General features: G+C 56.5%; 37 protein-coding genes and 1 pseudogene. 13 read left to right on the top strand and 25 right to left on the bottom strand.

Annotated elements, in window-relative coordinates:
- Positions 1-25: 25 nt before the first annotated feature.
- The 6 genes from ACFPDR_RS18860 to ACFPDR_RS18835 all read right to left on the bottom strand — a co-directional run bounded on the left by ACFPDR_RS18860 (position 26) and on the right by ACFPDR_RS18835 (position 7,350).
- Entirely contained in the window at positions 26-1,144 is a 1,119-nt protein-coding gene (locus tag ACFPDR_RS18860) for a retention module-containing protein (protein WP_376911760.1), read from the bottom strand.
- 175 nt (positions 1,145-1,319) lie between these two features.
- On the bottom strand, positions 1,320-1,934 hold the full coding sequence (locus ACFPDR_RS18855) for a response regulator transcription factor (RefSeq protein ID WP_035269588.1): 615 nt from the start codon (positions 1,932-1,934) through the stop codon (positions 1,320-1,322).
- Positions 1,935-2,042: 108 nt separating this feature from the next.
- Positions 2,043-3,329 (bottom strand): HlyD family type I secretion periplasmic adaptor subunit, encoded by a 1,287-nt coding sequence (locus tag ACFPDR_RS18850; protein WP_230940577.1) that lies wholly within the window; start codon positions 3,327-3,329, stop codon positions 2,043-2,045.
- A gap of 71 nt (positions 3,330-3,400) precedes the next feature.
- Positions 3,401-5,590, bottom strand: a complete 2,190-nt coding sequence (locus tag ACFPDR_RS18845; protein ID WP_026484846.1) for a type I secretion system permease/ATPase — start codon at positions 5,588-5,590, stop codon at positions 3,401-3,403.
- Entirely contained in the window at positions 5,568-5,789 is a 222-nt protein-coding gene (locus tag ACFPDR_RS18840) for a hypothetical protein (protein ID WP_022983326.1), read from the bottom strand. The genes ACFPDR_RS18845 and ACFPDR_RS18840 overlap by 23 nt, the downstream gene beginning before the upstream one ends.
- 43 nt (positions 5,790-5,832) lie before the next feature.
- Complete coding sequence (locus tag ACFPDR_RS18835) at positions 5,833-7,350, bottom strand: TolC family outer membrane protein (protein ID WP_080747981.1); 1,518 nt, start codon at positions 7,348-7,350, stop codon at positions 5,833-5,835.
- Between the two features lie 849 nt (positions 7,351-8,199).
- Between ACFPDR_RS18835 and ACFPDR_RS18830 the strand changes: the two genes are divergently transcribed.
- From ACFPDR_RS18830 to cysG, 12 genes are all read left to right on the top strand, one after another.
- A complete protein-coding gene (locus ACFPDR_RS18830) occupies positions 8,200-9,627 on the top strand; it encodes an NAD-dependent succinate-semialdehyde dehydrogenase (RefSeq protein ID WP_083055327.1) in 1,428 nt (475 codons plus the stop codon).
- Between the two features lie 106 nt (positions 9,628-9,733).
- The gene (locus ACFPDR_RS18825) at positions 9,734-10,387 is read left to right on the top strand and encodes a TetR/AcrR family transcriptional regulator (protein ID WP_083055325.1); all 654 of its coding nucleotides are present in this window, start codon (positions 9,734-9,736) and stop codon (positions 10,385-10,387) included.
- Between the two features lie 212 nt (positions 10,388-10,599).
- Complete coding sequence (locus ACFPDR_RS18820; RefSeq protein WP_026484842.1) at positions 10,600-12,945, top strand: acyl-CoA dehydrogenase; 2,346 nt, start codon at positions 10,600-10,602, stop codon at positions 12,943-12,945.
- Positions 12,942-14,237 carry an acetyl-CoA C-acetyltransferase gene (locus ACFPDR_RS18815; protein WP_022983329.1) on the top strand — a complete coding sequence of 432 codons (1,296 nt, stop codon included), beginning with the start codon at positions 12,942-12,944 and terminating at the stop codon, positions 14,235-14,237. The genes ACFPDR_RS18820 and ACFPDR_RS18815 overlap by 4 nt, the downstream gene beginning before the upstream one ends.
- On the top strand, positions 14,234-16,177 hold the full coding sequence (locus tag ACFPDR_RS18810; RefSeq protein ID WP_302357840.1) for a 3-hydroxyacyl-CoA dehydrogenase NAD-binding domain-containing protein: 1,944 nt from the start codon (positions 14,234-14,236) through the stop codon (positions 16,175-16,177). Before ACFPDR_RS18815 ends, ACFPDR_RS18810 begins: the two co-directional genes overlap by 4 nt.
- Before the next feature lie 125 nt (positions 16,178-16,302).
- Positions 16,303-17,628: an OmpP1/FadL family transporter gene (locus ACFPDR_RS18805; protein WP_137431141.1), complete on the top strand. Its 1,326-nt coding sequence runs from the start codon at positions 16,303-16,305 to the stop codon at positions 17,626-17,628.
- A gap of 9 nt (positions 17,629-17,637) precedes the next feature.
- Positions 17,638-18,156, top strand: a complete 519-nt coding sequence (locus tag ACFPDR_RS18800; protein ID WP_026484839.1) for a DUF4442 domain-containing protein — start codon at positions 17,638-17,640, stop codon at positions 18,154-18,156.
- 19 nt (positions 18,157-18,175) lie between these two features.
- Positions 18,176-18,748, top strand: coding sequence for a chalcone isomerase family protein (locus ACFPDR_RS18795; protein ID WP_026484838.1), 573 nt, complete (start codon positions 18,176-18,178; stop codon positions 18,746-18,748).
- A 23-nt stretch (positions 18,749-18,771) separates the two neighbouring features.
- Complete coding sequence (locus ACFPDR_RS18790; RefSeq protein ID WP_035269577.1) at positions 18,772-20,436, top strand: AMP-binding protein; 1,665 nt, start codon at positions 18,772-18,774, stop codon at positions 20,434-20,436.
- 154 nt (positions 20,437-20,590) lie between these two features.
- On the top strand, positions 20,591-22,423 hold the full coding sequence (locus ACFPDR_RS18785) for an assimilatory sulfite reductase (NADPH) flavoprotein subunit (protein ID WP_302357838.1): 1,833 nt from the start codon (positions 20,591-20,593) through the stop codon (positions 22,421-22,423).
- Between the two features lie 11 nt (positions 22,424-22,434).
- Positions 22,435-24,144, top strand: coding sequence for an assimilatory sulfite reductase (NADPH) hemoprotein subunit (cysI, locus tag ACFPDR_RS18780; RefSeq protein ID WP_302357837.1), 1,710 nt, complete (start codon positions 22,435-22,437; stop codon positions 24,142-24,144).
- A 1-nt stretch (position 24,145) separates the two neighbouring features.
- Complete coding sequence (gene cysG, locus ACFPDR_RS18775) at positions 24,146-25,600, top strand: siroheme synthase CysG (RefSeq protein ID WP_226349462.1); 1,455 nt, start codon at positions 24,146-24,148, stop codon at positions 25,598-25,600.
- Positions 25,601-25,898: 298 nt separating this feature from the next.
- Here the strand turns inward: cysG and ACFPDR_RS18770 are convergent, their stop codons facing one another.
- The 5 genes from ACFPDR_RS18770 to ACFPDR_RS18750 form a co-directional block, all read right to left on the bottom strand.
- Entirely contained in the window at positions 25,899-26,648 is a 750-nt protein-coding gene (locus ACFPDR_RS18770) for an ABC transporter permease (RefSeq protein ID WP_035269569.1), read from the bottom strand.
- A 77-nt stretch (positions 26,649-26,725) separates the two neighbouring features.
- Positions 26,726-27,922, bottom strand: coding sequence for an ABC transporter substrate-binding protein (locus ACFPDR_RS18765; protein WP_376911566.1), 1,197 nt, complete (start codon positions 27,920-27,922; stop codon positions 26,726-26,728).
- Positions 27,923-27,932: 10 nt separating this feature from the next.
- A complete protein-coding gene (locus tag ACFPDR_RS18760) occupies positions 27,933-28,742 on the bottom strand; it encodes an ABC transporter ATP-binding protein (protein ID WP_268378138.1) in 810 nt (269 codons plus the stop codon).
- On the bottom strand, positions 28,739-29,830 hold the full coding sequence (locus ACFPDR_RS18755) for an acyl-CoA dehydrogenase (protein ID WP_376911568.1): 1,092 nt from the start codon (positions 29,828-29,830) through the stop codon (positions 28,739-28,741). Before ACFPDR_RS18755 ends, ACFPDR_RS18760 begins: the two co-directional genes overlap by 4 nt.
- Positions 29,815-30,375, bottom strand: a complete 561-nt coding sequence (locus ACFPDR_RS18750) for a carboxymuconolactone decarboxylase family protein (RefSeq protein WP_009462432.1) — start codon at positions 30,373-30,375, stop codon at positions 29,815-29,817. The genes ACFPDR_RS18755 and ACFPDR_RS18750 overlap by 16 nt, the downstream gene beginning before the upstream one ends.
- Positions 30,376-30,504: 129 nt before the next feature.
- Here ACFPDR_RS18750 and ACFPDR_RS18745 point away from each other — a divergent pair, with 129 nt between their 5' ends.
- The gene (locus ACFPDR_RS18745; protein WP_268378142.1) at positions 30,505-31,473 is read left to right on the top strand and encodes an AraC family transcriptional regulator; all 969 of its coding nucleotides are present in this window, start codon (positions 30,505-30,507) and stop codon (positions 31,471-31,473) included.
- A gap of 361 nt (positions 31,474-31,834) precedes the next feature.
- Here ACFPDR_RS18745 and rpsQ read toward each other — a convergent pair whose 3' ends face one another.
- The 14 genes and pseudogenes from rpsQ to ACFPDR_RS18675 all read right to left on the bottom strand — a co-directional run.
- Complete coding sequence (gene rpsQ, locus ACFPDR_RS18740; RefSeq protein ID WP_009462428.1) at positions 31,835-32,110, bottom strand: 30S ribosomal protein S17; 276 nt, start codon at positions 32,108-32,110, stop codon at positions 31,835-31,837.
- 1 nt (position 32,111) lies between these two features.
- The gene (gene rpmC / locus ACFPDR_RS18735) at positions 32,112-32,303 is read right to left on the bottom strand and encodes a 50S ribosomal protein L29 (RefSeq protein WP_003803032.1); all 192 of its coding nucleotides are present in this window, start codon (positions 32,301-32,303) and stop codon (positions 32,112-32,114) included.
- 9 nt (positions 32,304-32,312) lie between these two features.
- The gene (rplP, locus tag ACFPDR_RS18730; protein WP_003803033.1) at positions 32,313-32,729 is read right to left on the bottom strand and encodes a 50S ribosomal protein L16; all 417 of its coding nucleotides are present in this window, start codon (positions 32,727-32,729) and stop codon (positions 32,313-32,315) included.
- Positions 32,730-32,732: 3 nt separating this feature from the next.
- Positions 32,733-33,506, bottom strand: a complete 774-nt coding sequence (rpsC, locus tag ACFPDR_RS18725; RefSeq protein WP_003803035.1) for a 30S ribosomal protein S3 — start codon at positions 33,504-33,506, stop codon at positions 32,733-32,735.
- Between the two features lie 9 nt (positions 33,507-33,515).
- Positions 33,516-33,845 carry a 50S ribosomal protein L22 gene (gene rplV, locus ACFPDR_RS18720; RefSeq protein WP_009462426.1) on the bottom strand — a complete coding sequence of 110 codons (330 nt, stop codon included), beginning with the start codon at positions 33,843-33,845 and terminating at the stop codon, positions 33,516-33,518.
- A 3-nt stretch (positions 33,846-33,848) separates the two neighbouring features.
- Positions 33,849-34,124, bottom strand: a complete 276-nt coding sequence (rpsS, locus tag ACFPDR_RS18715; RefSeq protein ID WP_003803039.1) for a 30S ribosomal protein S19 — start codon at positions 34,122-34,124, stop codon at positions 33,849-33,851.
- A 12-nt stretch (positions 34,125-34,136) separates the two neighbouring features.
- On the bottom strand, positions 34,137-34,964 hold the full coding sequence (gene rplB / locus ACFPDR_RS18710) for a 50S ribosomal protein L2 (RefSeq protein WP_003803041.1): 828 nt from the start codon (positions 34,962-34,964) through the stop codon (positions 34,137-34,139).
- A gap of 1 nt (position 34,965) precedes the next feature.
- A complete protein-coding gene (gene rplW, locus ACFPDR_RS18705) occupies positions 34,966-35,262 on the bottom strand; it encodes a 50S ribosomal protein L23 (protein WP_003803043.1) in 297 nt (98 codons plus the stop codon).
- Positions 35,259-35,879 carry a 50S ribosomal protein L4 gene (gene rplD / locus ACFPDR_RS18700; protein WP_009462425.1) on the bottom strand — a complete coding sequence of 207 codons (621 nt, stop codon included), beginning with the start codon at positions 35,877-35,879 and terminating at the stop codon, positions 35,259-35,261. Before rplD ends, rplW begins: the two co-directional genes overlap by 4 nt.
- A 3-nt stretch (positions 35,880-35,882) precedes the next feature.
- Positions 35,883-36,557, bottom strand: coding sequence for a 50S ribosomal protein L3 (gene rplC / locus ACFPDR_RS18695; RefSeq protein WP_003803046.1), 675 nt, complete (start codon positions 36,555-36,557; stop codon positions 35,883-35,885).
- Positions 36,558-36,797: 240 nt separating this feature from the next.
- Positions 36,798-37,640, bottom strand: a complete 843-nt coding sequence (locus ACFPDR_RS18690; RefSeq protein WP_266109093.1) for a quaternary amine ABC transporter ATP-binding protein — start codon at positions 37,638-37,640, stop codon at positions 36,798-36,800.
- Positions 37,637-39,571 carry a glycine betaine ABC transporter substrate-binding protein gene (locus tag ACFPDR_RS18685; protein WP_254002463.1) on the bottom strand — a complete coding sequence of 645 codons (1,935 nt, stop codon included), beginning with the start codon at positions 39,569-39,571 and terminating at the stop codon, positions 37,637-37,639. The genes ACFPDR_RS18690 and ACFPDR_RS18685 overlap by 4 nt, the downstream gene beginning before the upstream one ends.
- 272 nt (positions 39,572-39,843) lie before the next feature.
- On the bottom strand, positions 39,844-40,155 hold the full coding sequence (rpsJ, locus tag ACFPDR_RS18680; RefSeq protein WP_003803053.1) for a 30S ribosomal protein S10: 312 nt from the start codon (positions 40,153-40,155) through the stop codon (positions 39,844-39,846).
- 146 nt (positions 40,156-40,301) lie between these two features.
- Positions 40,302-40,418, bottom strand: a pseudogene (locus tag ACFPDR_RS18675) (elongation factor Tu); the annotation flags it as partial.

Here is a 40,418-nt window from a genome sequence, read left to right as displayed (position 1 = left end):
TCAGACTCGGACTCAGCCTTATTGATCACGTCATCGCCCGCAATGGTGTCGATCGTGATCGAAGCTTCAGGCAGGTCGGTATCGACACCGTAGCCGCGGTCAGCTTCAGCCGAAGCGGGGTTGNGTCGTTGTTGACCAGTTCGGAACCAGGAACGTCCACGCTCCAGGTCTTGCCGTCCGGGTTGACGGTGGTTTCGTATTCTTTACCTCCGACGGTCACAGTGACCTTGTCGCCAGGTTTGACGTCTTTACCAACCGTACCAGTAATAGTTACATCACCTTCGGACTCTTCCTTATTGATGACGCCGTCTTCAGTAATGGAATCGATGGTGATTTCAGCTTCTGGGGGCAGCGTGTCGACCGTGGTCGTGTCTTCGCCGCCGTTACCTGGGGTGCCAACTTCGTTGGTGTAGCTACCGTCAGGCACTTTGACGGTGATTTCACCTTCGTAGTTCGGTGGGGGAACCAGCGTTCCGGTCCAGGTCTTGGGATCTTTGTTGTCTGGTGTCAGACCTTCGATGCGACCGCCGCCGGTGACCACGATATCTTCGATATCAAAGCCAAATGGCACTTCAGTAAATGTGAAGGTAACGGTGCCGTCGTCATTGATCTTGACAGTAACGGAGGGAGGAACCAGAGGACCGGCCTCTTCTTCGCCAGTACCGCTGTAGCCACCCAGGCGCACGTTTTCAACGGTGGGCACGCCAGGACGTGGGTATTCCAGGGCCAGAGGGCGTGTGGTTTCCACAATGCTGACCAGGCGGGTGAAGCTGCTGCCACCGCCTTCGCCACCACCGGTCAATACGGCAGCGGTTGGGTCAAGTTGGGAGAATGGGTCATCGCCAGCTTCCAGAGCGGCCAACACAGCCGTAATGGCTGGGTCGTTCGGGTTGGCCAGAGCAGCGGCTACTGGGTCCACATCGGTTTCTGCGATATCGCCGCTGACCAGGAAGGAGCGGTTATCGGAAATGGTCATCGATGGGCTGCCAGGGATCTCAAGCTCGACGCTGGCGCCGGTCTCGGTGATGATCTCGGCATTAACAGGGACGCGCATCCCTTCTTTGACAGCTACTTTGGAGCCATCGGCGGTACGGATCCATGCCGTACCTTCAACTCGTGTCACTAAAACAGTATCCAGTGCCATGACTGTCTGATTCCTAAAAAAAGACTGCCGCCAAGCAGCAGTCAGAAATGGACTTTCTTTGATCAGAGAATAGCGAGTTGGTCCGCTAGTCGATATTGGCGTCGCCGCCAGTTCGCTGTTTTATTTATTGTTATTGACCTTACTTAACAATACGAACGGGACGGCGAGCAGGGGTTTAGGCTATGCCGTGTACTTTTAGCGCCAACATCAAACGATCTGTTACATCCAGCTTTTCAAAAACCGCCTGCAGATGGGCGCGAACCGTTCTCTCGGTGATGCCCAGGTCCTTTGCGATCAGCTGATTGGAGTGGCCCAGCGAGGCGCGTTGCGCAACCTCGACTTCACGACTGGTCAGGGTACTTTCCCAGCCCGCCTTGGGTTCCAGACGACGGGTAACGTCGCTAAGCAAACGGCTCAGCAAGGACTCCCCAACCCAAACCTGCCCACTAGCCACGTGGTCCAGCGCCTGCACCAGCAAAGGCGACGAGCTGTAGGCGTGAATGTAACCACGAGCCCCCAGGGCCAGTACGGCCTGACCTTCGCTATCCAAAGGACGTGGGCTGGCGACAATAATCTTCATGCCCTGCACAGCCTTGGACCATTGGGGATGATTCCACAAAGCCAGGGCACTATCGACCACCACCAGATCACGCTGCTGTTGTTTCCAACGCAATAAATCGTCCATGCCCTGCCCTCTGGCGGGCAGCCAGGTGACCGAATCCAGATGACGCCAATGCTGCCACAACGCCTCATCGGCAGTCAGAAATAAAACCGAATTTACTTGTCGCATACCGCTTTTCCCTTACTGGTAACACGAGCTATATGCCATCAGCTCTTGGTCTGACTCGGGTGTTACACCTCTATCGTCAGCGCTACTCCCCCAACGGACCAATCAGCCTTAACGCTCTCTGAATGCGTTGGATCTGGCCCTGAGAATAGGTTTGAGTAAGTACTGCATAACAGTCCGCTTGCCAGTCATGATGTGCACTTCGGCCACCATACCGGGCAAGATTGGACGGTTATCGTCACCGACATACACCGTGTCCGTACGTACTTTAGCTATATAGAATGAATTGCCTTTTTCATCGGTAATGGTGTCGGCACTGGTCTGTTCCAGCACACCGGGCAAGCCGCCATAAACAGCAAAGTCATAGGCGGTGAATTTGACCTCGGCAGTCTGGCCTGAGTGCAGAAACCCGATATCGCGCGGATTAATACGCACTTCCAACAGCAGGGTGTCGTCAGTAGGCACGATTTCCAGAATGTCTTTACCGGGCTGCACCACGCCGCCGACCGTATTGGCAGACAGGGTCTTGATGGTGCCGCGCACGGGCGAGCGCACTTCAGCCAGGCGCACACGGTCGGCCAGGGCACGTTGGCCTTGCTCCAGGGAAGCCAGCTTGGCACGTGTTTCAGCCAGTTCGGTACGGGCCTGATTGCGGAAGGTAATTTCCACCTCGCCAATCCGGTTCTGGGCTTCCTGAATCGAGGCCTGAATACGGCTGATCTGTGCCGTGGCCGCTTTTTGCTCACCGCAGTAACGAGCCACATCACGCTGCAGGCGCAGCAAATCCACTTCGGACACCGCCCCACTTTTGAGCAAAGGACGTGTCATTTGCAATTCTTGCGAGGTCAGCCCGCAACTGGACGCGGCCTGATCACGATTGGCCTGCGTCTCACGCAATTCTTGTTGACGCTGGTTCAGCTGTTCCTGAGCCACCGAAATATTGGAGCGCAGCTCTTCGGTACGAGCCTGCCAGACGCGGCGTTCCATTTCTGCCAGATCAGGGGCTTTTTCCAGCACTTCACTGGGCATATCAAAGGGCTGATCGGCAGCAATCGCTTCCAGTCGAGCTGCCTTGGCCATCAAGGACAAGGACTCGGCTTCGTTCTCGCCCAAGGAGGACGAGGCACGGGTAGGATCGATACGCAACAGCACTTCGCCCGCTTCCACGGACTGGCCAGGACGCACCAGAATTTCTTCCACCACACCGCCGTCCAGACTTTGCACAATCTGGACCTGGCGAGATGGCACAACCTTGCCCTCGCCACGCACCACTTCATCAATGCTGGCAAAACTGGCCCAGACAATCAGCAGGCTGATGGCCAGCAAGGTCAACCAGATCAGCAGCGTGGAACCCCGTACATCTTGGTAACGAGCCGTCCACGATGCGTTTTTGAGCATATTGCTACCAGGAGGTGGGGAATTGGTGTCCTGGAGTTGCGCACGCACCCAATTGGTCAGGTTCTTTATTTTCATGCTGCACTCCGGGCCTTACCAATCTGCCCACTACGCAAGGCGGCAATGACCTGATCCTTAGGACCATCCGCCACAATACGCCCCATATCCATCACGATCAGGCGATCCACCAGCTCCAGCAAGGCGGTGCGGTGGGTCACCAGCACAACTGTCTTGCCCTCACATTCTTTATGCAGGCTGCGACGCAGGGCTGATTCGCTCTGGTTATCCATATTGCTGCTGGGTTCATCCAGCAACAGAATGGACGGGTTACCGATCAAGGCACGAGCCACAGCGATAGCCTGACGCTGACCACCCGAGAGGGATTCGCCGCGTTCGCCAATCATCATGTCGTAGCCATCAGGATGGCGTCGTGCGAAATCATCCACCCCGGCCTGACGAGCCGCTGCCAACATTTGATCGTCAGTTGCGTAAGGCGTGCCCATCAGCAAATTGTGTTTCAAAGTGCCATAGAACAGCGTGGGGTCCTGCGAGACATAGCCCATGGAGCGACGCACGTCTGCCGGGTCAATCTGCTGGCTATCAATTCCGTCCAGCACAACGGTGCCGCCCGTCGGTTTGTACAGACCCAGGATCAGCTTGGACAAGGTGGTTTTGCCGGAGCCAATACGGCCGATAATCCCTATCTTCTCGCCAGCCTTCAAGGAAAAACTGACCTTATCCAGCACGTTCTGATTAGTGCCGGGATAGCTGAAACTAACGTTGCGGAACTCGATAGAGCCTTCCAGATAAGGGCGTGGCACAAAGTGACGCTCTTCAGGATGCTCTACCGGCATATTCATGTACGAATCCACCGAACCCAGGGAGGTACGGGCATTCTGATACTGCATCATCAAGCCAGCCACCTGCCCCAAAGGAGCCAGGCAACGGCCTGCAATCATGGAGGAAGCAATAATGCCCCCCATGGACAATTTGGTTTCCTGAACCAGATACACCCCGATAATCACCACGCTGATGGTGACCATCTGCTGCAGCATCTGCACCGTGTTTACGGTCAGGGTGGAAGTCATCTTGATGCGCGCACCCTGACGAGCCAGGTACTCGGTGGACTGCTCCCAATCGCGCTGCGCATTGCTTTGCGCATTCAGGACCTTCAAGGTTTCCATACCAGCCAGGGATTCGACCAGGCCGGCGTTACGCTGGGCAGCAGCCTGGAAGGTCTGTTTGGTCAGACGTTCCATACGTGCCTGAGCAAACCAGGAAATACCCAGGATGATCACAATGGCCACAACGGGCGGGATCAGCATCCAGGGCGAGATCCAGGCCAGCACAGCCAAAAACAGCAGCACAAATGGCAAATCGACCAGTGTCGTCAAACTGGCCGAAGCGATAAAGTCGCGCACCGATTCAAAAGAGCGCAGATTGGCAGCAAAAGAGCCCACCGACGGCGGTCGGTTCTCCATGCGCAAGTCCAGCACCCGCTCCATAATCCGCGCAGACAACTGAATATCCACCCGTTTGCTGGCAGCATCAACTACATAGGCTCGCACACTGGAGAGCACCATGTTCATGACCAGCACCAGCCCAATCCCAATCGACAGCACCCACAGGGTTTCAATCGCTTTGTTGGGAACCACCCGGTCGTACACGTTCATGGTGTAGAGCGGAATGGCCAGCGCAAACAGGTTGATCAGCAAGGCAGCGCCAATGGCGTCGCGATACAGACGCCAGTTTTGCACTACGGCTGTCCAGAACCAGTGCTTGCCCTTCATGGGGGCCACACCATCTTTGGCACGCGCTTCGACGCGGAAATCCGGCTGCACCACAGCCAACAGCCCGGAGTACTGCGCTTGCAGATCTTCCAGGCTGATTTCGCTGGGGCTACCACTTTCCGGGAAATGCACCCGGGCACGTTCTTCTTCCAGCCCCAGCAACACACATGCCCGGTTATTGTTCAGCAACAAAATAACCGGGAACAGATTGGTGTCGAGTTCGGTAAAGGCGCGACGCCATACTCGGGCCGTGCAATGACCACGCGCGGCCGCTCGACTGAGCAAGGCAGGCGTCAAACGCCCACGCTGCAAAGGCAAGCCTGCAGACAAGTGCTGCGGCGTGCAAGGATTACCGTGGATACGGGTAATCTCTGCCAGGCAGGTCAGAAGAGGATCATCATGCGTCAGATGAGGCGGGATACTGTATTGCCCGCTTGCTTGTGTCGTGCTGTCAGATGAGTGGTTCATCGTCATTAATCAAATCCAGCGAATCCCGCAGGCGTTGACGGGTACGTTTGCGCTCGTTCAATTTGGCCAAGGCCTGGGGAGGCAGATCAGTCATACGAAGCACACCGTTAGCAACCAGTGCGTCAATCAAATCCTCCAGCACTCGGATAAAACTGGCATCCGAGACTGAAAGCTCTTGTTTGTAGTCATCTTCGTTCTGACTCATACGTGCCTCCCTTCACTATCCAATAACGCCAAGAAGCAGCTACTTACAGCCCGGCTGGTTTCTCGCGCAGGACTGGCGGAGCCATACCGTCGCGGTAATCAACAGAAACCGGGGTCAGGTTGCTGGTATCTGGAACAGGCGTCATACATGCCTTGAATGCCTCTTCGGGGAAGTCCAGCTTGGCGGCTTCTTCAGGCTGCTCCGAGTAAGGCTGGGACAGGCCAACTGCCGACACCAGACGGTGCGACAAGGTCAACCAACGGTATTCGGCTTGTTGCAGGTCGTAAGTGGCATTGGCCAGAGCGCGACGCGCATCAAACAGTTCGTTTTCCGTATCCAGCAAGTCCAGCAAGGAGCGCTGACCGATCTGGAACTGCTGCATGTAAGCAACGCGAACCTTGGACGTAGCCAGTTCGTGTTGTTTCAGGAATGGCAACTGAGCACGCAGGCGCTCGATGTTGTTCCAGGCCACGGCCAGATCCTGCTGTACGTTGCGGCAGGTGTAATCGCGCACGTCGCGGGCAGCGTACTGCTGAGCTGTGGTTTGACGGATGCGAGCAGCATCGGCACCACCACGGAACAGGTTGTACGACAGCATCAACTGCACGTTGCTGCTTTGCGAGTTGCGGTATGCGGAACCGGGAGGATCATTCTTGTCCTTGCCTGTCGCAGCACGGAATTCCAAAGTAGGCGACATGCGGCCTTGAGCCACGTGTTTGCCCGACTCAGCAGCTTGATACAAAGCCTGCTTGGCCAAAATCACGGGGCTGGTGCGCAAGGATGGCAAGAAGTCGGTGGTATTGGCAGGAATCGACTCGCTCAGGCTAGGGGCCGCTTGCATGACTTCAGGAGCAGCCACACCCACAATGCGACGGTAGCGTTGCAGCACGTCGTTCAGGTTGCCGGCCTCGGTCATCATGTTGCTTTGAGCCAGGGACTGGCGGCCATAAGCCTGTTCCAGGTCCACACCACGGCCCACGCCGGATGCCGAACGCTCCTGAATCTGGCTCAGGATGTTCATGTGCATGCCGTAGTTTTCACGGGCCAGCTTTTCCATTTCGCGGTAACGCAGCACATCAATGTGCGCGTTGGCCGCTTCCAGAGCCAGAGAATCTACCGAAGCCAGCAGCTCGTAGTAGGTAGCCAGTTTTTCGTAACCCAACTGACGAACCTGGTTGATCGAGGAGAAACCATCAAAAATCAACTGACGCAGTTGCAGGCTGTAGCCGCTGCGGGACCAGTCGGTAGACGGAGCACCGGAGGTGCTGCCACGCCACTCTTTGCCAACCCAACCCTGTGCATTGACCTCGGGCAACAAGGCGCCACGGCCAACGTTCTGACCTTCAAGCGCAGACTGGAAATCCTGGAAGCGAGCGCCAAGTTCAGGATTGGACATAATTGCCCGCTCAATACTGTCCTTGAAGCTCAAGCTGTTTTCCTGCTGGGCAAGCGCTGGTTGCGCCAGCAGTAGCGCTGTCAGCAGCGCACTTACCGTTAGAGTTTTCTTACCACGCACGTCGGCCTCCGTAAGATCCTGTGCCGCGTTCGCAACAGACGTCATTACGTCAGCGTTGCAACGCATTGCCAGATCAAATTTAAGTACAAAAATGAAAGAAGAATGGGTTCGGTGTGTCGCTCAAACAAAGCGAAAGAAACACCACCCGAGGGCCCAACACCTATGTATTGCACATGGGCTTTACATCTAAGACTGGTAAGTACATCGCCAGCCGCAGCAGTATGTTCATAATGGACCGGGGCAAGACAAGGCGGAGCTACAGGCTTCTGACCTGTATTCTTGGAGCATAACCTTGTGTCTGATTGTGACTTTTTACGTGACGCATAGTGAAACTCATCACGTAGATCACGGGACAAATTGTATCTTAGATTACAAGGAGCTTCGTGGACGACAATGTTAAAAATGATAAATAGCCCGTGATAAAAAAGGCAACAATACACTGAAATTAAACGATTTCGGGCGATTAGGCGCTTAAGCAATAACTGTTGCGCTTATCCCACGTGGCGCGATCGTTGGTAATAATCTACAAAAAACTTTCACCTTAATAAGCATTTAGGTTACATCAAGATAAAACCAGGTTATCACCAGGCGATAAAAATATTTTCATCGTTAAAAATATAACAATCGCTCACATTAAGAATGCTGCACTTGTAACGATTTCTTATTGCAGCTTGATGCCAGTTTTCATCTCTTTGTCAGGCCTTCAAAAAGAGATATGAAATCAAAAACTTATAACGGTTTCTTGAAGGGCTCCCTGTTTCGCGCCCGTTTGTAGCTTCTCTGAACAATCCGTTGCTGCAATATCCGCCGCCCACGCTTGTCCCGTTTCTGCTCGCCCGATACCATCGAACGGTACGTATTTAGTTAGCAACACAGACAACTTGGAGGCCGCTCATGTATCAACACCTGGCCCTGTATATCAATGGTCAATTTCTGGATGGACAAGGTCGCCAGACCCAGGCCGTCATCAATCCTGCCAATGGCAGCACCTTGGGCCAACTTCCGCTGGCATCCCAGGCGGATCTGGACGCGGCTCTGAACGCCGCCCAGGACGCGTTCAAAAGCTGGCGTCACAGCTCGCCCATGGATCGCAGCGCGATCCTGCGCAAGGTCGCGGAACTGTCGCGTGAACGCGCCCAGGAAATTGGCCGCAATCTGACACTGGACCAAGGCAAGCCCTTGGCCGAGGCGGTAGGCGAAATCATGTCCTGCGCGGACCATGCGGATTGGCACGCCGAGGAGTGCCGCCGTATTTATGGCCGCGTCATCCCCGCCCGCAACCCCAAAGTGCAGCAAATGGTTCTGCGCGAGCCCATCGGGGTCTGCGCCGCCTTTACGCCCTGGAACTTTCCCTACAACCAGGCCATTCGCAAGATCTGCGCGGCTATCGGTGCTGGGTGCACGATTATTCTGAAAGGCCCCGAGGACTCCCCCAGTGCGGTCATGGCTATTGCCCAAGCCTTTCATGATGCGGGCCTGCCTCCGGGTGTACTAAATATTGTCTGGGGTGTGCCACAGGAGGTGTCGGACTACCTGATCCGCTCGCCCATCGTGCGTAAAGTCTCCTTTACCGGATCTGTACCTGTAGGCAAGCAACTGGCTGCACTGGCCGGTGCCCATATGAAACGCATCACCATGGAATTGGGCGGTCACTCGCCTGTGCTGGTCCTGCCTGATGCCGATGTAGCCCGCGCTGCTCGTCAGCTGGCTCGTTTCAAAATTCGCAATGCTGGTCAGGTGTGCATTTCGCCCACGCGTTTTTATATCCACGACGACATCTACACTGCATTTGTGGACCGCTTCACCGAGGAGCTGGCCAATGTAAAAGTGGGCGATGGTCTGGACCCGGATACGCAAATGGGGCCCTTGGCTCACGAGCGCCGCCTGCCCATGATGCAAAAGTTTGTCGACAACGCCCGCTCTCTGGGTGGCAAAGTGTTGCTGGGAGGAGAACAGATCAAGCGCGATGGTTTCTTTTTCTCGCCCACAGTGCTGACGGATTTGCCCGACGATGCACTGGTCATGACCGAAGAGCCATTTGGCCCCATCGCCCCCTTGACGCGCTACAGCGATCTGGACGATGCCATCGCCCGTGCCAACAGCCTGCCCTACGGTTTGTCGGCCTATGCCTTTACACAATCCTTGCAAGACGCGCATCGACTGGGTACCGAACTGGAATCCGGTATGGTCAATATCAATCACTTCGGCAGTTCCCTGCCCGAGACTCCGTTTGGCGGCGTCAAGGACAGCGGCATTGGCAGCGAAGGCGGTGCCGAAACCTTTGACGGATACTTAGTCACCAAATTTGTGACCCAGATCTAAGACTGGCTCCTGGCCCCGCTTTGCGGGGCTAGGGTGAACCCCTACTGTACTAACTGCGCATTCCCGTTACATTATTCAAACACTCGTTTGAAATTAGGAAATAACGGTGAAACGCTCTGATCGGACACAGTCCGCCATTCTCGATGCAGCCGAACATCTTTTTGCGCTGTATGGCCACGAAAATACCTCCATGCGCCAGATTACGGCGCAAGCCAAGGTGAACCTGTCGGCTGTCAATTATCACTTTGGCAGTAAAGACGGACTGACACAGGCCGTGTTCCAGCGCCGCCTGAACAGCATCAATCAAGAGCGCCTGGAAAAACTGGCGTTTTATCGCCAGCAAGCCGGTGAAGGTCCGTTGAAAGCATCCCAGGTGGTGGATGCCTTTTTTGGCCCACTGATCCGCCTGGCGGGTTCAGGCAACGGCGCCCCACGCTCGTTTATTCCTTTGCCGGGGCAGGACCGCCCGGCGCCGCAGGATTTCATTCAGTCCATCTGTTGGGACGAACAAGTCGCCATCTTCCTGCCCTTCAAGCAGGCTTTGCATGAAGCTCTGCCTACCGTGCCTGAAGAAGAAATCATCTGGCGATTCCATTTCATGCTGGGTGCCACCTCTTATGCCTTGATGGGCACCCAATCACTGCGTCGGGCTTTGCAATTACCCCTTAGCGACAGCCCGGAAAGTGAGCAACAACTGCAACAGCGCTTGATGAGTTTCCTGCTGGGTGGATTACGAGCTCCTTTACCCACCAGCACCTGAGCTGAACGGCCCTGACCACCAAGCTACACCACGGTGAACCGCGCCCCTCTCTTAAGGGCAGCAAGTCGAAGGTGCAGCATGAGGGGGTTTTACCGCCGGGTCGCTCCCAAAGCTCGGCGCCCCCGGTAAAAAGTGCCCCCTCGGGGGGCAACAAGCCGAAGGCGCAGCGTGGGGGCCTTCTTCTTTTTTTTCTGAGCTAGTCCGGAGTTGCTATGTTTGTGACCTTGCTATTGATAGTGCTAGTGCTTGGCTGCGTCTACGTTCTCAAAAACCGGAATCTACGCACCAAGTGGCTAAGCCGCCCAATCTACCGCGCCTTTTCCAGCGTTCTGCCTGCCATGTCCCAAACCGAGCGCGATGCGCTGGAAGCAGGTACGGTCTGGTGGGAAAGTGAGCTGTTTCGCGGCAAACCCAACTGGAATACCCTGAGCTCTTATCCGGCCTACCGGCTCACCGATGAAGAGCGCCAGTTCATGGACAATGAAGTCAATGTGGCTTGCGCCATGATTGACGACTGGCAAGTCAGCCAGGAAGACTTCGATATGCCTGCCGAGGTCTGGAACTACCTGAAAGAAAACCGCTTCTTCAGCCTGATTATTCCCAAGGAATACGGCGGTCGCGGTTTTTCGGCGCAAGCGCACTCGGCGGTTGTCGCCAAGCTCTCCACCCGTAACTCGGCCTTGTCCGTCTCGGTCATGGTGCCCAACTCGCTGGGCCCGGCAGAACTGCTGCTGCACTACGGTACCGACGAGCAGAAACAACACTATCTGCCCCGCTTGGCTGATGGCCGTGACATCCCCGCTTTCGCACTGACCAGCCCTTGGGCCGGTTCGGACGCCGCCTCCATTCCTGACGTAGGGATTGTCTGCAAAGGCGAATGGGAAGGCCAGGAAGTGCTGGGCATGCGCGTCACCTGGGACAAACGCTACATCACCCTGGCTCCAGTTTGCACCTTGTTGGGTCTGGCCTTCCGCCTATATGACCCGGACGGTTTGCTGGGTGGCGAAAAAGACATTGGCATTACCTGCGCCCTGGTTCCAAGCGACCACCCCGGCGTTGATACCGGTCGCCGTCACTTCCCCCTGAATGCCATGTTCATGAACGGCCCCACCCGTGGCAAAGACGTGTTCATGCCGCTGGAGTTCATCATTGGTGGCCCCGCCATGGCTGGCCAGGGCTGGCGCATGTTGATGGAATGTCTGGCTGCTGGCCGCTCCATCTCTTTACCCTCTTCCTTTACTGGCATGGCCAAACTGACCAGCCGCGCCGTGGGCGGTTACTCCGCCGTCCGTACCCAGTTCCGCAGCGCCATCAGTAAATTTGAAGGTGTGGAAGAAGCACTGGCTCGCATTGCCGGCCATACCTATGCGATGGATGCCGCCCGCACCATGACGGCTGCTGCCGTGGACCTGGGCGAGAAACCTTCCGTGGTCTCGGCCATCGTCAAATACCATGTGACCGAGCGTGGTCGTATTGTGGTAAATGACGGTATGGACGTCATTGGTGGTAAAGGTATTTGTCTTGGCCCATCAAACTTCCTGGGCCGTGCTTACCAACAGATCCCCGTCGGTATTACGGTGGAAGGCGCCAATATTCTGACGCGCAGCCTGATCATCTTTGGCCAAGGCGCGATTCGTTGCCATCCTTTCATTCTGGAAGAGATGACAGCTGCACTGAACCCTGACCGCGAAGCCGGTTTGCGTAAATTTGACCAGGCTTTCTGGGCACACATCCGCTACACACTGGCCAATACAGGCCGCTCCTTCTGGCTGGGCCTGGGTGGCTGGCGCTTGCTAAGTGGCCCTACCGGCACCTCCAAGGCCATGCACACCTACTACAGCCAGGCCAGCCGTTACAGTGCCGCCTTCTCCTTGCTGGCCGACGCGTCCATGCTGGTTCTGGGTGGTTCCCTGAAAATGCGTGAGCGTCTGTCCTCGCGTCTGGGCGATGTGTTGTCCGAGCTGTACATGCTCAGCGCCGTACTCAAACGTTACCAGGACGAAGGCCGCCAGCAAGAAGATGCGCCTTTGGCTCACTGGGCGGCTCAAGACGCCTTGATGCGCGCTCAACATGCGCTGGACAAAGTACTGGAGAACTTCCCGAACCGTCCTTTGGCGGCCGTGCTGCGCTTCCTGGTCTTCCCTCTGGGTCTGCGCCGTCTGGGCCCTGATGACAAGCTGGACCACACTGTTGCCAAACTGTTGACCAAGCCCGGTGCCACTCGAGATCGCCTGACTTACGACACCTACTTGCCTGACGACGATATGGAACCCGTCGGTGCGATTGAAGCGGCCCTGCTGGCTTCGCTGAACACCCGCGATATTGACGCCAAAATCCGTCAGTTCGAGAAAAGCGGTCAATTGCAGGACAACCCCAAAGCCAACGTACGCGATCTGGCCGAAGCCGTCTTTCAGGCCGGTGGCATCACGGCTCAGGAATACGAGCAAATCCAGGCCCGCGACATCGTGCGCGATCGGGTTATTGCCGTTGATGATTTCCCCTTCGATTTGCGTCGGGAAAATCCTGCCGCTGAAGCCGCCAGTGGGAGCCAAGCATGAGTTTTCAACCGGTCTATATTATTGACGGCGCACGCAGCCCGTTTCTGAAAGCGCGCAATGCGCCCGGCCCCTTCTCTGCTGGAGATCTGGCCGTGCAAACGGGTCGCGAGCTGTTGCTGCGCCAACCCTTTGAGGCCCCGCAGCTAAGCGAGGTCATCCTGGGTTGCGCCGCCCCCTCGCCCGATGAAACCAATATCGGCCGGGTTCTGGGTCTGCGTCTGGGCACAGGTCACAAAGTGCCGGGCTGGACCGTGATGCGTAACTGCGCCTCGGGTATGCAGGCACTGGACTCGGGCGTACAGGCCATTCAAACCGGCCGCTCGGATCTGGTGCTGGCCGGTGGCGTAGATGCGCTGTCTCACGCCCCCATCCTGTTCAGCGACGACATGGTGCGCTGGCTGGCCACCTGGGGCAAAGCGCGTAGCCTGGGCGCACGCCTGAAAGCGCTGCGCAGTCTGCGTCTGTCCTATCTGAAACCAGTCATCGGCCTGCTTAAAGGGCTGACTGATCCCGTCGTTGGCCTGTCCATGGGGCAGACCGCTGAAATTCTGGCTCACGAGTTTGGTATCAGCCGTCAGGATATGGACGAGTTTGCGGCCCGCAGTCACCGTCTGGCTTTGCGTGCTCAACAAGAAAACGCTTTTGAAGAAATCGTGCCGTTAAGCGACACGCGCGGTAATAACTACCCACAAGATGATGGCGTACGCGAAGACTCCACGCCCGAGAAGCTGGCCAAGCTGCGCCCAGTCTTTGATCCGCCTTGGGGCAATATCACGGCCGGCAACAGCTCCCAAGTGACCGATGGCGCTGCCCTGCTGATTCTGGCCAGCGAAGCCGCCGTCAAGGAACATCAGCTCAAACCCATTGGCCGCATTGTGGATGCGCAATGGGCTGGTCTGGATCCGGCCACCATGGGCCTGGGCCCTGTTTTCGCCGCGACGCCTATTTTGGAGCGCAACCGTCTGGCCCTAAATGGCCCGGACTTGTGGGAAATCAACGAGGCTTTTGCAGCACAGGTACTAGCATGTCGTGCTGCATGGGACAACCAGGAGTGGTGCCAAAAGCATCTGGGTCGTGATGCTTTGGGTCTGCTGGATATGGACAAGCTCAATGTGGACGGTGGCGCCATTGCGATCGGCCACCCGGTGGGTGCCTCCGGAGCCCGAATTGTGCTGCATTGCTTGAATGCCCTGCGTCGTCGCAACTTGCGTCTGGGCATGGCCGCTATTTGTATTGGCGGCGGACAAGGCGGTGCCATGCTGATCGAATCGCTGCAAGGAACTGAATCATGATGCCCGTCGCTACCCTGGATTTGCAAAACTTCACGCTGTACACGGACGATCAGCAAATTGCCTGGCTGAAAATCGATTGCGTGGGCAGCTCGGTCAATAGACTCTCGGCAGCCGTTCTGCAGGAGCTGAACCAGGCACTGGATTACCTGGGCAGCCATCCTCCTAAAGCACTGATCATTTACTCCGGCAAAGCTGCCGGTTTTGTAGCCGGTGCGGACATTGACGAGTTTTCGGAACACAACAACAACCCTGAAAAGGGCTTGGCACTGGTCACACGCGGCTGGACCGTCTTCAACAAGCTGGCCAAGCAGAGCTACCCCACGTTGGCGCTGGTGCAGGGCCACTGCCTGGGCGGTGGTCTGGAGCTGGCCCTGGCATGCCGTTATTGCCTGGCCGTAGATCAGGACGATACACGCCTGGCTCTGCCTGAAGTGATGCTGGGTATTTTCCCCGGTTGGGGCGGCATGTTGCGCCTGCCTGAATATATAGGCCCTGCCGCCGCCATGGACTTGATGCTGAGCGGCAAAAGCGTGGATGCCCGCAAGGCCGCCCGTCTGGGTATGGTCGATGCCTGCGTTCCCGTCCGTCTGGCCAAGCAAGCTGCCATCAAACAGGTGCTCAGTGGCAAGAAGCCGCGTCGCGCCAAGGGTCTGCCACGCCTGATGAATACCAAGCTGCTACGCCCCCTGGTTGCTAATCAGGTACGCAAGCAGTTGGCAAAGCGCGATCCCTATCAGCACTATCAGGCGCCCCGTGCCATCCTGGAGATCTGGGAAAAGCACAACGGCAATGCCTTGAAGGCTCCCGAGCTGATCGAGCAAATCACCCGCTCGAACACCGCAGCCAATCTGCTGCGTGTCTTCCATTTGCAAGAGCGTCTGAAAAGCGTAGGCAAGCATTCGTCGACTCAGGAGATCACGCATATTCACGTGGTCGGTGCGGGTGTCATGGGAGGCGATATTGCCGCCGTATGTGCGCTGAAAGGCATGCGTGTGACGCTGCAGGATCAGGACCGCAAGCGTATCGCCCAGGCACAAGGTCGTGCCGCCAAGCTGTTCCAGCGCCGTCTCAAAGACCGCAGACTGGTACAAGCCGCCTTGGACCGATTGATCCCGGACCCGGACGGCCACGGCATCCCGTCGGCAGATCTGGTTCTGGAGGCCATCTTCGAGAACGCCGATGCCAAGCGCAGCCTGTACGCCACCATTGAGCCCTTGCTAAAGCCCGGTGCTGTGCTGGCAAGCAATACCTCCAGCCTCCCTTTATCCGAGCTCAGCCTGAACCTGATCAATCCGGAACGACTGGTAGGCATTCACTTCTTTAACCCGGTCTCTCGCATGCCCTTGGTTGAAGTGGTGGAAAGCGAGTTGCTGGCCCCGGAAGTGCGCAGCGTTGCCTACGCCTTTGTGAACCAGATTGGCAAGCTGCCCCTGCCCGTTAAAGACAGCCCCGGCTTTCTGGTCAATGCCGTGCTGGCTCCTTACATGCTGGAAGCCATGCGCTGCGTGGACGAGGGGCTAGACCCGGCCACCGTGGACAAAGCCATGCTGCAGTTCGGCATGCCCATGGGCCCGCTTGAATTGGCCGACACCGTGGGCCTGGATATTGCCCGTGATGCAGGTGCCCAATTAAGCCAGCAGGCGGCCATGCCAGCCTGCCTGAAAACCCATCTGGACCGCCAGGAACTGGGTCGCAAAACCGGCCAGGGTTTCTACACCTGGAAAGACGGCAAAGCCCAAAAATCTCCTGCGGGAACAGTCCCAAGCGGTCTGGCAGATCGCTTGATCAAACCACTTATCGAACAGACCGAACACCAGGTTCGCATCGGTGTTGTGGAGAACGACGATCTGGCCGATGCAGGCGTGATTTTCGGTACCGGCTTTGCGCCATTCAGAGGGGGCCCTCTGCATTACAAAGCAACACAAAAACAACGCAATTAGTTCGGATTGGCACAAATACCTATACGCCGATTGGCCTAGGTCATGCACCATAGAAAACAAACAGGTGTTTTAAAACTTGTCATAAGCCTCTGTCAGACGTCGCACCTATACCTTGGAGAAGAGACATGAAAAAGACGGTTGTAGCTTTGCGTACCATCCCCGCCTTGCTGATTCCTCTGGGAATGAGCATGGGAATGGGTCAAGCCCATGCGGCTGGTTTTAACTTGCTCGAACAAAATGCGAGCGGCCTGGGCAATGCCTACGCAGGCTCGGCCGCCATTGGTGACAATGCCAGCACGATCTACTTCAACCCGGCCGGCATGACCTTGTTGCCCGAGACCAACTTCTCGGCAGGTTTTAACGCGATTAAACCTACCTTCAAGTTCTCCGATAAAGGCAGTACCGACCCCCTGGCCCTGACAGGTGGCGCCAGCCGTCCCGCTACTGGCGGCTCAGGTGGTGATGCCGGTAAAGTCGCCGCCGTTCCCAATATTTATCTGTCCCATCAGCTCTCGCCCAAGTGGTGGGTGGGCCTGGGTATTGGTGTCCCGTTTGGTCTGACAACTGAATATGACGAAGGCTGGGTTGGCCGTTACCACTCTGAAAAATTTGCCATTGAAACCATCAACGTCAACCCGTCGGTGGCTTACAAAGTCAACGATCAGTTGTCCTTCGGTGTGGGTGTGAACTGGCTGCACATTGATGCGGACTACCGTCTGGCTACCCCGGTTGGTTATCACCCGGCTTTGGGTCCACTGGACATGGACACCCGCGTCAAGATGAAGGGCGACGCCTGGGGCTGGAATGCCGGTTTGCTGTACCAAATTACCCCCAGCACTCGTTTGGGCGTTTCCTATCGCTCGCAAATCAAGATCACGGCTGATGGCGACACCAAACTGCGTAACCGCAACGTGCCGGCTGGCATTCCTGCCCCCAACATCAATTGGGACGCAGAAGCCACCATCAAGCTGCCTGACACCGCCATTGTCAGCTTGGTGCACGACCTGAACTCGCGCTGGCAATTGCTGGCCGATGTGTCCTGGACAGGCTGGAGCAGCATCCCGCGTCTGACCATTGAAAACAGCGGCCCCGGTGCCAAGGATTCCGGTCTGGAACTGAAGTTCAAGGACGCATGGCGCGTCGCCCTGGGTGCGAACTACCACTACAACGAGCAGTGGACCTTCAAGGGTGGTATTGCTTGGGACCAATCCCCCGTTCGCGACAAGAACTACCGCCCAACCGCCCTGCCTGACAGCGATCGTTACTGGGTGTCCCTGGGTGCTCAGTATCGTGCCAGCAAGAACGCCACCTGGGATATCGGCTACACCCACTTGTTCCTGAAAAATACCGACATGAACAACAACACTGATCTGAAAGGTCGTGGTCTGACACGCGGTACTTACAAAAACAGTGGTGACATCCTGGGCGTGCAGTTCAGCTATCGCTTCTAAGGATGCACTATGGCCCGCAGTCGCCGCATGGAGCTGCTCGCACGCCTACCCCCCACATGGCGTGCGCGCTTTTTGCAGCTGGGCTTTAACTGGCACCCCGCCTTCCGGGCAACCGGCGGGCGGGTCCACAAAGTTTCAGCGAACTTGCAACACATCGTCGTACGCCTGCCATTGCGTCGTCGCACTCGCAACATCAATGGCTCTTTATTTGGCGGCTCCCTGTTTGCCATTACAGACGGCGTGCACGCCACCATGCTTCTGGCTGGGCTGCAACGCCATGTGATTGTCTGGGACAAGAATGCAGAGATTCAGTACCGCCGCCCCGGCTACCAAACTCTGTACGCCAATTTTCAAATCAATCCAGATGAACTGGACGCAATACGAGGACAGCTAGACCAATACCACGAGGCTGAAGCCACATTTACCGTGCAGATCCAGGACCCCGAAGGCCAGATCTACACCACGGTGGAACGCACCATCTATATCGCCGACGCCCACTTCTACAAGCAGAAATCACAATCACGCTAATTTGCCGGAGGACCGCTTCATGTTTACCCCCCGCTGTGCCGCCCTGATTTTAAGTCTGTCCCTGGGGCTACCCGCCGCCCAGGCCGCTACTGTTGCGAATGTCACCGTGCCAGACACGGTCACCGTCGAGCAGCAAAGCCTGAAACTGAATGGGGCAGGCCTGCGCAAGAAAGTTGTTTTTGATGTGTACGTCGCCGCCCTGTATACCGCTTCGCCTTCCCAGGATGCCGAGGCCATTATTCAATCCCCCGGACCACATCAGATCCGGCTGGTCCTCAAACGCGACCTGGATGCCCAAACCCTGATCGATGCCCTGAAAGACGGCATTCACAGCAACCTGACTGATCCTGAAAAACAAGAACTGGACCCGGTCATCAAGCAATTTGAAGACTTGATGCGCCAGGTGGGTGAAGCCAAGGAAGGCGACGTTGTGGTGCTGGACATGCACACCCCTCAGGTCAAGATCCTGTTCAACGACAAGACGCTGGGCGAGCTCTCTCACCCTGATCTGACCCCTGCTTTGTTGAAAATCTGGCTAGGCAAGAAGCCTGCCCAAGAATCGCTCAAAAAGGCCCTGCTGGGATTGTCTTGAACCTACACGCCTCGGAGCGCTTCATGGATAAAGTCTGGCTGCAGAACTACCCCGCCGGTATTCCTGCCACTATCGAAGATCAGGCCCAGCAGTACTCGTCCTTGCTGGATGTATTTGAACAAAGTTGTACCGAGTTCGCGCAGCGCACTGCCTATATCAGCATGGGCAAACGCATGAGCTACCGCGAACTGTCGACCAATGCCTTGGCCCTGGCCAGCTGGCTGCAAAGCCAAGGCGTGAAAAAAGGCGATCGTGTCGCCCTGATGATGCCCAATATGCTGCAGTACCCCATCAGTCTGTATGGGGTGTTGCGCAGTGGGGCCACCATTATCAATACCAACCCGCTGTATACCGCCCGTGAACTGCGCCACCAGCTGCAAGACAGTGGCGCGGAAACCATCATCATTGCGGAAAACTTTGCCCACGTGCTGCAGGAAATCCTGCACGAAACCCCCATCAAGCGAGTCATTGTGACCAGCGTGGGGGATTGTCTGGGCGGCTTCAAGGGCTGGCTGGTCAATCAAGTGGTGCGCCACATTAAAAAAGGTGTGCCTGCCTGGTCCTTGCCTGGCTCCGTCTCTTTCAAAGCCGTACTGGCTCAGGGCCGAGGCCGCGCACCGGCCCCGGTCAAGCTGACCCACGATGATATTGCCTGCCTGCAATACACCGGGGGCACGACGGGCGTTGCAAAAGGAGCCATCCTGACCCATGGCAATCTGGTTTCAAACCTGAGCCAGGCCCTGTCCTGGATTCGCCCTTATTTGAAAGAAGGCCAGATCGACTGCGTTGTTACTGCCCTGCCGCTCTACCATATCTTCGCTTTCACCGCGAACCTGCTGGTGTTTCTGCGTCTGGGTGCGGAGAACCTCTTGATCATTAACGCGCGCGACATTCCCTCCATGATCAAGGACATGTCCAAGCTGCGTTTTACTGCCATTACGGGGGTGAACACGCTCTTTAATGCCATGCTGAACAATGCCGAGTTCCGCAAGCTGGATTTCTCCTCGCTGCGCTTTACATTGGGTGGCGGTATGGCAGTGCAGGAAGTGGTCGCCAAGCGCTGGCTGGAAGCGACCGGCAAACCCCTGGCCCAGGCTTATGGACTGACTGAAACTTCACCAGCAGCCACGATCAATCCGCTGGATAAAAAAGAGTTCACCGGCTCAATCGGGCTGCCCGTTCCTTCTACCGACATACGCATACGCGACGAAAACCAGAACGACCTGCCGTTGGGCGAAACGGGCGAGCTATGCATTCGTGGGCCGCAAGTTACTCCCGGCTACTGGCAACGTCCCGATGAAACCGCCAAGGTCTTTGATCGCGACGGCTTTTTACGCACGGGCGATATTGGCTATATGGACGAGCAAGGTTATGTCTTCCTGCTGGATCGCAAAAAAGACATGATTCTGGTCTCGGGCTTTAACGTCTACCCCAATGAGGTGGAAGCGGTCGCCGCCCAGCACCCGGATATTGTCGAGGCCGCCGCCGTCGGTGTACCGGATGAAAAAGCAGGCGAAATCGTCAAGCTCTATGTCATCAGCCGTAATCCCGAGCTGACGGAAAAAGACGTGATTGCCTTTTGCCGCAAGGAGCTGACCGGCTACAAGGCCCCACGTATTGTCGAATTCCGCGACGATCTGCCCCGCACCAATGTGGGCAAAATCCTGCGTCGGGAACTGCGTCCATAACACGTATTTCGCACGCGCTTAGACCAAGATGAAAGGGGCTTATGCCCCTTTTTCATTAACCGGAGTATTCATAAACAAATAAGAATCGGATCGTTCGTAGCCCTGATACCGCTCTTTAGAATGGGACAAACTATTTATATAAGCGAGTGTCAGAATGCACGCCCTGTCCCGCCTCTCGGAGTCCAATCGCACGGCGATTGCTCAAATTACCGACGAGCTCGATCCGCTGTCCCTGAACTGGCTGTCCGGCTATCTCGCGGGTGTCGCGCAAGTGCGCCACACCGGCCTTCCCGCTCAAGCGCCTGTTTCTCCTGAACTGTCGTTGGTGCCCGCCACCGCTGCGCCCGCCCAACGACCTGCCACTATTGTGTTTGGCAGCCAGACAGGCAATGCCCAACGCGTCGCCGAAGCCTTTGCCCAACGCTGCGAAGCCGCCGGCATCCCCGTGCGCCTGCTGCGCGCCGATCGTTACCCCACGCGCGAGCTGAAAGAAGAGCGTCTGCTGTACGTCATTATCAGCACCCAGGGTGAAGGCGACCCGCCAGACGATTCCATCGCATTCTTCGAGTTCCTATCCGGCGCCCGTGCTCCCAAGCTGCCCGAGCTGAAATTCGGTGTGCTGGGTCTGGGTGATTCCAGCTATCCCCTGTTCTGTGGGATCGCGGAAAAGATTGATCAACGTCTGCTGGCGCTGGGTGCGGAACGCATTCTGGACGCAGGGCTGGCTGATCTGGATATTGATACGGTCGCCGCCCCCTGGCAGGACAAAGCCTTTGGTTTTCTGGAAACGGATCACAAGGCCCACGCCGCTGCGGCCGTTCCTGCCGCCCAATCCAGCAACGTTACGGTGCTGGAAACCCAGACCCGCAGCAGCTTCACCCGCGACAATCCATTCCAGGCCACCGTGCTGCAAAGCCAAAGCATTACGGGCCGCGACAGCACCCGCAACATCTATCACTACGAGTTGTCGCTGGAAGGCAGTGGCCTGAAGTACCAACCCGGTGATGCATTGGGTGTCTGGCCTACACAAAACGCCAAGCTGGTCGAAGCAGTTATCCAGACGTTGAAGCTGGACCCGCAAGAGACCGTCACCATTCAGGACAAGTCACACACGCTGCAAGAGTGGCTTAGCCATTACCGCGAGCTGACACAACTGACCAAACCTTTCCTGGTGGAACTGGCCAAGCGCAATAGCGATGCCGTGCTACAGACAGCCGTAGGCCCAGAAGGTTTGAGCACTTTGCAAGAGCTGCTGAAAACCCATCAAGTGCTGGACGTACTGGAGCGCTTCCCGGCCACCTGGAGCGCTGCCGAGCTGGTGCAAGCCTTGCGCCCTCTGGCACCCCGCATGTACTCCATCGCCTCCAGCCAGTCCGAGGTGGACGAAGAAGTACATCTGACCGTGGCCAATGTGCATTACCAATTCAACGAGCAGGATCGTTGGGGCGTGGCCTCCGACTATCTGGCCCGGCTGAACGAAGGCGATACCGTGCCTGTCTTTATCGACCCCAATACACGCTTCCGCCTGCCTGAAGATACCAGCCGTGACGTAATCATGATTGGTCCTGGCACCGGTGTAGCTCCTTTCCGCGCCTTTGTGCAGGAGCGCAGCGTTCAGGGTGGCGAAGGTCGCAACTGGCTGTTCTTTGGCAACCCGCACTTTCACTCCGATTTCCTCTACCAGACCGAATGGCAACGCGCCTTGCAGGACGGTCAGTTGCAACACCTGGATCTGGCCTTCTCGCGCGATCAGGAAAACAAGGTTTACGTCCAGCACCGCTTGCTGGAAAAAGCAGCCGAGGTCTATGCCTGGATTCAGGGCGGCGCCCACATTTATGTGTGCGGTGATGCCAATCAGATGGCCAAGGACGTACACCAGACCCTGCAGGAAATTGCCCGCCAGGAAGGTGGATTGGACGCAGACCAGGCTCGCAGCTGGTTGGAAGAACTCTCGGCGCAGGGCCGCTACGCCCGCGACGTTTACTGAGAAGCAAGGACATGACAGAAAAGAAAATCGCCGCTATCGAACAAGTAAAAATTGATAGCCGCTATCTGCGCGGTGGCATTACCGAGGGTCTGGCAGACCCAATCACGGGCGCCATCAGCGAAGACGACAACAAGCTGCTGAAATTTCACGGCAGCTATCAGCAAGACGACCGCGATCAGCGTGAAGAGCGTCGCAAGCAAAAGCTGGAACCGGCGTTCAGCTTCATGATTCGCGCCCGCTTGCCCGGCGGCGTGGTTACGCCCGCCCAGTGGTTGGCCTTTGACCAGATCGCCTGTGACTGGGCCCAGTTTGGCCTGCGCATCACCACCCGTCAGACCTTTCAATGGCACGGCGTGCGCAAGCCCTTTTTAAAGCCCACACTGCAAGCCATCAACAAGGCCATGTCCACGACATTGGCTACTTGTGGTGACGTGAACCGTCAGGTGGTCAGCGCCACCAATCCCTTGCTGTCCGAGCAGCATGGTCTGGTTCAAGAGTGGGCTGAAAAGATTTCCGAAACCTTCCTGCCCAAAACCCGCGCCTATGCCGAGATCTGGCTGGACGGCAAAAAAGTCGAAGACGCCATTGACGGCGAAGACTTTGAACCGATTTACGGCAAGACTTACCTGCCCCGCAAATTCAAGATCGGCATTGCCGTGCCTCCCTTGAATGATGTGGACGTATTTGCGCAGGACATCGGCCTGATCGCGATTATTGAGAACAATCAGTTGCTGGGCTTTAACGTCGCCATTGGTGGTGGCATGGGTGCCACACATGGCGACGACACCACCTATCCACGGCTGGGCAGCGTGATCGGCTTTGTACGCCCCGAGCAATTGCTGGCCGTTTGCGAGGCCGTTATCACCACACAACGTGACCACGGTAACCGCGACGAGCGCCGTCATGCCCGTCTGAAATACACCGTGGATAAGCTGGGCGCCGACTGGTTCCTGGAAGAAGTGCAAAACCGCAGTGGTCAAACGCTGGAGCCGTCACGCCCCTACCATTTTGACCACAATGGCGACCGCTTCGGCTGGACCCAAGGCAGCAATGGCCGCTGGCACCTGAGTCTGCGTATCGATTCGGGCCGCATCATGGATACCGAAGTCGGCCCCTGGCTGACGGGTATGCGTGAGATCGCGAAGATCCACCAAGGGCAGTTCCGCCTGACCTGCAACCAGAACCTGATCATTGCCGATGTGCCTGAAGAAGATAAGGCCAAGATCGACAAGCTGGTCGCAGATCACAAGCTGGATGTGTACCAGACACAAAGCGGCATACGCAGCAGCACGATTGCCTGTGTCTCTCTGCCCACTTGCGGTTTGGCCATGGCCGAGAGCGAACGCTACGCCCCCATCTTGCTGCCCAAGCTGGAAGCCTTGCTGGACAAATACCAGTTGCGTGACGAACGCATTGTGCTGCGTATCTCCGGTTGCCCCAATGGCTGCGCCCGTCCTTACCTGGGTGAAATTGCCCTGGTTGGCCGTGCTCTGGGCCGTTATGACTTGCGTTTGGGTGCGAACTTCAGCGGCGAACGCCTGAACGTAATCTATCGCCAAAATATTGCCGAACCTGAAATTCTGAGCATTCTGGACGAGCTGTTTGGCCGCTTCGCTGCCGAGCGTCTGGAAGGCGAGCACTTTGGCGATTTTCTAGTTCGCGCTGGCGTGGTTGCCGAGCCTACAAGCCGCTTGATTCCTTTAGTTTTACAGCCAGCCTGACATGAACCTCTTTCCTTTATTCGCCAACTTGAAGCAGCGCGCGGTATTGGTGATCGGCGGTGGAGAAATCGCCGAGCGCAAAGTGCGTCTGGTCCTGGCCGCCGGTGCCCAGGTCACGCTGGTCGCCCCCTATGTGGTGGACAGTCTGGAAGAGCTGGCGAATCAAGGGCGCATCACCCTGATTCGGGAGCGCTATCAGGCCCAGCATCTGCAAGGGGCCTGGCTGATTATTGCCGCCACTGACAAGCGTGACGTGAACCAGGTCATTGCCCAGGACGCACAAGAAGCCCGCATTCTGGTCAATGTGGTGGACGACCCCGAATTGTCCAGTTTTCAGGTGCCTGCCATTGTGGATCGCTCACCGCTGATTATTGCGATTTCTTCAGCGGGATCAGCCCCCATGTTGGCACGGCGAGTACGGGAGCAACTTGAAACCATGTTGGACCACAGCCTGGGTGCGATCAGCCGTCTGGCGCAGGAATACCGCAGCGCCATTCGGCGCGCCCGCCCCGAGCTGGGTGCACGCCGCCGTTTCTACGACTGGCTGCTGGATGGCCCGGTAGGTGCCGCCCTGCGCAGCCAGCAAGCCGAGCAAGCCCGCTTGAGCCTGGAGAGCGCGCTGCAACAGCCTGAGTCACCCCGCGCCACACAAGGCCGCGTGATTCTGGTGGGCGCCGGTCCAGGCGATCCAGGTCTGCTGACCCTGCATGCCCTGCGTGCACTGAATCGTGCTGATGTGATTCTGTACGATCGTCTTGTATCCGATCAGGTGATGGAACTGGCTCGTCGCGATGCCCACCGTATTTTTGTAGGCAAGCAATTGGGCGAAGATCATCACCAGACCCAAAACCGCATTCATCAGTTGATGATTGAACACGCCCGAGCAGGTCAAACCGTGGTGCGCCTGAAAGGCGGTGATGGCTTTATTTTTGGCCGTGGCGGTGAAGAACTGGAATATCTGGCCGAGCATGGCATCGCATTTGAAGTGGTACCCGGCATCACGGCTGCCATTGCATGTGCGGCTTATAGCGGTATTCCTCTGACCCATCGTGACCACGCGCAGTCCGTGCAGTTTGTGACGGCTCACCGCAAAAGCGGTCATGGTATTGAGGACTGGAACCCGCTGCTGGATACCAGCCAGACGGTTGCTGTCTACATGGGTTTGCAGCAGATTCTGGGCTTTAGCCATGAGCTGGTACAACGGGGCCGCAGTGCCACTACGCCCTGCGCCTTGATTGAAAATGGTTCGCGCCCCGAACAGCGCACCTTGCTATCCACGCTGCAAAACATTGCCCAGGATGCGCAGCAGCATCAGTTTGCCAGCCCCTGCATTCTGGTGATCGGTCAGGTAGCTACCTTGGGCAGTACCTTGTCCTGGTATGGCGAGCTAATCGACCAGCTCAGTCCACGTACAGCAATTACGCAGGATGCGGACAATACCCTGGTCGCTGCATGAAGGCAGTGATCAAGGCCTAGCTAGAGTCTCGTCTCAAGATCACTTTTCTATACATACCAACTAAGGCTCCAGTCAGTGCGGGATTAGCATCCTTGAATACCGCTTCAAACTGAATCTAAAAAGGCCCTCAACATCCCAATGTTGAGGGCCTTTTTTATCTTTCTGCAGCTTCTGAAAAGCCACTAAGCACCAGGTAAAACTGGCAGCGGCAGATAGCCTGAGCATGCTCTGTCACTTGTCTTTCCTGGAAATACAAAACAGTCAAAGCTCTTCGCCTGTCGGCCCAAGGGCTGATTATTTAGCGCTGTCCCAAGGCCGCAAATAAGGCTCGCAAAGCGCTATCCAGCAGATAGCCAATCAGACCAATCAAGACAATTACGGCCATCAGTTCGGAATACGCCATACGGTCGCGCGTATCCAGAATCAGGTAACCCAAACCGGCCGACACACCCAGCATTTCGCAAGGTACCAGCACAATCCACAAGACGCCGATTGCCAGTCGGCTACCCGTCAGCACCGAGCCTACAATGCCGGGCAGAATCAAGTACAACAGCGTTTCCAGCTTGGTAGCCGCCAGACTGCGACCCAGCATCAGCCAGCGCGGATTCAGATGCCGTACGCCCGAGGCTGTATTCAGCAAGACAGGCCAGACACCGGCCACACCCAACAGAAAATAAATCGGTGCATCCCCAATGCCAAAGGCCATGACGGCAATAGGCATCCAGGACAGGGGCGAGATCATGCGCAGGAACTGGAACAAGGGAGTCAATGCGGCGTGAGCTCGGGCTGACAAACCCAGCAGCAAACCGGCGGGCACGCCGACACCCAATGAGATCGCCAGCCCTACAAAAATACGCTGCAAGCTGGCACCTACGTGCATCCAGGTCTCGGACCAGCCCAGTATCTCCAGCAAGCTATGAAAGGCAGCGGCCGGCCCGAATTGCTGCATCAAAGAGCTGCTGGACCAGGCTGTGGCCAAGTACCACAGCACGACTCCCGCCAACAAACCGCCCAAGCCCCATAGGGTGCTGGCAATCCAGGCATTCATTTTGGGGCGTCGCAAAGACGCAGCCGATCGCGGATCAGACTGCGCCAATGACGGAGAAGAAGCAGACGCACTCAAACTCATACAACAATGCTCTCGTTGCGGATGTATTGCTCGGACAAGCCAAACTGCGCCAGGCCCCCCTGCTTTTCCAACGCGGCACGGACAAAGCGGTCATCCACCAGATCGCTGGCTACGTGTTCAGGAGACAGCCCTTCCAGGAAACCACGCTCGCCCTGAATCAAGGTCCCTTGCAGCATTTGCACCAAGGACTCGGTGTAGCTGGGGAAGGGATAAGGTTGAAAATCGATACGCTGGTCGTCCCAGTCCGGATGACGAATTACGCCAGACTTCACGTATTGCGCGCGATCCGCCGGGTTCGGGGACAGCACTTTCAACAGGTTTTCCTGAGTGTGCGGGGTATAGCGGTTCCCGCCTTCACGCGACAGAATCTGGGCCGCCTCGGCACGGTGACTACGTATCCAGATCTGTGCCTTGACCAAGCCATCCACCACGGCTTGCGACCATTGGGGGCGAGTCTGCAAATCCTGCTCGTGCATGAAGGCCACGCAACAGGCGTGATCGCGCCAGACGTCGCCAGTAAAGCGCAAGATGCGGCCCATGCCCTGAGTTTCGGCCAAGGCATTGAAAGGTTCGGCCACCGTAAAACCGGCAATCCGCCCAGAAGCCAAGGCCGGCGGCATATCAGCCGGCGCCATCACCACCAGATTGACCTCATTGGGTGCCAGCGCACCGGCGTTTTTCACGACAGGCGTCAGGCCATGAGCTTTGAGCACATGCTGCAGCACCACGTTGTGAATCGAATACCAGAAAGGAATCGCCACCGTCTGCCCGCCCAATTGCTCGGCCGAGCTGATGTTCTGCGCAACCGTGATAGCAGAGCCACTCATGTGATTCCATGCCACCACTTTTGCAGGGACTTTGCTGCCGTAGCGCGCCCACACCGTCATGGGAGAGAGCAAGTGCACCAGATTGACCTGACCGGAGATGAAAGCCTCGATCAACTGAGCCCAACTGCGCACCATCACGGGCTTTTCAACCGCAATACCCGCTTCTTCAAAATATCCATTGTGATGCGCCACCAACATGGCGGTGGCATCGGTAATCGGCAAATAGCCGATACGCAAAGGCGCATTTGACTCACTTTGTGCACGAGCAGTCCCTTGGGCCAGCAAGGGCGCAGCACCCGCCACGGTCAGCAAAGACGCCAGTTTCAGCAAGTCGCGACGGGTACGAGACGTAGGAGATTCAATCATGACGTGCACCTTACAAAACAGAAGCGTGAACCACCTGGGAGAGGCTTTGCTCCAGGCTGGCCACAATTTCCAGGCGTATGGCCTGAAGCCAGTTATCCAGATGAGATCGGGGGTGGGCCGGGCAGCTCCATTCACGCTGCAAACCGGCAGGACGGCCACCTAACAGCAGGACACGGTCCGCCAGCAAGAGGGCCTCATCAATATCGTGAGTGACCAGCACAATGGCGCAGCCGGTCTGATCGCGTATCGACAGAATCAGCTCCTGCATCTGGCGACGAGTTACTTCATCCAGGGCGCCAAAGGGTTCGTCCATCAACAAGACTTGTGGGCGTCGAGCCAGACAACGCGCAATGGCAACACGCTGTGCCATACCGCCCGACAAGGCACCAGGACGCTGATGACGGCTTTCATACAAACCAACCTGACGCAGCGCCTGTTCAACCCGCAGGCGGCGCTCGGCGGCGGATACGGATGGCTGGCGCGCAAAGCCCAGACCAAAACCGGTATTGGCCTGCACATTCAGCCACGGCAAGAGAATGGCTTCTTGAAACGCCATGGCCAAAGCGGGGTGAACCCCACGCACGGGCTGCCCCAGAAAGGACACCTCTCCCTGGGTGGGCGTTTGGAGGCCTGCCAGTACCCGCAACAAAGAGGATTTACCCACTCCGCTGGGGCCCAGCAGCGCCACGATCTCTCCCGCGCGCACGTTCAAATCCAGGTTCTGCAAGATCGTCTGGCCACCGTAGGCCAGACTGATCCCCCGTGCGGACAAGAGCCCGGCCCCTTCAGAATCGGTAGGCGAGGGGGCGCCGGAACTCATACTGCATCCTGCCCAAGTTCGGCTTTCAGTTGCGCCACCGTGGGTGAAATCAAAGGCACCAGCATGGCTTCGCGATAACGGCGCAGCAGTTGCGGATGCTTGCCCTGCATATAGGTCGCCCCGCCGATCGCGGAGCTTTCCAGGGCCACAGCTTGCGACGCCAGACCGCTTAGCTCGATACGGACTTTGAACAAATCAGGCGGCGTGGCCGAGCCGGGCTTACGTACGGCATCAACCAGCACATCCGACAATTCCTGCACACGATCCAGCAGGCGGCGGGCGGGCTGCTCCTGTACCCATTGGCAGCGTGGCGCATCCAGCACTTGCTTCAAGGAACGACGTGCCAAGCCCATGGTCATCCCGCATTGCAGCGCCATGAAACGGGGGCGTACCGAGCGCACAAAGTGGCCTGCATCGGGATGCAGCAAACGCTCTTGTCCCAGACGCACAGCATTGAACTTCAAAGCGGCGGTATTGCTGCCACGCAGTCCGACCAGATCCAGATCTGCGGAACGCTCCAAGCCTGGATCGCCCAGTTCTGCCACCCAAATACCGGCTTGCTCTTCAGGCATGGCGGCCACAATGGCAACCAGGCAGTTGCCGGGACGCAGATTGGTAATCCAGGGCAAGCGGCCCTCAAACTGCCAATGTCCTTGTTCAGGCTGAGCACGCACTTGCAGCTCTTCAATGCCACCCAAAAACTTGATGGCATTGGACAGACCCGTCGCACCCGCAACACTGCCATTCAGCAAACCGGGCAAATAGCGCTCGCGCATGGCGGGGTCCTGAACGTCACGCAGGTATTCAATAAAGGTACGCTGGCTCCACAGGACAAAACCTGCCGTCAGCGAATGCTCGGCCACTTCCACGATGGATTGAACGGCATCACCGAAGTCGGAAAAATCCGCTTTCAGGCCCAGGCTCAACAAACCGTCTTGCGCCAGGCGAGGCAACAAGGCCTGCGCCTGAGATGCATCGCTATCCAGCGACAGGGCATGCTCTTCCAGCCACTGGGCCAAGCCAGGCGACAAAACAGGGCGCTCTGAGGCCAGCACAGGCTGCTCAGCGCGCTTTAAGGCGTTTCCCATGCGTAGGCCTCCAGCTGGCTATTGAGCGGCGTACGAGCCAGATTATTGGCAAAGTTGCAGATCGTCGCCAAGCCAATACCGGTAATCACTTCCAGAGCCTGCTGGTCGCCGTAACCAGCAGCGCGGAAATCGGCCAGAGCCTGATCCGACACCTGACCACGGGTATCAATCACGGCGCGACTGAACAGAGCCAGAGCCTGCAGGCGCTCGTCGTTGATCTGATCAAAGCCACGCGCACGCAAAGCGGCCAGAATTTCCGGGTCCAGCTTGGCTTTATTGGTCGCAATGGCGGTGTGACCGGCCACGCAGAAGCGGCAACCGTGAGTGGTACCGGCAACCAGTTGCACGACTTCACGCTCGACCAGCGACAGGCTGGCGGTGGCGTTCAAGGCAGACATATCCTGATAGGCTTGCAGGGCAACGGGAGCATTAGCCAAAATAGCCAGCAAATTGGACAAAAAGCCGCTACCACGCACAGCTTTCTCAAGGGCTGGTTTGACCGCCTCTGGTGCGGAGTCCACAGTATGCAAAGTTAAGCGAGTCATGATGGCGACAATTCCTTAGTTAATCCGAGAAGGTTTCATTGTCGATTGACTGGCGCCTTATCTCCATGTGCGAACATAGCGGTATTCATATTAAAAATATCCACGAAAAGAAATAAGCATATTTTCTGCATGAGCGACTCTGCCTTTCCTGACAGCCATTGCGCTGTCGACTCCAAAGACACAGGACACCCTGTGGAGGAACTGCTCTTGTCCGGGCTGGAGATCTCTGCCAGCCTGTTTCACTTGGGGCAATACTGCAATCAATGGGAAAGCAGCCTGCACGGGCACCAACGCGCAGGCTTTCATGTGGTCTTGCATGGGCCGTGCTGGCTGCATATTCAGTATCAGGAAGCCTTGGCCTTGCAGGCGGGTGACGCTGTGTTCTTCTTGCGGGATGTGCCCCATCGCTTAAGCTCCTCGCCCACGCCGCCAGACTGGAATGCGGCCATGCGGCGACAAACCATGCAGAGCCTGGAGCCACAAGTGCCACACAGTACGGGCTTGCTCTGTGGTTTTCTGGATCTGGGCCGTGGTTTGAGCGAATTGCTGCTGGCGACCGTGCCTGATGTTTTGTTGATTGATGGTTCTCAGACAGATGCAGATTCAGGACGCCCTTTGCTGGACTTGATCCAGGCCGAAATGCGACGCCAGCCGCAAGCCAACTCCAGCCTGCTGGAAAAGCTGGTGGAGCTGTTGTTGTTCTATACCTTGCGCCAGCAAATCGGACAGACACCTGCCGAAGGTGCCCTGCCCGCCGGCTTGATTCATCTGGCAAGTGACCCTGCCTTTGGTGGCCTGATCGAGCAGCTGCTGCGTGAACCTGCCAAAGCCTGGTCGGTGGACGATATGGCCGCCTACTTGAACATGTCACGCGCTGCCTTTCACCGCCGCTTTACCTTGCTGTGCGGGATGGCGCCAGCCCAAGTACTGTTGCAACTACGTATGCAGCTGGCCAAGCGTCAGCTGGAGCAAGGTCTGACCATGGAGCAGATTGCCGAGCGTATCGGTTATAGCTCTGCGGCCGCATTCAGCGCCGCGTTCAGGCGTAGTGTGGGTGTCAGCCCGGCACAATGGCGCAAGCAAGACGCGCGTCCATAAGTCAGCAAGCTGCTACAACTCTGACCCCCAGATTGTCGTCCTAACCCGAGTACGTATGCAGGGTAGCTGGCACGATATCGCCCTCGCCCCATAGTTGCCACCGCACAGAATAGAACAAGCTGTTCCCGCTTTTTTGTGAAGGCTTCCGGCTTACGCATACAAGCCGCCATGCCCCAAGCTTGATCATTCAGTTCAACTCCGGGTTTAAGCGGCATGACGGGCCACAAGACGAAATACGAACATTGCTCCTGTCTATGAGCAACAGCAAAGTGGACAAGCATAAAAAAACCCCAATCTGTAAACAGATCGGGGTTTTTGACCTACCAGAGCCAGGCCGAAGCCTGGACATCTGAGCAAGCGTTTAGATCACGCGGGCTGCTTCGATCAGACGCACAACAGTCCAGGACTTGCTGCGGCTGATAGGACGGCCTTCGGTAATCTCAACGGTATCGCCTTCGTTGTACTGGTTGGTCTCGTCGTGCGCTTTGTATTTATTGGAGCGGACGATGATCTTGCCATACAAGGGATGTTTAACGCGGCGTTCAACCAGAACGACGACAGTTTTGTCCATCTTGTTGCTGACAACTTGACCGATCAGGGTACGTTGACGTTTTGCGGTAGTTTGAGTTTCGCTCATCTTACTTTCCTGCGGTCTCAGCCATGACGGTACGGACGCGAGCGATGTCGCGACGTACTTTGCCCAATTGGCTGGTGTTGGAAAGCTGTTGAGTAGCACGCTGCATGCGCAGGTTAAATTGTGCTTTCAACAGGCTCTCGAGCTCTTTTTGGAGCTCGGCGGCATCTTTAGTACGGAGTTCGCTGGCTTTCATGACGTCTCCTTAAGCACCGATCTGACGCGTTACGAACGTCGTCGAGATAGGCAGCTTGGCAGCGGCCAGACGGAATGCTTCGCGTGCCAGCTCTTCGCTAACACCTTCCATTTCGTACAGGACCTTGCCTGGTTGAATCTCAGCGACCCAGAACTCTGGATTACCCTTACCGTTACCCATACGAACTTCGGCAGGTTTCTGCGAAATTGGCTTATCGGGGAAGATGCGGATCCAGATGCGGCCACCACGTTTGATGTGACGGTTAATTGCACGACGTGCTGCTTCGATCTGGCGAGCAGTCAGACGGCCACGGTCAGTGGCTTTCAGACCAAATTCGCCAAACGAAACTTGCGCACCGCGAGTAGCCAGACCGGTGTTACGGCCTTTGTGCTCTTTGCGATACTTTCTGCGAGAAGGTTGCAGCATGTTTTATTCTCCTTCGGACGCAGCAGGAGCAGCGTCTTTACGAGGACCGCGGCCACGACCACCTGGACGGCGGTTTTCAGGGCGGTCACCACGTGGACGACGTGGGCGGCGCTCTTCAGGGGCTACGGTGTCAACAGGCATTTCGCCGTTAGGCAGCATGTCGCCCTTGTAGACCCAGACCTTGATACCGATGATCCCGTACGTCGTGTGCGCTTCGGAAGTACCGTAATCGATGTTAGCGCGCAGGGTGTGCAGAGGCACACGGCCTTCGCGGTACCATTCGGTACGAGCGATTTCGATGCCGTTCAAGCGACCCGAGCTCATGATCTTGATGCCTTGGGCACCCAGACGCATGGCGTTTTGCATGGAACGCTTCATCGCACGACGGAACATGATGCGCTTTTCCAATTGCTGAGCAATGGAGTCGGCGATCAGTTGAGCGTCGGTTTCAGGTTTGCGAATTTCTTCGATGTTAACGTGCACTGGCACGCCCAACAGGCGCTGCAGGTCAGCCTTCAGGCTTTCGATATCCTCGCCGCGCTTGCCGATCACTACACCAGGACGAGCCGAGTAAATAGTGATGCGAGCATTCTTGGCAGGACGCTCGATGACCACACGGCCAACGGACGCACTTTTCAGCTTGCGTTTCAGGTATTCGCGCACACGGATGTCGTCAGCCAACATCGTACCGAACTCAGCACCGTCAGCGTACCAACGCGAGCTCCAGTTACGGTTAACAGCCAGGCGGAACCCAATTGGGTGGATTTTCTGTCCCATTGTGACTCCTTAAGCGCCGACTTTGACCACAATGTGGCAAGTCTGCTTCTCAATACGGTTACCGCGGCCTTTGGCTCGTGCAGAAAAACGCTTCAACGACTGAGCCTTGTCCACGTAAATGGAGGTGACTTTCAGTTCGTCGATGTCGGCGCCGTCATTGTGCTCAGCGTTGGCAATAGCCGATTCCAGAGCTTTCTTGATGATGCCAGCGGCTTTCTTGGGAGTGAAAGTCAGCGTATTCAGAGCGTGAGCGACGGACTTGCCGCGGACCATGTCCGCAACCAGACGTGCTTTTTGCGCCGAAATATGGACTCCACGAATAATTGCTGTAGTTTCCATCACTTATCTCCGGGCCTTTTTGTCCGCAGCGTGACCCTTGAAAGTACGGGTCAAAGCGAACTCGCCGAGCTTGTGGCCAACCATGTTCTCGTTGATGTAAACGGGAATGTGTTGACGGCCATTGTGAACGGCAATCGTCAGCCCAATGAACTCGGGCAGGATGGTAGAGCGGCGCGACCAGGTTTTGATTGGTCGCTTGTCGTTACCCACAACGGCTGCGTCAACCTTTTTGATCAGGTGAGCATCAACGAATGGGCCTTTTTTGATCGAACGTGACATAGTGTTCGCCCCTTACTTGCGCTTACGGCGCGAAACAATCATGTTGTCTGTGCGCTTGTTACGACGGGTGCGGTAGCCCTTGGCAGGAGTACCCCATGGGCTGACTGGCTCACGGCCTTCACCCGTACGACCTTCACCACCACCGTGCGGGTGATCGACTGGGTTCATCGCCACACCGCGAACGGTAGGACGAATACCACGCCAGCGAACAGCACCGGCTTTACCGATTTGACGCAGGCTGTGATCGTGGTTGCTGACTTCGCCAATCGTGGCGCGGCAGTCGATGTGAATGCGGCGAACTTCACCGGAACGCAGACGCACTTGAGCGTACGTGCCTTCACGAGCCAGCAACACAGCGGAACCACCAGCGGAACGAGCGATTTGAGCACCCTTACCAGGCAGCATCTCGATGCAGTGAATGGTTTGACCCACAGGAATGTTGCGGATAGGCAAAGTGTTGCCGGAACGGATAGGAGCTTCCGCGCCAGACACAACCGTTGCACCCACTTCCAGACCACGAGGGGCGATGATGTAACGACGCTCGCCGTCTGCGTAGCACACCAATGCGATGTGAGCGCTGCGGTTAGGGTCGTATTCCAGACGTTCTACTTTCGCAGGAATACCGTCCTTGTTGCGACGGAAGTCGACAATACGATAATGCTGCTTGTGACCGCCGCCACGGTGACGAACCGTGATGTGGCCGTTGTTGTTACGGCCAGCACTGCTGGATTTCTTTTCCAGCAAAGCCGCGTAAGGAGCGCCTTTGTGCAGTTCAGGGTGAACCACTTTGATCATGCCACGGCGACCTGGCGACGTTGGTTTTACTTTTACCAATGCCATATTAGTTCACCTCAGAAAAGTCGAGTTCCTGACCGGGCTTGAGCGAGACATATGCCTTGCGCACACTGCGGCGGCGACCCATGAAACGGCCAAAGCGCTTTTCCTTGCCCTTCTGATTGAGCACCTGCACCGACTCAACTTCTACTTTGAACAGCAGTTCAATAGCAGCTTTGATTTCAGGCTTGGTAGCATCAGGAGCGACGCGGAAAGCGATTTGCTGATTTTTTTCGGCAACGTACGTGGCTTTTTCAGTCACGACAGGAGCCAGAATTACTTGCAATAGACGTTCGGCGTTCATCCCAACATCTCCTCAAACTGAGCGACAGCCGCTTTGGTGACCAACACTTTTTTGTAGTGGATCAGGGACAGCGGGTCGGCGTAGCGTGGTTCAACCACAGCAACGTGAGGCAGGTTACGCGTAGCCAGGTACACGTTCTCGTCCAGCGCGTCGGTGATGATCAGCACGGATTCCAGGCCCAGGTCTTTCAGCTTGTTGGCTGCCAGACGGGTCTTGGGTGCTTCCAGAGTGAAGGAATCAACAACCAACAGACGCTCGTCACGGACCAACTGAGACAGAATCGCGCTGATACCGGCGCGGTACATCTTCTTGTTGACCTTGTGTGCGTAGTTTTCTTCACCGGTGTTGGGGAATGCACGACCGCCTCCACGCCACACGGGCGAGGATGTCATACCAGCACGAGCGCGGCCGGTGCCTTTCTGGCGCCATGGCTTCTTGGTGCTGTGGTTGACTTCGGCACGAGTCAATTGCTTGCTGTTACCGCTGCGAGCATTGGCTTGGTATGCAACAACGATCTGGTGAACCAGTGCTTCGTTGAATTCACGACCGAAAACGGTTTCGTTGGCCTGCAATGTGGATGCAGCTTGGCCTTGTTCGTTCAGGAGCTTCAGTTCCATGGATTAGGCTCCTTTCACAGCAGGGCGCACAACGATATTGGCATTCTTGTGACCTGGGACAGCGCCCCGGACCAGCAACAAGCCACGCTCGGCGTCGACGCGGATCACGTCAAGATTCTGAACCGTACGGGTAACGTCACCCATATGGCCCGACATTTTTTTACCTTTGAACACACGGCCTGGATCCTGGGCTTGACCAATGGAACCGGGTACGCGGTGCGAGCGCGAGTTACCGTGGCTGTTACGCTGGCCGCCAAAATTGTGGCGTTTGATGGTACCGGCAAAGCCTTTACCGATCGTGGTGCCCGTAACGTCAACCTTCTGACCCGCTTCGAAAATGCTTTCCACAGCAACTACGGAACCGGCGGAAAGCTCGGCGATAGCAGCGGGGTCGAGGCGGAATTCTTTCAGGATGCTGCCAGCTTCAACGCCAGCTTTTGCATAGTGCCCTGCCTGGGGCTTGGTAACGCGTGTTGCACGACGGGTGCCAAAGGCAACCTGTACAGCAGCGTAACCGTCAACTGCGGGCGTCTTGACCTGGGTGATGCGGTTGTTGGACACGTCCAGCACGGTCACAGGGATGGACTCGCCTTCCTCTGTAAACACACGGGTCATGCCAACTTTACGCCCAACAAGGCCCAGCCGCCACGCGGCAGGCGTAGGTGTCGAGTTCGACATCGTTTTCTCCATTCCTGACTACGATTGGTCAGGGCTAACTGAGAGTACACGCAATAATTTGCGCGACGACCATAGCCAAAACTTTTTGGCTAAGCTAGTAAATATAGCACGCAGCTGTAAAGCCAAGCAAGATTTACTGCAAAAATCTGCCCTAAACTGCTTGATTGACAACAGTTTTTTTGAATTCGGGGTGCTTGGCTACACAGTCTGAATCAGAAAAATTGATCTGCCGCGCATTTTCTATTGGTGCGCCTTATTGACAAAACGAGCCACGTATTCGTTCACCGGTTCATCACGAATTTGAGCCGGAGTACCGCTTTGTTCCACCCTGCCCTCACGTAGCACCACAATATGCTGGCCCAACCGTAATGCCTCATCAATATCGTGAGTAATAAAGATGATGGTTTTGTTCAGGCTGCTTTGCAGGCGTAAAAGCTCATCCTGCATCTCGTAGCGAATCAAGGGATCCAGGGCCGAGAAGGCTTCGTCCATCAAAAGAATGTCTGCATCAACGGCCAAGGCTCGGGCAAGTCCTACTCGTTGCTGCATCCCGCCTGACAATTCGTCCGGATAGTTATCGGCATAATCATGCAGACCCACGCGCTCCAGCCATTGCCGAGCCTGCTCTCTGGCCTGTGAACGCTTGTCTCCTCGGACCTCCAGACCGAAGGCGACGTTCTCCACCACCGTCAAATGGGGCAGCAAGCCAAAGGCCTGAAAGACCATGCTGATTCCATAGCGACGAAATTGTCGCAAGCTGGCCATGTCCAGCTGCAATATGTCCTGCCCATCCACCAACACCTGCCCGGCACTGGGGTCGATCAAACGGTTGATGTGACGCACCAGCGTGGATTTGCCCGAACCGGATAAACCCATGACGCAGGATATCTGCTGCGCGGGAAAGCAGGCATCGACCCCTGCCAGGCCTACGATGCAATCCGTCTGCTTTTGCACCGCCTGCTTGTCAGCCCCCTGCTTTAACAACTCCACGGCTTCGGTCGCCCGGTTGCCGAAGACCTTATAAACGTCTCGCAGTTCTATCTTGCAGGCCTGCTCACCCGAGGGGGTAGGAATGATATTCATGCTTGCCTCCTGACCTTGCGACGGTGACGCTGAGAACGGCCAAAGGATTGAGAAATTCGGTCAATAACAATGGCCAGGATCACGATCGCCACCCCTGCCTGCAAACCACGCCCTATATCCAGTGTCTGAATACCAGCCAGCACGTCTTCACCCAAGCCCTGGGCTCCAATCATGGAAGCAACTACCACCATGGACAAGGCCATCATGGTGGTTTGATTAATACCGGCCATAATGCTGGGCCGCGCCAGGGGCAAGGTGACTTTGGTCAGCATTTGCCAGCGTGTAACCCCGTACGCCTGGGCTGCTTCCATCACATGTTTGTCTACCTGTCGCAAACCCAGGCTGGTCAGACGAATCAAGGGAGGAACGGCATAGACAACAGTGGCCAGGACGGCGGGAACCTTACCCAGACCGAATAGCATCAGTACCGGGATCAGGTAGACAAAACTGGGCATGGTTTGCATCACATCCAGTACGGGCGTCAGCACTTTTCTAAGCAGGCGGCTACGAGCACTAAGAATGCCAACCGGGACGCCGATCAGCACAGAAAAGACTGTGGCCACCAGCACCAAGGTGAAGGTTTGCATCAGCTTGTCCCATAGACCCATGGCGCCTATCAAGTACAGGCCAGCTACATAGAGCAGAACAGGCAAAAAGCGCCGTTGTCCCCACCAGGCCAGCAAACCGGTCAAAGCCAGAATCGCCCAGGCAGGCACCTGCTGCAAGACACGTTCCACCGGCAAAATGGCATGCGTCAGAATCCAGGCGCTGATCTGACGAAAACCTGTGCCCCAATCCTGCACGGCAACCAACAACTGACGGTTAACCCAGTCTGCAGCTGACCACTCCGGGAAGAAGCGGGACTGCGCTGCGGCTACCGGCTGTATTGCCTGAGGTTCCAAAGCTGCCTGCAAGCGATCTGCCTGGGCCATTGGCATCCACTGACGCCATTGCTCTGCATTCTCTTTCAGGAACTTCTGTACCTGGGTGCTGGCGTTCTGCCCACCCTCTGTCATGCCCAGAATAATCTTGTTCATCTGTTCGGGCTCCAGCTGGATCTTTTCAAACAAGGTGACCAGCTCGGGGTGGGACTCTACGAAAGGAGTAGAAGCCGCTACGCCTATATGCGCCAGGATAAAGTCCGTTGGACAGATCTTGCCCTTACCCGACACAGCGGCTTCCCAACAGCTTTCATTGAAAGGCGCGCTAGCTAACTTCTTGAAGGAATACTTGGCCATCAGACCCGCAGGCTGCCAGTAATAGAACAGGATCGGTTCACGCCTGTCATAGGCGGCGCTGATTGCCGCATCCAGAGCCGCGCCCGTACCGGGCCGAAAGTTTTGATAGTGTTCGCCCAGACCATAGAGATCGAACAGGCGACTATTGAAGGTTTCACATACCCAGCCGGAGGGGCAGTTATAGAAGCGGCCTTTATTGGGCTGTTCCGGGTCACTAAAAACAGTGGCGTAGCGCCCTAAATCCTCAACTTTCTGTAGCTCGGGTGCAGTGGGCTTGATTCCCTTGTCCGGGTCGCCATCGACGACATAGTCCGGCACATACCAGCCCTGTTCTGCCCCACCCTTCAGGGTATTACCAAGTACCTGCACCTGGCCGGCTTCAATGGCTTTTTCAATGATCTCGGTACGTCCCGACCAGATCTCGCCAATTACTTGAATATCATTTTGCGCCAGCGCACTTTCCAAAGCCGCCGAGGAGCCTGGAACCCGTTCGGTCTTGCAACCGTAGGCCTTCTCCAGAATCTGCTGATACAGCTCGGTGCTAAATGCTGCGCTCTCCCAGCTCAGGTCCGCCAGCCGTATGGGTTTGTCGTCCCCACACGCTTGCGCTGATGCACTGCTTCCCCACAGACATAGCCAGAGCGCCAGGAAATACCACAGGGCCAGGAACGGCTGTCGTCTCCGATTTATCATTCTTGTCCTCCTTCAACCCTGCCCATCGTCGCATTTGTAGCCCTGGCAAAGTGTGTCCGGTCGTAAAAAATAGACCAAAACCCGCTTTTTCCCAATCACAACACCATGATGAACTAGCCATGAAGCACCTAAGAGCAAAGCTCTTGTTCTGTTCAGGATAAACGGGCAGTCGCCATTGCTCCTGCAGCGTCCGAAGGAAACGTGCAGACGAAAAAAAACGCCATGCAGTTGCATGGCGTTTCTTTCGATGTAACTCGAACAGCTAGGCAGAATTACTGCAGAGCGATTTCGACGTCAACACCGGCTGGCAAATCCAGACGCATCAGAGCGTCGACGGTCTTGTCGGTAGGATCGACAATGTCCATCAAGCGCTGGTGGGTACGCATTTCAAACTGATCGCGCGATGTCTTGTTGACGTGCGGCGAACGCAGAATGTCGTAGCGACGGATACGTGTTGGCAGTGGTACTGGACCACGAACAACAGCGCCAGTGCGCTTGGCGGTTTCTACGATCTCAGCAGCAGACTGATCGATCAACTTGTAATCGTAAGCCTTCAGACGGATGCGGATTTTCTGGTTTTTCATGGGTAATCCTAAAGAACGATATAAGTGGGGGCTTTTTGACCAGGTTTATCGATGACTCGAAGAAACGCTGACTAAAAAGCACCCCTTTTGGGGGTAGCAAAGACGCGGCGGGAAGGTCTGCACCTTCACACCGCGATCAAGGCTTATTACTTGATGATTTTTGCAACCACGCCAGCGCCGACGGTACGGCCGCCTTCGCGAATAGCGAAGCGCAGACCTTCTTCCATGGCGATAGGAGCGATCAGGGACACTTTCATCGAAAT

The sequence above is a fragment of the Alcaligenes sp. GCM10023179 genome (assembly GCF_042653705.1).
GTDB lineage: Bacteria > Pseudomonadota > Gammaproteobacteria > Burkholderiales > Burkholderiaceae_B > Alcaligenes > Alcaligenes phenolicus.
Note: the sequence above shows the minus strand (reverse complement) of the source record. Positions and strands in the feature narration are given on the sequence as shown.

Excerpts from the sequence above, each read along its gene's own strand:
- ACFPDR_RS18855 (WP_035269588.1), bottom strand. The coding sequence starts at position 1,934 with ATGCGACAAGTAAATTCGGTTTTATTTCTGACTGCCGATGAGGCGTTG.
- ACFPDR_RS18850 (WP_230940577.1), bottom strand. The coding sequence starts at position 3,329 with ATGCTCAAAAACGCATCGTGGACGGCTCGTTACCAAGATGTACGGGGT.
- ACFPDR_RS18845 (WP_026484846.1), bottom strand. The coding sequence starts at position 5,590 with ATGACGATGAACCACTCATCTGACAGCACGACACAAGCAAGCGGGCAA.
- ACFPDR_RS18840 (WP_022983326.1), bottom strand. The coding sequence starts at position 5,789 with ATGAGTCAGAACGAAGATGACTACAAACAAGAGCTTTCAGTCTCGGAT.
- ACFPDR_RS18835 (WP_080747981.1), bottom strand. The coding sequence starts at position 7,350 with ATGACGTCTGTTGCGAACGCGGCACAGGATCTTACGGAGGCCGACGTG.
- ACFPDR_RS18830 (WP_083055327.1), top strand. The coding sequence starts at position 8,200 with ATGTATCAACACCTGGCCCTGTATATCAATGGTCAATTTCTGGATGGA.
- ACFPDR_RS18820 (WP_026484842.1), top strand. The coding sequence starts at position 10,600 with ATGTTTGTGACCTTGCTATTGATAGTGCTAGTGCTTGGCTGCGTCTAC.
- ACFPDR_RS18815 (WP_022983329.1), top strand. The coding sequence starts at position 12,942 with ATGAGTTTTCAACCGGTCTATATTATTGACGGCGCACGCAGCCCGTTT.
- ACFPDR_RS18810 (WP_302357840.1), top strand. The coding sequence starts at position 14,234 with ATGATGCCCGTCGCTACCCTGGATTTGCAAAACTTCACGCTGTACACG.
- ACFPDR_RS18805 (WP_137431141.1), top strand. The coding sequence starts at position 16,303 with ATGAAAAAGACGGTTGTAGCTTTGCGTACCATCCCCGCCTTGCTGATT.
- ACFPDR_RS18800 (WP_026484839.1), top strand. The coding sequence starts at position 17,638 with ATGGCCCGCAGTCGCCGCATGGAGCTGCTCGCACGCCTACCCCCCACA.
- ACFPDR_RS18795 (WP_026484838.1), top strand. The coding sequence starts at position 18,176 with ATGTTTACCCCCCGCTGTGCCGCCCTGATTTTAAGTCTGTCCCTGGGG.
- ACFPDR_RS18790 (WP_035269577.1), top strand. The coding sequence starts at position 18,772 with ATGGATAAAGTCTGGCTGCAGAACTACCCCGCCGGTATTCCTGCCACT.
- ACFPDR_RS18785 (WP_302357838.1), top strand. The coding sequence starts at position 20,591 with ATGCACGCCCTGTCCCGCCTCTCGGAGTCCAATCGCACGGCGATTGCT.
- cysI (WP_302357837.1), top strand. The coding sequence starts at position 22,435 with ATGACAGAAAAGAAAATCGCCGCTATCGAACAAGTAAAAATTGATAGC.
- cysG (WP_226349462.1), top strand. The coding sequence starts at position 24,146 with ATGAACCTCTTTCCTTTATTCGCCAACTTGAAGCAGCGCGCGGTATTG.
- ACFPDR_RS18770 (WP_035269569.1), bottom strand. The coding sequence starts at position 26,648 with ATGAATGCCTGGATTGCCAGCACCCTATGGGGCTTGGGCGGTTTGTTG.
- ACFPDR_RS18765 (WP_376911566.1), bottom strand. The coding sequence starts at position 27,922 with ATGATTGAATCTCCTACGTCTCGTACCCGTCGCGACTTGCTGAAACTG.
- ACFPDR_RS18760 (WP_268378138.1), bottom strand. The coding sequence starts at position 28,742 with ATGAGTTCCGGCGCCCCCTCGCCTACCGATTCTGAAGGGGCCGGGCTC.
- ACFPDR_RS18755 (WP_376911568.1), bottom strand. The coding sequence starts at position 29,830 with ATGGGAAACGCCTTAAAGCGCGCTGAGCAGCCTGTGCTGGCCTCAGAG.
- ACFPDR_RS18750 (WP_009462432.1), bottom strand. The coding sequence starts at position 30,375 with ATGACTCGCTTAACTTTGCATACTGTGGACTCCGCACCAGAGGCGGTC.
- ACFPDR_RS18745 (WP_268378142.1), top strand. The coding sequence starts at position 30,505 with ATGAGCGACTCTGCCTTTCCTGACAGCCATTGCGCTGTCGACTCCAAA.
- rpsQ (WP_009462428.1), bottom strand. The coding sequence starts at position 32,110 with ATGAGCGAAACTCAAACTACCGCAAAACGTCAACGTACCCTGATCGGT.
- rpmC (WP_003803032.1), bottom strand. The coding sequence starts at position 32,303 with ATGAAAGCCAGCGAACTCCGTACTAAAGATGCCGCCGAGCTCCAAAAA.
- rplP (WP_003803033.1), bottom strand. The coding sequence starts at position 32,729 with ATGCTGCAACCTTCTCGCAGAAAGTATCGCAAAGAGCACAAAGGCCGT.
- rpsC (WP_003803035.1), bottom strand. The coding sequence starts at position 33,506 with ATGGGACAGAAAATCCACCCAATTGGGTTCCGCCTGGCTGTTAACCGT.
- rplV (WP_009462426.1), bottom strand. The coding sequence starts at position 33,845 with ATGGAAACTACAGCAATTATTCGTGGAGTCCATATTTCGGCGCAAAAA.
- rpsS (WP_003803039.1), bottom strand. The coding sequence starts at position 34,124 with ATGTCACGTTCGATCAAAAAAGGCCCATTCGTTGATGCTCACCTGATC.
- rplB (WP_003803041.1), bottom strand. The coding sequence starts at position 34,964 with ATGGCATTGGTAAAAGTAAAACCAACGTCGCCAGGTCGCCGTGGCATG.
- rplW (WP_003803043.1), bottom strand. The coding sequence starts at position 35,262 with ATGAACGCCGAACGTCTATTGCAAGTAATTCTGGCTCCTGTCGTGACT.
- rplD (WP_009462425.1), bottom strand. The coding sequence starts at position 35,879 with ATGGAACTGAAGCTCCTGAACGAACAAGGCCAAGCTGCATCCACATTG.
- rplC (WP_003803046.1), bottom strand. The coding sequence starts at position 36,557 with ATGTCGAACTCGACACCTACGCCTGCCGCGTGGCGGCTGGGCCTTGTT.
- ACFPDR_RS18690 (WP_266109093.1), bottom strand. The coding sequence starts at position 37,640 with ATGAATATCATTCCTACCCCCTCGGGTGAGCAGGCCTGCAAGATAGAA.
- ACFPDR_RS18685 (WP_254002463.1), bottom strand. The coding sequence starts at position 39,571 with ATGATAAATCGGAGACGACAGCCGTTCCTGGCCCTGTGGTATTTCCTG.
- rpsJ (WP_003803053.1), bottom strand. The coding sequence starts at position 40,155 with ATGAAAAACCAGAAAATCCGCATCCGTCTGAAGGCTTACGATTACAAG.